This is a genomic window from Streptomyces sp. GMY02, from assembly GCF_019056675.1.
GTDB classification, from domain to species: domain Bacteria; phylum Actinomycetota; class Actinomycetes; order Streptomycetales; family Streptomycetaceae; genus Streptomyces; species Streptomyces odonnellii.
Genome location: NZ_CP077658.1, coordinates 8454503 through 8509083 on the forward strand (window position 1 = coordinate 8454503; position 54581 = coordinate 8509083).

At 67.6% G+C, this 54581-nt stretch carries 58 protein-coding genes, 7 pseudogenes and 1 riboswitch (1 of these 66 cut by a window edge); of the genes and pseudogenes, 36 read left to right on the forward strand and 29 right to left on the reverse strand.

Annotation, left to right across the window (positions count from 1 at the left end; all coding sequences use genetic code 11):
* Positions 1 to 14: 14 nt before the first annotated feature.
* Both KQY30_RS35655 and KQY30_RS37000 read right to left on the reverse strand, forming a co-directional pair.
* The gene (locus tag KQY30_RS35655) at positions 15 to 197 is read right to left on the reverse strand and encodes a hypothetical protein (RefSeq protein WP_217310596.1); all 183 of its coding nucleotides are present in this window, start codon (positions 195 to 197) and stop codon (positions 15 to 17) included.
* A 286-nt stretch (positions 198 to 483) separates the two neighbouring features.
* A pseudogene (locus KQY30_RS37000) lies at positions 484 to 636 on the reverse strand (phosphodiester glycosidase family protein); the annotation flags it as partial.
* Between the two features lie 163 nt (positions 637 to 799).
* Here KQY30_RS37000 and KQY30_RS35665 point away from each other — a divergent pair.
* From KQY30_RS35665 to KQY30_RS35675, 3 genes are all read left to right on the forward strand, one after another.
* Positions 800 to 949: a hypothetical protein gene (locus tag KQY30_RS35665; protein ID WP_217310597.1), complete on the forward strand. Its 150-nt coding sequence runs from the start codon at positions 800 to 802 to the stop codon at positions 947 to 949.
* 408 nt (positions 950 to 1357) lie between these two features.
* The gene (locus KQY30_RS35670; RefSeq protein ID WP_217310598.1) at positions 1358 to 1648 is read left to right on the forward strand and encodes a hypothetical protein; all 291 of its coding nucleotides are present in this window, start codon (positions 1358 to 1360) and stop codon (positions 1646 to 1648) included.
* 916 nt (positions 1649 to 2564) lie between these two features.
* Positions 2565 to 2786 (forward strand): hypothetical protein, encoded by a 222-nt coding sequence (locus KQY30_RS35675; protein WP_217310599.1) that lies wholly within the window; start codon positions 2565 to 2567, stop codon positions 2784 to 2786.
* A gap of 359 nt (positions 2787 to 3145) precedes the next feature.
* Here KQY30_RS35675 and KQY30_RS35680 read toward each other — a convergent pair.
* From KQY30_RS35680 to KQY30_RS35690, 3 genes and pseudogenes are all read right to left on the reverse strand, one after another.
* Positions 3146 to 3274: pseudogene (locus KQY30_RS35680) on the reverse strand (IS5/IS1182 family transposase); the annotation flags it as partial.
* A gap of 104 nt (positions 3275 to 3378) precedes the next feature.
* Positions 3379 to 4178: pseudogene (locus tag KQY30_RS35685) on the reverse strand (IS630 family transposase).
* Between the two features lie 45 nt (positions 4179 to 4223).
* Positions 4224 to 4730 (reverse strand): MarR family winged helix-turn-helix transcriptional regulator, encoded by a 507-nt coding sequence (locus tag KQY30_RS35690; RefSeq protein ID WP_217310600.1) that lies wholly within the window; start codon positions 4728 to 4730, stop codon positions 4224 to 4226.
* A 114-nt stretch (positions 4731 to 4844) separates the two neighbouring features.
* Between KQY30_RS35690 and KQY30_RS35695 the strand changes: the two genes are divergently transcribed.
* The 7 genes and pseudogenes from KQY30_RS35695 to KQY30_RS35720 all read left to right on the forward strand — a co-directional run bounded on the left by KQY30_RS35695 (position 4845) and on the right by KQY30_RS35720 (position 11187).
* Positions 4845 to 5270, forward strand: coding sequence for a Rid family hydrolase (locus KQY30_RS35695; protein ID WP_217310601.1), 426 nt, complete (start codon positions 4845 to 4847; stop codon positions 5268 to 5270).
* Between the two features lie 202 nt (positions 5271 to 5472).
* Positions 5473 to 5596, forward strand: a riboswitch (cobalamin riboswitch).
* Between the two features lie 318 nt (positions 5597 to 5914).
* Positions 5915 to 6352, forward strand: coding sequence for a peptidase inhibitor family I36 protein (locus KQY30_RS35700; protein ID WP_217310602.1), 438 nt, complete (start codon positions 5915 to 5917; stop codon positions 6350 to 6352).
* Between the two features lie 58 nt (positions 6353 to 6410).
* Complete coding sequence (locus KQY30_RS35705) at positions 6411 to 7349, forward strand: hypothetical protein (RefSeq protein ID WP_217310603.1); 939 nt, start codon at positions 6411 to 6413, stop codon at positions 7347 to 7349.
* A 1106-nt stretch (positions 7350 to 8455) separates the two neighbouring features.
* Positions 8456 to 9319, forward strand: a complete 864-nt coding sequence (locus KQY30_RS35710) for an SDR family oxidoreductase (RefSeq protein WP_217310604.1) — start codon at positions 8456 to 8458, stop codon at positions 9317 to 9319.
* A gap of 295 nt (positions 9320 to 9614) precedes the next feature.
* Positions 9615 to 9740: a hypothetical protein gene (locus KQY30_RS37265; protein ID WP_302185353.1), complete on the forward strand. Its 126-nt coding sequence runs from the start codon at positions 9615 to 9617 to the stop codon at positions 9738 to 9740.
* A pseudogene (locus tag KQY30_RS35715) lies at positions 9689 to 10656 on the forward strand (transcriptional regulator); the annotation flags it as partial. The gene KQY30_RS37265 and the pseudogene KQY30_RS35715, both read left to right, overlap by 52 nt.
* A gap of 12 nt (positions 10657 to 10668) precedes the next feature.
* The gene (locus KQY30_RS35720) at positions 10669 to 11187 is read left to right on the forward strand and encodes an XRE family transcriptional regulator (protein ID WP_217310605.1); all 519 of its coding nucleotides are present in this window, start codon (positions 10669 to 10671) and stop codon (positions 11185 to 11187) included.
* Positions 11188 to 11264: 77 nt separating this feature from the next.
* Here the strand turns inward: KQY30_RS35720 and KQY30_RS35725 are convergent, their stop codons facing one another.
* Entirely contained in the window at positions 11265 to 12008 is a 744-nt protein-coding gene (locus tag KQY30_RS35725; protein ID WP_217310606.1) for a hypothetical protein, read from the reverse strand.
* Here KQY30_RS35725 and KQY30_RS35730 point away from each other — a divergent pair.
* Positions 12007 to 12675, forward strand: a complete 669-nt coding sequence (locus KQY30_RS35730) for an SDR family oxidoreductase (RefSeq protein ID WP_217310607.1) — start codon at positions 12007 to 12009, stop codon at positions 12673 to 12675. The two genes, KQY30_RS35725 and KQY30_RS35730, sit on opposite strands and share 2 nt — an antisense overlap.
* 84 nt (positions 12676 to 12759) lie before the next feature.
* On the opposite strand, the gene KQY30_RS35735 is transcribed toward KQY30_RS35730, so the two are convergent.
* The 3 genes from KQY30_RS35735 to KQY30_RS35745 form a co-directional block, all read right to left on the reverse strand.
* Positions 12760 to 13134, reverse strand: coding sequence for a VOC family protein (locus KQY30_RS35735; RefSeq protein ID WP_217310608.1), 375 nt, complete (start codon positions 13132 to 13134; stop codon positions 12760 to 12762).
* Between the two features lie 382 nt (positions 13135 to 13516).
* Complete coding sequence (locus tag KQY30_RS35740) at positions 13517 to 13909, reverse strand: heme-binding protein (protein WP_254407487.1); 393 nt, start codon at positions 13907 to 13909, stop codon at positions 13517 to 13519.
* A 425-nt stretch (positions 13910 to 14334) separates the two neighbouring features.
* Positions 14335 to 14715 carry a helix-turn-helix domain-containing protein gene (locus tag KQY30_RS35745; RefSeq protein ID WP_254407488.1) on the reverse strand — a complete coding sequence of 127 codons (381 nt, stop codon included), beginning with the start codon at positions 14713 to 14715 and terminating at the stop codon, positions 14335 to 14337.
* Between the two features lie 76 nt (positions 14716 to 14791).
* On the opposite strand from KQY30_RS35745, the gene KQY30_RS35750 reads away from it, so the two are divergent.
* The 7 genes from KQY30_RS35750 to KQY30_RS37015 all read left to right on the forward strand — a co-directional run bounded on the left by KQY30_RS35750 (position 14792) and on the right by KQY30_RS37015 (position 17467).
* Entirely contained in the window at positions 14792 to 14935 is a 144-nt protein-coding gene (locus KQY30_RS35750) for a hypothetical protein (RefSeq protein ID WP_217310609.1), read from the forward strand.
* The gene (locus KQY30_RS37630) at positions 14932 to 15168 is read left to right on the forward strand and encodes a DsbA family protein (protein ID WP_367997494.1); all 237 of its coding nucleotides are present in this window, start codon (positions 14932 to 14934) and stop codon (positions 15166 to 15168) included. Before KQY30_RS35750 ends, KQY30_RS37630 begins: the two co-directional genes overlap by 4 nt.
* Positions 15063 to 15599 (forward strand): DsbA family oxidoreductase, encoded by a 537-nt coding sequence (locus tag KQY30_RS35755; protein WP_254407489.1) that lies wholly within the window; start codon positions 15063 to 15065, stop codon positions 15597 to 15599. The genes KQY30_RS37630 and KQY30_RS35755 overlap by 106 nt, the downstream gene beginning before the upstream one ends.
* Positions 15600 to 15949: 350 nt before the next feature.
* Positions 15950 to 16414 carry an FMN-dependent NADH-azoreductase gene (locus tag KQY30_RS35760; RefSeq protein WP_254407490.1) on the forward strand — a complete coding sequence of 155 codons (465 nt, stop codon included), beginning with the start codon at positions 15950 to 15952 and terminating at the stop codon, positions 16412 to 16414.
* Between the two features lie 21 nt (positions 16415 to 16435).
* On the forward strand, positions 16436 to 16597 hold the full coding sequence (locus KQY30_RS37010) for a hypothetical protein (protein WP_254407491.1): 162 nt from the start codon (positions 16436 to 16438) through the stop codon (positions 16595 to 16597).
* 138 nt (positions 16598 to 16735) lie between these two features.
* Entirely contained in the window at positions 16736 to 17086 is a 351-nt protein-coding gene (locus tag KQY30_RS35765) for a DUF1330 domain-containing protein (protein ID WP_254407492.1), read from the forward strand.
* Between the two features lie 171 nt (positions 17087 to 17257).
* On the forward strand, positions 17258 to 17467 hold the full coding sequence (locus KQY30_RS37015; RefSeq protein ID WP_302185377.1) for a DUF6207 family protein: 210 nt from the start codon (positions 17258 to 17260) through the stop codon (positions 17465 to 17467).
* Between the two features lie 493 nt (positions 17468 to 17960).
* Here the strand turns inward: KQY30_RS37015 and KQY30_RS35770 are convergent, their stop codons facing one another.
* Positions 17961 to 18353, reverse strand: a complete 393-nt coding sequence (locus tag KQY30_RS35770) for an ester cyclase (RefSeq protein ID WP_217310610.1) — start codon at positions 18351 to 18353, stop codon at positions 17961 to 17963.
* 59 nt (positions 18354 to 18412) lie between these two features.
* On the reverse strand, positions 18413 to 19159 hold the full coding sequence (locus KQY30_RS35775; protein WP_217310611.1) for an SDR family NAD(P)-dependent oxidoreductase: 747 nt from the start codon (positions 19157 to 19159) through the stop codon (positions 18413 to 18415).
* Between the two features lie 94 nt (positions 19160 to 19253).
* On the opposite strand from KQY30_RS35775, the gene KQY30_RS35780 reads away from it, so the two are divergent.
* Complete coding sequence (locus KQY30_RS35780) at positions 19254 to 19886, forward strand: TetR/AcrR family transcriptional regulator (RefSeq protein ID WP_217310612.1); 633 nt, start codon at positions 19254 to 19256, stop codon at positions 19884 to 19886.
* Between the two features lie 492 nt (positions 19887 to 20378).
* Here the strand turns inward: KQY30_RS35780 and KQY30_RS35785 are convergent, their stop codons facing one another.
* Entirely contained in the window at positions 20379 to 20810 is a 432-nt protein-coding gene (locus KQY30_RS35785) for a DUF4259 domain-containing protein (RefSeq protein WP_217310613.1), read from the reverse strand.
* Positions 20811 to 21602: 792 nt separating this feature from the next.
* Between KQY30_RS35785 and KQY30_RS35790 the strand changes: the two genes are divergently transcribed.
* On the forward strand, positions 21603 to 22229 hold the full coding sequence (locus KQY30_RS35790) for a DUF4232 domain-containing protein (RefSeq protein ID WP_302185354.1): 627 nt from the start codon (positions 21603 to 21605) through the stop codon (positions 22227 to 22229).
* Between the two features lie 140 nt (positions 22230 to 22369).
* On the opposite strand, the gene KQY30_RS35795 is transcribed toward KQY30_RS35790, so the two are convergent.
* Positions 22370 to 22525 (reverse strand): hypothetical protein, encoded by a 156-nt coding sequence (locus KQY30_RS35795; RefSeq protein WP_217310614.1) that lies wholly within the window; start codon positions 22523 to 22525, stop codon positions 22370 to 22372.
* On the opposite strand from KQY30_RS35795, the gene KQY30_RS35800 reads away from it, so the two are divergent.
* Positions 22515 to 22796 carry a DNA methyltransferase gene (locus tag KQY30_RS35800; protein ID WP_217310615.1) on the forward strand — a complete coding sequence of 94 codons (282 nt, stop codon included), beginning with the start codon at positions 22515 to 22517 and terminating at the stop codon, positions 22794 to 22796. The genes KQY30_RS35795 and KQY30_RS35800 overlap by 11 nt on opposite strands.
* 588 nt (positions 22797 to 23384) lie before the next feature.
* Here KQY30_RS35800 and KQY30_RS35805 read toward each other — a convergent pair.
* Positions 23385 to 24011 carry a TetR/AcrR family transcriptional regulator gene (locus KQY30_RS35805; RefSeq protein ID WP_217310616.1) on the reverse strand — a complete coding sequence of 209 codons (627 nt, stop codon included), beginning with the start codon at positions 24009 to 24011 and terminating at the stop codon, positions 23385 to 23387.
* Between the two features lie 131 nt (positions 24012 to 24142).
* On the opposite strand from KQY30_RS35805, the gene KQY30_RS35810 reads away from it, so the two are divergent.
* Positions 24143 to 25594, forward strand: a complete 1452-nt coding sequence (locus tag KQY30_RS35810; RefSeq protein WP_217310617.1) for an amidase — start codon at positions 24143 to 24145, stop codon at positions 25592 to 25594.
* A gap of 9 nt (positions 25595 to 25603) precedes the next feature.
* Here KQY30_RS35810 and KQY30_RS35815 read toward each other — a convergent pair whose 3' ends face one another.
* On the reverse strand, positions 25604 to 26713 hold the full coding sequence (locus tag KQY30_RS35815) for an IS630 family transposase (protein WP_217308917.1): 1110 nt from the start codon (positions 26711 to 26713) through the stop codon (positions 25604 to 25606).
* A 573-nt stretch (positions 26714 to 27286) separates the two neighbouring features.
* Between KQY30_RS35815 and KQY30_RS37020 the strand changes: the two genes are divergently transcribed.
* Both KQY30_RS37020 and KQY30_RS35825 read left to right on the forward strand, forming a co-directional pair.
* Positions 27287 to 27970 (forward strand): hypothetical protein, encoded by a 684-nt coding sequence (locus KQY30_RS37020; RefSeq protein WP_254407494.1) that lies wholly within the window; start codon positions 27287 to 27289, stop codon positions 27968 to 27970.
* 258 nt (positions 27971 to 28228) lie between these two features.
* Positions 28229 to 28351 carry a PmrA gene (locus KQY30_RS35825; protein WP_217310618.1) on the forward strand — a complete coding sequence of 41 codons (123 nt, stop codon included), beginning with the start codon at positions 28229 to 28231 and terminating at the stop codon, positions 28349 to 28351.
* A gap of 35 nt (positions 28352 to 28386) precedes the next feature.
* Here KQY30_RS35825 and KQY30_RS35830 read toward each other — a convergent pair whose 3' ends face one another.
* The gene (locus tag KQY30_RS35830) at positions 28387 to 28776 is read right to left on the reverse strand and encodes a class I SAM-dependent methyltransferase (RefSeq protein ID WP_254407495.1); all 390 of its coding nucleotides are present in this window, start codon (positions 28774 to 28776) and stop codon (positions 28387 to 28389) included.
* 341 nt (positions 28777 to 29117) lie between these two features.
* On the opposite strand from KQY30_RS35830, the gene KQY30_RS35835 reads away from it, so the two are divergent.
* Both KQY30_RS35835 and KQY30_RS35840 read left to right on the forward strand, forming a co-directional pair.
* On the forward strand, positions 29118 to 29498 hold the full coding sequence (locus tag KQY30_RS35835; protein ID WP_217310619.1) for a peptidase inhibitor family I36 protein: 381 nt from the start codon (positions 29118 to 29120) through the stop codon (positions 29496 to 29498).
* A gap of 195 nt (positions 29499 to 29693) precedes the next feature.
* Positions 29694 to 29882, forward strand: a complete 189-nt coding sequence (locus KQY30_RS35840) for a hypothetical protein (protein ID WP_217310620.1) — start codon at positions 29694 to 29696, stop codon at positions 29880 to 29882.
* 44 nt (positions 29883 to 29926) lie between these two features.
* On the opposite strand, the gene KQY30_RS35845 is transcribed toward KQY30_RS35840, so the two are convergent.
* On the reverse strand, positions 29927 to 30364 hold the full coding sequence (locus tag KQY30_RS35845) for a glutaredoxin (RefSeq protein ID WP_217310621.1): 438 nt from the start codon (positions 30362 to 30364) through the stop codon (positions 29927 to 29929).
* Positions 30365 to 30646: 282 nt separating this feature from the next.
* Between KQY30_RS35845 and KQY30_RS35850 the strand changes: the two genes are divergently transcribed.
* From KQY30_RS35850 to KQY30_RS37025, 4 genes and pseudogenes are all read left to right on the forward strand, one after another.
* The gene (locus KQY30_RS35850) at positions 30647 to 30874 is read left to right on the forward strand and encodes a hypothetical protein (protein ID WP_217310622.1); all 228 of its coding nucleotides are present in this window, start codon (positions 30647 to 30649) and stop codon (positions 30872 to 30874) included.
* 949 nt (positions 30875 to 31823) lie between these two features.
* Positions 31824 to 32667 (forward strand): annotated as a pseudogene (locus KQY30_RS35855) (IS5 family transposase).
* Positions 32664 to 33062, forward strand: coding sequence for a hypothetical protein (locus KQY30_RS35860; RefSeq protein WP_217310623.1), 399 nt, complete (start codon positions 32664 to 32666; stop codon positions 33060 to 33062). Before KQY30_RS35855 ends, KQY30_RS35860 begins: the two are co-directional and overlap by 4 nt.
* 169 nt (positions 33063 to 33231) lie before the next feature.
* Positions 33232 to 33342, forward strand: a pseudogene (locus KQY30_RS37025) (IS5/IS1182 family transposase); the annotation flags it as partial.
* Positions 33343 to 33479: 137 nt separating this feature from the next.
* On the opposite strand, the gene KQY30_RS35870 reads toward KQY30_RS37025, so the two are convergent.
* Positions 33480 to 33896 (reverse strand): hypothetical protein, encoded by a 417-nt coding sequence (locus tag KQY30_RS35870; protein ID WP_254407496.1) that lies wholly within the window; start codon positions 33894 to 33896, stop codon positions 33480 to 33482.
* Between the two features lie 812 nt (positions 33897 to 34708).
* On the opposite strand from KQY30_RS35870, the gene KQY30_RS35875 reads away from it, so the two are divergent.
* Positions 34709 to 35236, forward strand: a complete 528-nt coding sequence (locus KQY30_RS35875; RefSeq protein ID WP_217310624.1) for a hypothetical protein — start codon at positions 34709 to 34711, stop codon at positions 35234 to 35236.
* A gap of 292 nt (positions 35237 to 35528) precedes the next feature.
* On the opposite strand, the pseudogene KQY30_RS37030 reads toward KQY30_RS35875, so the two are convergent.
* Both KQY30_RS37030 and KQY30_RS35885 read right to left on the reverse strand, forming a co-directional pair.
* Positions 35529 to 35738: pseudogene (locus KQY30_RS37030) on the reverse strand (transposase); the annotation flags it as partial.
* Positions 35739 to 36123: 385 nt separating this feature from the next.
* Positions 36124 to 37035 (reverse strand): calcium-binding protein, encoded by a 912-nt coding sequence (locus tag KQY30_RS35885; RefSeq protein ID WP_254407497.1) that lies wholly within the window; start codon positions 37033 to 37035, stop codon positions 36124 to 36126.
* Between the two features lie 261 nt (positions 37036 to 37296).
* On the opposite strand from KQY30_RS35885, the gene KQY30_RS35890 reads away from it, so the two are divergent.
* Together KQY30_RS35890 and KQY30_RS35895 are read left to right on the forward strand one after the other, a co-directional pair.
* Positions 37297 to 37704 (forward strand): hypothetical protein, encoded by a 408-nt coding sequence (locus tag KQY30_RS35890; RefSeq protein WP_217310626.1) that lies wholly within the window; start codon positions 37297 to 37299, stop codon positions 37702 to 37704.
* A gap of 511 nt (positions 37705 to 38215) precedes the next feature.
* Positions 38216 to 39352 carry a hypothetical protein gene (locus KQY30_RS35895; protein ID WP_254407498.1) on the forward strand — a complete coding sequence of 379 codons (1137 nt, stop codon included), beginning with the start codon at positions 38216 to 38218 and terminating at the stop codon, positions 39350 to 39352.
* 58 nt (positions 39353 to 39410) lie between these two features.
* Here the strand turns inward: KQY30_RS35895 and KQY30_RS35900 are convergent, their stop codons facing one another.
* Positions 39411 to 40466 (reverse strand): hypothetical protein, encoded by a 1056-nt coding sequence (locus KQY30_RS35900; protein WP_217310627.1) that lies wholly within the window; start codon positions 40464 to 40466, stop codon positions 39411 to 39413.
* A gap of 125 nt (positions 40467 to 40591) precedes the next feature.
* On the opposite strand from KQY30_RS35900, the gene KQY30_RS35905 reads away from it, so the two are divergent.
* Positions 40592 to 40900: a hypothetical protein gene (locus KQY30_RS35905; RefSeq protein ID WP_217310628.1), complete on the forward strand. Its 309-nt coding sequence runs from the start codon at positions 40592 to 40594 to the stop codon at positions 40898 to 40900.
* 57 nt (positions 40901 to 40957) lie between these two features.
* Positions 40958 to 41455, forward strand: a complete 498-nt coding sequence (locus tag KQY30_RS35910; protein WP_217310629.1) for a YfbM family protein — start codon at positions 40958 to 40960, stop codon at positions 41453 to 41455.
* Positions 41456 to 42039: 584 nt separating this feature from the next.
* Here KQY30_RS35910 and KQY30_RS35915 read toward each other — a convergent pair.
* The 8 genes from KQY30_RS35915 to KQY30_RS35950 form a co-directional block, all read right to left on the reverse strand.
* On the reverse strand, positions 42040 to 42825 hold the full coding sequence (locus KQY30_RS35915) for a hypothetical protein (protein ID WP_217310630.1): 786 nt from the start codon (positions 42823 to 42825) through the stop codon (positions 42040 to 42042).
* A 320-nt stretch (positions 42826 to 43145) separates the two neighbouring features.
* Entirely contained in the window at positions 43146 to 44690 is a 1545-nt protein-coding gene (locus KQY30_RS35920) for a PIN domain-containing protein (RefSeq protein ID WP_217310631.1), read from the reverse strand.
* Positions 44691 to 44838: 148 nt separating this feature from the next.
* Positions 44839 to 46167, reverse strand: coding sequence for a pentapeptide repeat-containing protein (locus KQY30_RS35925; protein ID WP_254407747.1), 1329 nt, complete (start codon positions 46165 to 46167; stop codon positions 44839 to 44841).
* A gap of 565 nt (positions 46168 to 46732) precedes the next feature.
* The gene (locus KQY30_RS35930) at positions 46733 to 47128 is read right to left on the reverse strand and encodes a type II toxin-antitoxin system HicB family antitoxin (RefSeq protein WP_217310633.1); all 396 of its coding nucleotides are present in this window, start codon (positions 47126 to 47128) and stop codon (positions 46733 to 46735) included.
* A gap of 83 nt (positions 47129 to 47211) precedes the next feature.
* A complete protein-coding gene (locus tag KQY30_RS35935; RefSeq protein ID WP_217310634.1) occupies positions 47212 to 47403 on the reverse strand; it encodes a hypothetical protein in 192 nt (63 codons plus the stop codon).
* A gap of 32 nt (positions 47404 to 47435) precedes the next feature.
* Entirely contained in the window at positions 47436 to 48284 is an 849-nt protein-coding gene (locus KQY30_RS35940) for a TniQ family protein (protein WP_217310635.1), read from the reverse strand.
* 16 nt (positions 48285 to 48300) lie between these two features.
* Entirely contained in the window at positions 48301 to 48618 is a 318-nt protein-coding gene (locus KQY30_RS35945; protein ID WP_217310636.1) for a hypothetical protein, read from the reverse strand.
* A gap of 2570 nt (positions 48619 to 51188) precedes the next feature.
* Complete coding sequence (locus KQY30_RS35950; protein WP_217304956.1) at positions 51189 to 53336, reverse strand: P-loop NTPase fold protein; 2148 nt, start codon at positions 53334 to 53336, stop codon at positions 51189 to 51191.
* Positions 53337 to 53517: 181 nt separating this feature from the next.
* Here KQY30_RS35950 and KQY30_RS35955 point away from each other — a divergent pair, with 181 nt between their 5' ends.
* Positions 53518 to 54581: the 5' portion of an ATP-binding protein gene (locus KQY30_RS35955; RefSeq protein WP_217310637.1), read on the forward strand. The gene runs 292 nt beyond the window's last position; only the first 1064 of its 1356 coding nucleotides appear in the window; the start codon lies at positions 53518 to 53520; the stop codon falls past the right edge of the window.

Genomic DNA, 54581 nt, shown 5'->3' on the forward strand with positions numbered 1-54581 from the left:
GGCAGTGGTGTGGATCAGCACTGGACCTGCGTGCAGGCGGCCCCGTCGCAGCAGTACGCGTAGCAGGGCCGGTAGTCGCACTGCCAGCAGGTGGGGAAGTACTTCCAGCTACACGCCTGTGCCGCGGCCGCCGCGCTCACCTTCGGCACGAAGCGCTCGAGCAGGCTGCTCCCCAGCGCTTCCAGCTTCTGATACATCTTCTGACTCCTTTTCCTTGACCGTGATCGCACCAGGACGGTGTACGGAATCGGCGGTCACCGGTGTTCGTGCACGGCGGTTGCCGATCCGGCCGTGCCCCTTGAACCGGACCCCGTGACTGACCAGCGGTCCGGCACCGAAGGGCACCGCGATCACCACTGTGCGAGCCGGACCTTGCAGGAACCTTCGGGAAACCTTGAACCGGCTGGCCAGAGCCGCTACATGAGACCAGTGACCCACGAGGGCCGCGGCGTTGCCGTGACGCCCCTGGCGGGTGGGCCACCCGCGTGAGAAGAGCCCGATGCCTTCCGGAATCGGGCGCTCTGCCCCGCCGACAGGGTGGTTGCGCACCACAGGCGTACCGGATACCCGGTCACGGGTGACGAGAGCGGAGGAGCCGCCGCCGTCCAGGTCGACACCGTCGTCGGCACCCGCATCGTCGAACACACCGGCGCGTTCCCACGTCACGTCCGCCAGTAGGGGCACCGGCCCGCCGACCGATGAACACCGCCTGCCATCACCGGGGGCGCCGGAGGAGCCACTGACACGGGCGCGGTGGGCGAGCCCGTACGGACGACACCAGCCGCGAGACGTTACAGCCGTGCTGTCGAAGGACCCATCGCGGTGGCATGGAGCACCGCGGGCGCGGGGCTGGATCGACGAGCAGCGGAGGCTGCTCGGGCAGGTGCTGGAGGAATGGCCGAGCGAGGTGCTGAACTCCTCACCGGGTGTCTATGAGTGGCGTCGCTGAACTGCGGTCAGGCGGCGCCAGCAGCTGAGCACACATCCGAGGGTGAGGAAGGCTTGGTGGTTGTTGTCGTGGATCTCCCAGCGGGTGCGCAGGCGGCGCAACCGGTGTAGATGGGGTGAAGGCGCGCTCGACAACTCAGCGTTGGGCGTTGGGTCCGGAGCCGTGTTCGGCGTGAGTGTTGGTGAGAAGTAAGAGCACCCGAGTGGCGGGGAGCTCGATCGTGCGTGCGGAGCCAGCCTCATTCGTGGCAGGATGACGGCATGTTTATCAGAAAGGGCGATGCCGCGTAGGCGCCCGAAGGCCGTCCGTGCTGGGCGGTGGCGGCCTCGCAGACACGTTGCAGTTCGGCGGATCCGGGGCGTTTCCGCGAAGACTCGTGCAACTGTTCGCCGCGTCGAGGATGAGCGGATGTGGCCTGGTGCAGTTGCTGACGCGCTCGCCCGTTTCGAGTGGGCGTTCAGGCAACCCGGCCGTTACCTGAAGGCATCCCAGGTCTGGCAGCCCGGACTGGAGGTGGAGTATGCCCGCGATGATCTGGAAGAGGTCATGCTTCACCTCCCTCGCGGTGCCCGGCGCGATCTCGGCCGGCTGGTTGCTCGTTTCGACGATGAGTTCGAGCGTCGCACTCTGCCCAATCCTGGGCCGGTGAACGCCTTCACGGTGGGCGGCTGGTGGTGGTCAAGGCTTCGTGAGCACTGAGGATGCTCACGAAGCCTCGTGCGCCCCGGGTCGGGGTGCCGGTAAGAACGCTGTCACCAGCCGCAAACGGCAGTGATCTTGCGGGGTGCCACCCCGTGGGTGAGTCCGGGGCCGTACGGCTGCGGTGGGTGAAGCTCTGCGAGGACGATCGGCGATCGTGGCCCGTACTCCGTTGGACCTGAACGAACTCGTCGAGCTCTGGACGCTGTTGAAGGACGAGCAGGCGCTCGTGTCCGGCAGGCGCGGGGCGACGCGACTGGGCTCGGACCGGGCGATCCATTGTGAAGAACGCGTGAACCTGTGCCGGTACAGCACTGCGGGCGGACCGTGTCAGCGTCTCGCGCGGCGCGACACCGGCACATGGTGCTGCCGTCCGCAATCTGGCGCGGCAGGGCTCCACGCCGCCCTTGTGCGGTACGCCCGGGTTGTCGAGACTGTGGGGGAGAGGTGTTCGAGGAGGGGCGGTCGATACGCGGGCCTGTCGCACGGGAGAGCCACGACCGCGACGACGAGCACGCTGCCCACCCTCGGGCGCTCCCGCAGCCGGGGGCGGAGAACGCGCTGTCTGGCTCCAGCGGCTGGTGGGCAACACCGGCGTCGCGGCGATGGTCGGCGGATCGCACGGGCGGCCGGGCGAGCGCGGTGTGTTGCATCGTGGGGCGGACGAGGACGCGGCGGAGGCGGCGGGGCAGCCGACATCGCAGCGACCTGAGACACCACAGCTAGCGCCCATGAACTCCAGGGCCAGCCGGTCGTGCAGTGCGGCGGGAGTCGCCGCAGGGTTGGTGGCCTGTCGCTCGCGAGAACTTCACCCGGCGGACGCACTCGCTGAACGTGCCGAGGGAGCCTGGTAAGCGACCAGCCCCGCCACTGGGCCGTCTGAACCGAAGACATCCCCGCGGAGACCGTCCTCGACATGCCCCTGGATCTCAGGAAGGCGACGGTCAACTACCCGCGTGCGCTGGCGATCGAGGTAGGCGACGCCGTCGACCTCGGCCGTCAGCCGCCGGGCCGTCTTGTGGACGACCTGGGCATGCGTTACAGCCTCCAGATCGAGCGCGAGCCCGTCCAACTGGAATACCTCGTGCTGCCCGAGGCCCGCGAGATCAGGGTCGCGGTCATCATCTGGTACCCGTAACCCGGGGCGTCCACCGGGCGAAGACCTCGTTCTCCCCGGGGCGGCCCGCGGCGGTCCAGTGGGCGACCGTCGACCTAGAGCGTGGTGATCTCGTCGTCTGACGCGGCAGGGATCGAAGCCGTCGCGGGCTGCTGTGTAGACGCTGTAATGAGATAGTGAGATGAGGACATCCGTTGGAAGACACCGCCTTTCTGCTCGCGGAGCACATCAACCGCCTCACCGGCGACCCCGACTTCGCCACTCGCCTGATCACCGAAGCCTTGTCCAGGTCGGACGAAGACAGTCGAGTAGCGCGGGCAGGCCCTCCTGGTGCAGAGCCAAGAACGCATGCAAGGGATTCTTCAGGACGCATCCGGCATCGCGGCCAGCACTTCCCGGTCCCCGTGCCGGCGCCGACCGCCTCCCTGCGGACGCGTCGGCGCCTCCGGCGCCACCCGCTGGAACAAATCCCACAGCTCATCCGGCACCAGCCGCTCAACGATCCCCACACCTGAAGCTTACCGAACAGCCCAAATGAGATGGCTTCTTAAGCCTGTAATTTCCGGCGCATGACACTAGTGTGATGCGCCAGAAATGACGAGACTGAGTCTTTTCAGGTTTTGGTGGTCGGCGGGTTGATTTTGGTGAGGTAGTCGGCGAGGGAGTTGAGGATCTCGTCGGCGGTCTTGGTCCAGGTGAAAGGCCTGGGGTTCTTGTTCCATCCGTCGATCCAGGCCCTGATGTCTTGCTCCAGGGCCTTGACGGATGTGTGCATCCCGCGGCGGATGAGCTTGTCCGTCAGCAGGTCGAACCACCGCTCGACCTGGTTTATCCAGGAGGAGCCGGTGGGGTGAAGTGGACGTGGAAGCGTGGGTGTTTTCCGAGCCACGTCTTGATCTCGGCGGTGTTGTGGGTGGCGTAATTGTCACAGACCAGGTGGACGTCGAGGCTGGCGGGCACGGCCTTGTCGATCGTGACCAGGAACTTCTTGAACTCGATGGCCCGGTGACGGCGGTGTAGTTCCGATATGACGGTGCCGTCGGCGACGTTGAAGGCGGCGAACAGGCTGGTGATGCCGTGCCGGTAGTAGTCGTGGGTGCGCCGCTCGGGCATGCCCGGCATCATCGGCAGCACTGGCTGGGACCGGTCCAGCGCCTGGATCTGGCTCTTCTCGTCCACGCACAGCACCACTGCTTTCTCGGGCGGGTGATGGTGCCACTTGCGCACCGTTTCCGTAGACACCCCGAAGTCGGCCGCTACACCGGTATTTGACGTTCCCCTCGCACAGGCCAGAATGATCCGGGCCCTCTCCGCCACACGGGCCGACACTGCGCCACCCGCCCAACGCGTCAACTCCGACCGCTCCTCGGCAGACAGTACGACTTCGACAGCACGAGGACCCCGAGACACCACGAAAACAGCCTACAGACTTAGTCTCGTCATTTCTGGCGCATCACACTAGAGGAAGTCCACGGGACGGATCTGGAGTTTCTCCGCTATACGGGTCAGCGCCTTCTGGTCGGCCACGCTGAGCCGGTCGAGGAGCATGCCACGTACGGCACGGAGATGGGTGGGTGCCGCGCGACGCACGACGGAGAATCCTTCCTCGGTGAGCGTCGCGAGAATGTAACGGCCGTTGCCGGGGTCGGGGAAACGCTCCACCCAGGCCCGCCGCTCGAAGCGTTTCATCACGTTGGACAGCCGGGACGGAGAGCCGCCGGCGAGATATGCGAGGTCACCCATCCGCAGCCGCCGCTGCGGGGCCTCGGACATGTGGCTGAGCACGAGGTACTCGAACAGCGTGATGCCATGCTCCCGGCGCAGTGGTGACTCCAGCCTGCCCGGCAGCAGCATGGCCAGCGAGAGCACGCCGGTCCACGCCTCCTTCTCAGCTTGGTCGAGCCACCGGAGACCGTCGCCCTCGACGTGAGCGTCCTCGCTGTCCGCTCCTTTGTCGGCTGCCATCCCCACCTCACGTTCACGTAGCGCTCCCCATGGTACTTCAACGTTGAACCCATGTAGCCTTACTACAAGGTTGAACTCAATCATGAAATTACTGTGCGAGAGGAATCCGTCACCATGAGCAATGCAACCTTCCATGTCACTCCGGGATACGGCGAGATCCTGCTCAAGGCGCTCGGCTACAGCCAGGCCGTCCGTGTCGACCAGCGCGTCGAAACGTCCGGGCAGGGCGGCTGGGACGACGACCTCAACATCCCCGACAGCATTGAGGAGGAGATCGTCCGTGCCTTCGAAAACGTCGAGCGGACGCTCGCGACCTGCGGAGCCACCTGGAAGGACGTCATCCACGTCAACTCGTACCACAAGGTGCCCCAGGGCCAGGACGTCATCGGGCAGGACCACAACGACGTGATGGCCGAACAGTTCCGCGCGTGCCTGGGCGGTCGAGCCCCCGTCTGGACCCAGACGGGCGTGACCGTCCTCGGGCTGCCCGCCATGCGGATTGAGATCCGCGTCACCGCAGTCATCAATGACGAGCACTGATTCACCGGGTGCCGGATCCTGTCCGGCGTGAATTCGGGCCACCGCCGGCCGGAACCCGCGTACTTTGGCCGCTCCTCCAGCTACTCCCCCGGCGGCGCGGAACAGGATCCGCCGAAGCCTCTCGTGTCGCCGCCGAAACGCTTTTCGTGACGGCGGCCTGGCGGCGACGGAACGATGATCGGTGAAAAGGCGACGGCAGTTCGAGGAAGTCGGTGCGAATCCGGCGCGGTCCCGCCACTGTGATCGGCGAGCGAGTTCCGGCAGGTCGCCGTCCGAGAGAGGCAGGAAGGCCAGGACGAGCAATGCCCCCGAGAGCCAGGAGACTCACGCGGTCGCCTCCTCATGGGACACCGGGGCGGATTTCCCCCGGAGAGGGGTGGTTGAGCGTGCCCGAGAAGTCTGCGGAAGAGGCGTCCGGCGACGAGGCGGTCGGACTGCGGGCCGGTCTGGTGCCATTGGGCCTTCCAGATTATCGAGGCCTACAACCACACCTACTACCGGCCCTTACTGGCGGCGTGATGGGCGGTGTGAGTGGACGCATCGTCAAGTATGTGTGCGCTGTGGGTCAACGACAGGGCGGCGAGGTCCGATCACCCTGGAGGGGCAAGCGACCGCACAGTCAAGTACGGGGAGAGAGGAACGTTATGCGACGCATCATGGGGGTGGCTCTCGGCGCTGTCGCGCTGGGAGTGATGAGTGTGATGGGGACGGCGCCGTCGGCCTTGGCGGCTGGGCCGAGCACCGGGTCCGCTGCTGTCGGGACGGCTGCGGTGGAGGGGCGGTTCTGGATCTACGAATGGCCCAACTACACGGGCAACGAGAAGTCCTACAACGGCAATGACCGGTACTTCGCGAACGACGAGTGGGACGGAACCAGCGTCTCGGTCGACAACTTGAGCTCGTCGGCGAAGAACCTCACCAACCGGTGGGCCTACCTCTATCAGTTCGGCAACAGCAGCGGCGGGAGTTGCAGCGGCGACTACGTCAAGTTCCCGCCGGGGAGCCAGGCGCCCGACCTGGGGCAGCTCAACGGCGGCACCTTCGACTTCAACAACAAGGCCAGCTGCATCATATTCATCTGACGGCCGATGGGGCGGTGCCAACGCGCATACAAGGCACCGCCCCACCTGCTGCGCCCCGATGAAGGACAAGGACACCGTGCCGATGCCGCGCCGCCTCATCACCCTTGTCGTCGTGACCGTCGCCCTCGGACTGTCGCTCGTCACCGCGATCACTGTCCCCCGGGCCACATCCGAAACACCGCGGGCCGAGCCCGCCGCGCCTGCTACCACAGGGCGGGCGAGTGCCATTCTCCTGCCCTTCGACGCCTATCAGTTCTCGCCGTCCGATACCGACACCATCGAGGCCGCTGAGGACGTGCTGATCCGTGCCTGCATGCGCGAGCAGCGCCTGGACTGGCACATGCTGCCGCCCCCGCGGTCCGCCGGAGAAACGGAATCGTTGAACATACGCCGGTACGGACTGACCGGACCCGAAACTGCGGCCCGCTACGGCTATCACCTGCCGCCGCCCACCAGGGCTGAAGCCGACCGCGAGGCGGTGTGGGATGCCCGTGACAGGCTGCCGTCCCGGGAGAAGCTGGTGGCCTTCGGGGAGAACGGCGTTACCGGCGGCTGCTGGGGACAAGCACACGCCCGCCTTCTCCGCGACGTTCCGCGTGACAGGACCTCCCTGCTCGGCCGGTACACAGTGGAAGCCTTCGACGCCGCCCGCCGTACACCGGAGGTGAAGGCGGAGACCCGCGAGTGGAGTCGCTGCATGAAACGGGCGGGCTTCAACTACGCGGATCCGTTTGAGGCCTTCGGCGACCCCGCGTGGGGGAAGACCGCGCGCCCTTCGGCCCGGGAACTGACTGCAGCGAGGACCGACGTGCGCTGCAAGGAAGAGACGAACCTCCTGCGGATCTGGGTCCGTACCGACGAGCGTGTCCAGCGCGACGCCATCAGAGAACATCACGACGACTTTCAGGAATTCGCGGCCACCAAAGAAAGCTGGCTGAACGCCGCGCACCGAACTCTGCGGGAAGGATACCGGGCTTACCGGACCTTGGCTCGGTAAGCCCCAGCACAATTGACTCCTACTGACCTGCGAATGGGGAGACAGTCCTGACCGCCAGTCGAACTCAACGAGCAGAGTCGACGTTGATGATGCCCGACCGGTGCTTCTGAGAAGCGGTGGAGACTGCCGTCATGGCCAAAGACGAGACTCCCCGAACCAATACCCGTCCTCCTGGTGACTTCGTTGATCACTAACAACAGCGTTTCTCAACGGGTTCCGGATTCAGTTGGTGAACCCGGTCCACGAGTGTCGACCAGAAACGACGGCATTGCCGACATTGGCACACCGCGGCGACCGAGCTGGCTGGACCGGAAGTACCTGACGGAAGCACCGTGAATGCGATGATGGTGCCGTTGAAGGTAAGGCGGTCGGCGATAGCTGGCCGACGTCAGCCCGACGACAGTGACCCTTTCCTGCGACGGCGTATCGAAGATGTCAGTCAGCCGGTCACCGTTTTTCGGTTCTGCGCAGACAAGGACGTTGAGCTTATCTTCGGCTAATCTTGGAGGCCTGAAGTGACCCATCGTTGAGGGGCGGCCCGTGGTTACGGAACAGCCTGCGATGATTCACTGAAGGCGAGCCGATGCGTCCTTAATATTCAATTCACGCAGGGCAGCACTGAAGCTATTTCTCCATTTTATAATGCCCATATGTGGGCGCGCCGGCCGGTCCCGAGTTGCCGGTTCCAGGACGCCCGCTCACACTTACAGTACATGTTTACTTGGATAACACCAGGCCGTTTCCTGGGTTGCGGTTTCCGGAGTAGCGCGCAAGACGGTGGAGATCGATTCCTCGTACGTGTCACTGATCTCCCACCCTCATCGGCCGTCACGGATCTCATCGTGACTGCCGGCCAACGGCTCCACCGTTCATCAGTAGGCGAGCAGGCGGGGGAGTGCGTCGTCCGCGACATCTCTGAGGTCTGGGACGACAAGCGGCGGCTGGCTGCGGGGCGGGTTCACCAAATGCTGAGATCGCGAAGCTGTCGGCGTACGCCATCGAGGCCGGCCCGACCAGTCTGCTGACCATTGGACGGCCGCCAAAATAAAAGCGTGAGGCCGAGGCGGAACAAATCGACACCAGCAACCCGAAGGGAAGCGGACAATATGGCGAATGCGGCGCTCAAAAAGGTTCTCATCACAGGAGCGGGTACCGGCTTCGGATATGAAGCCGCGATGCGTTTGGCGGAAAAGGGATTCGACGTAATCGCCACGGTGGAGATCTACGGCCAGGTCCAGACCCTGAAGCGCCAGGCCGCCGAGCGAGGGGTGAGCCTGGAGGTCGAAAAGCTCGATGTGACCAACGACGGTGATCGTCGCAAAGCCCTCAACTGGGGTGTGGAGATCCTCGTGAACAACGCGGGGGTCGGCGAAGGCGGCTCAACAGTAGACATTCCCGTACCGAACATCCGGCACCAGTTCGAGGTCAACGTCACCGGACCGCTGCTCCTCACCCAGGGGATCGCCAAGCAGATGGTCGAGCGTGGCGCAGGAAGAATCGTCTGGGTCTCATCCCGAGAAGGCCTGAACGTCAACCCCTTCACCGGCATCTACTCCGCTTCCAAGCACGCAGTCGAGGCGATCGCCGAAACCATGGCCTACGAACTGCAGGAGCACAACATCGAAGTCGCCACGGTCAACCCCGGACCATTTCTGACCGGCTTCAACGACCGGATGTTCCAGACCTGGGAGAGCTGGGAGGACGACCCGTCTCAACGGCTTTTTGACTACTCCAAGCTCGCCTTCCCACGAGCGCAGTTCGATCCTGAAGCGGTCTATGCGACGTTGACGTCCGTCGCCGCCGGCGAGGTCAACAGTTTCCGAAATCTGGAGCCCAAGTCGATGATCGAAGAAACCAAGCAGCTTCAGCAGGTTCCCTGGGAGCGCAAGGTCACGGACGGTCTCGGCACCCGGCAGCAGGCCATCCAGCACTCCTACGAGATGCGGCCCGAGACTCCCGTCGCCGGCTGACGGGCTTCCCAGCCCAAAGCGCGTTGCCCCGCTTCGGCCGGCTCAAGCCGCCGACCCCGGTGAACAGGCGGCTCCTGTCGGGATGGGTCAGCAGAAGACGGGCTCCGTCCAGACGGGCCTGCTCCCCGCGTACGCGGGGATGGGTCCTGGTTTTCCAAACCGGCGAAGCGCCGAACAGATGGGACAGCCCGCGGCCACCAGCACCCGGCACGCAATCGTGTCATGTCGTCAACCCGGGCCGGGGGCAAGTTGCTCCCCTCGTCAGGAACAGCGTGCCGTGCAGGCGGTGGACCGCATGAGCCTGACCTCCGGACTCCACTGCCCCCGCACCCCGCTGCGCCGCTTCCTGGACCGTGAACTGTCCGCCGGGCCCGGCCGCTGCGCGAGAACACCCTGCGCCACCTGGTCGGCATCGACGTGAACATGGCCTTCGCGGCCGGCGCCAACGGCCTGAACGTCGGCCTGGGCGTGCCCACCCACGACACGAACCCGGTCGTCGACCCCAAGCTACCCGGCTCCTGGCTGGTCGACCTCAGCCACGTCGACCTGTCGAAGGTGAAGATCGGCAAGGACAAGTGGGTGGAGCTGGACAGCCGCCTGTTGCCCTCCCCGTTCACGCCGAAGGGCGAGCGGCCCGAGGGCCCGGCCTGGTACGCGACGCCGACCGCGGCGTACGCGGTGGAGCTGGGCTACGAGGAGCGACCGAGGCATGGGTGTGCCGCGAAAACGGCCGCTACCTGGACGGCTGGTACAACCTGCTGCGCGACGCCTACCTCGCCACGATGGCCGACCTCGGCGTCGACGCCGACCTGTCGCCGGAGGACTTCCTGGCCGCGATGGACGGCTGCAAGGGCCGCGACCCGGAGCTGGCGCTCGTCGTCTCGGCGGTCAAGGCGACGGTGAAGGGCGGCCTGGGCAAGCTCCGCGAGCGCCCGCGCGGGGAGGGCTGGCGGCCGGGCGAGCCGTGGCGCGCGCTGTCCCGCCCGACGTGGCGGCCGGACATCCGGGCGACGGTCATCTCCCGCACCCGGATCAACCTGCACCGCTAGATCGTCAAGCATGCGGCGTTCACCGGGCAGTACCCGGTCGCGATCCTGTCCGACTGTGTCGTCTACGCCGCGAACGGACCGAGCCCGCCGGACTTCCTCCCGTACCGGGAGGGAAAGCCGCTGCCCGGCGGCTTCAAGCTCGGGGTTAACCCGGGCCTGGTGAAGCACGAGGGCACCCAGTCCGTGCTGTGGGGCGAGGAGGTCCGGGAGCGGTTCAACGCCCCTGAGCTCAACCTCGCCCGGTACATCAAGGACGGCACCGTCGCCGACGTCGACAACGGAGAGTAGGAGAGGGCCACGATGAGCCTGTTCGGGGACGGCCTGGACGCCGCCGTGCAGAAGGCGTTCATGCGCCCGGCGCCCAAGAACGCGGGCCCGCAGATGCGGTACCTGGTCAAGCAGATGGGCGGCACCAAGCCGGTTGCCCAGATGCTACGAGTCTCCCAGCGCACCGTGGAGCGGTACGTGAAAGACCAGATCAAGAAACCCCGCCCGGACCTCGCCGCGCGCCTGGAGCGCGAGGTGAAGAAGCGCTGGCAGCCCCAGATCAGGGCCAAGGCCAGGGCGAAGGCGGCAAGCACGCACGGCATCGTCATCGACGCTCGCGCCCGCATGGGTTACACCACGCCAATCGGGTCGACCGACCAGGACCGCATCCGGCACCTGACCGTCGCCCTGCCGCCCCATTTCACCGCCCGCCTCCAGGAGATCGCCGCCGAAGCCCTCAAGGAGGTGTGCTTCCAGGACGGCGGCCGCCGCGCCGGCTCCCTGGAAGAGGTCCGGTTCACGGACATCGAGCACCTCGAGTACGAGCTGTAGCAGCCGCGCTCTGAACAGCCAGCGGACCACTGGTCCGGGGCTCGCTCGCGTATCCATACGGTGCAATCTCGCCAGCTCTACATGCCGGAAGTTGGAACGGCGCGAAGAAGGCTGGCAGCGATACCGATCAAGGCTTCTGCCTCCCCGGGGGTGTATGAGAAGTCTTTCGTCACCTCGTCGGCGTGCTCGGCACCAGATGCCTGGTCGAACGCTGCCTTGTAGATCGCCCGCCATCGCTGCGCCTGGCTGCGTTGGTGGAGGTCGTCGTTCTTGCTGATCTGAGGCCAGTCGGCTACGGCAAGGATGCGCTCCATTGCCTGGCGGGCGCTGCCGATCGCTTTGTCGGGCTCGCCGTCGTGCAGTAGTCGCCGGGCGTTGCGCAGGTACGCCGCCGCGTCGCGGCGTGCCCCGTTGGGGGCGGAGAGAGGGATGGAGAGCGCGAAGCCGAAGGAAGTGCCGAGCCGCTCCAGTTCGTCTTGCCACACGCTGGCTGGCACCTGGATCTGCTCGCGGCTCTCAGCGGAGAGGAGGTTGAACTGGAAGAATCCGCTGATGTGCAGTTCTAGGAGGAGATCCTGCCCGGCCCGGTGTTCCTCAAGGCCCAGCAGTTGCTGATTGGTGAGCGGGAAAGCGAGACGGAGGCTGGTGTGGTTGTGATTGGTCAGCCTGACTCGCGTGAGCTTGGCTGTGGTGATCCACCGCCAGTTCGGAGGAGCGATGTAGACCTCGGCCTCTACCTCGCACAGCAAGTTGTGTTCCAAACCAGAGGGCAGCAATTCGGCCGCGAAGACCATCGCGGTTTTCGGCGCGGGTAGCGGCATGGGGAAGGCGGTGGCCCGCCGCTTCGGACAGGAGGGTTACCGGATCGCGCCGGTCGCCCGCCGTCGCGAGCCCCTGAACGAACTTGTCAATGCACTCGCAGCCGAAGGAATCGAGGCTGCCGGGTTCACTGCGGACTTGTCCCACACTGACGGAATCCCTGGGCTCGTCACGGAGATCCGGAAGCGGTTCGGACGCGTCGACGTGGTCAACTACGCCCCGTTCAGCCCGGCATCTCTTACCACTGCGGCCGATCTCGACGCTGCCGAGCTCCAGAAGTGGGTGAATCTGTACCTGCTGACCCCCGTCGAATTGGTGCACCACGTGCTGCCGGAGATGCTGGAGCGCGGAGACGGCGGAATCCTGTTCGTCTACGGTTCTTCGGTCATGTTCCCCGCAGGGGGTGTTTCCGGGCCTGTTCCGCTGATGGCGGCCGCGCGCAACTACATCCTCACCCTTCACGAGGAGCTGGCAGTGCGAGGTGTCTACGCGGGAGGTCTGGCGGTGCGAGCCTTGATCGATCAAAGCCAGGCTTCCCAGGCGGTGAAGGCCGGAGAAATGAAACTGAACATGGAACTCCCTGTGGTGGAGCCCCATGAGCTCGCCGATCTGGAATGGGAACTGATGCGAGCCCGGAACCAGGCCGACGTCCTTTACCCCGCCAGTTGAACCGTGTCCTGCACGGCGAGGGGGCGGAACCTGGCCCGGCCGCGCCCGGCCGATCTGCCCGTGCTCGCCGCTCCTCCTGACCGCTTACCGCGGCTGCGCTGCGGTCTGGATCAGGTTGCCGCAGGTGTCGTTGAAGACGGCGGTGGTGACAGCGTCCATCGCCAGCAGCTCCTGGGTGAAGCGGACGCCGAGGGCCCGCAGGCGCTCGTACTCCGCCTCCATGTCGGGGACGGCGAACTGGGCGAGTGGGATGCCGTCCTTGACCAGCGCGTCGCGGCAGGGCTTGACGGCCGGGTGGCCGGCGGGCTCCAGGAGGAGTCCGGCGCCGTCGGGGTGGTCGGGCGCGACGACGACGGTCAGCCGCCGGGCCTCCTCGCCCAAGGGGACGTCGTGCTCTTCACGAAGCCGATGAATATCGGTGTAAGGTGCTGCGCTGCAAACCGTGCCGCGCGAGTGCAAGAAGCCCGTCCGGGAGGGATTCACCCGCGACCGCGACAAGGGATGGGTAAGCCTCCGATAGCGCGTCCAATAGTGCGCTACGTTGCCCCAGCAAGTCATCACCGTTCTTGAAATCAGCTACCTCGGCTGAACATCTGGGTAGGCGGGGTCACTCGGAAGGATGCTCCGCAACGGCTAGTGCCCTCGATACGGTCACTGTGTGGCAGAAGTCCCTGTGGACGAACACGGAAATCGTTTGTGCCTGTGGTGCGGTGAGTCGATCGGAAGACGCTGCGACGCGTCGGGGATGCTCTTGGCCTCCGGCTGCCTGGTACGCCCCGAGAGAGGGCACGTGTCGGCAGCTCGGCGTCCACTCAGCAGCAGAGCAGTTTCGCCGGTCGTGTCAGGCGAGGCACGCCTCGGCCACCGCGGTGTCCTCGGCGACCTGACCGCCGGAGGCGCCGACTGCGCCGATGACGCGGTCGCCGCTGACGATGGGCAGGCCGCCGCCGAAGGTCACCAGGCCGCCGTTGGTGACCTCGATGTTGTACAGATCACCGCCGGGCTGTGACAGCTCGCCGATCGCCGCTGTCGGCGTCCTGAAGAAGGCAGCCGTCCTCGCCTTGCGGATGGTGATGTCGATGGAGCCCAGCCAGGCGTCCTCCATCCGGGAGAAGTGCAGCAGATGACCGCCGGCATCCACCACGGCGATGTTCATGGGCACGCCCATCTCGGTGGCCTTGGCGATGCCCGCCGCCGTGCGGTCCATCGCTTCCTGCAGCGTCAGAGCAGTCACTGTCCCTGGTCCCTTCCGGTGTTCGCGGTGTCGCGCCGGTCCGCTCGGGGGCCGCGGCGGGCGAGTTGATTGGCTGCGGGTGCTCAGCGCAGGCTGTACGCGGCCGGCCTCATCCACGGGCCTGTGAGGTGCTCGAACCCCTCTGTACAGCCCTCGGTACCCGGTACCACCTGCACAAGCAGCTCAAGCACGGGGCGGCGCTGGAGGCGGCGCTGCAGGAGGCGGGATTGCCAGCTGGCGGGACAGAACGTCACAAGCCCGATCATCACCGTACCGGGCCCCGACTCCGCCGCCGATCCCATCGCCTTCTTCGGCCCCGTCGTGTCTCCCTATCGCGTTCCGAGTGATCGTGGGTTGTCTCAGGGATGCCCGTGCGCTTTGCCTGTAAGGATCCAAGGCGCCGCCGGTTCCCGACGATCCACGGGTCAGAGGGTTTGGTCATGCTGTCGGCGGGCGGCCCGGATCTCCTCGCGGTGGGTGTTGGCCCATGCGTCCAGCGCGGTGAGAGGCACGAGCAGAGTCCGGCCGAGTTCGGTCAGCTCGTAGTCGACCCGGGGCGGCACGGTCGCGTGCGGGGTACGGGTCACCAGCCCGTCGCGGACCAGTGCGCGCAGGGTCAGGGTGAGCATGCGCTGGCTGATTCCCTCGATGGCGCGATGCAGCTCGGTGAAGCGGTGCAGGCGCCGGCCGAGAAGGACGACGATCAGCACGCTCCATTTGTCGCCGACCAGGTCGAGCACGTCACGTACAGCGCAGTCGTCGGTCGTCTTGATGGTCTCGGGCACATCCATGTGCGTGGCTGACATCAAAGTGCCTCCTTCCGTTCCCCGCCATGCTGCCGCAGGATGGGGCTACGCACAAGAAGTAACCATTGGAGTTCACATGCGCACTTCACTTCTGGACGAAGCCGCTGAGCCCGGACCGCGGCCGGATTCCGCGCCGTCCCGCGAGAGGCCGGCCCCCGCCCTGGTCGTCCTGGGCACCGAGAACGCTCCCGTCTGCGCGGACGGGGCGTGCCCGCTGTGAGCCGTCGGCGGCGGCTGCGCATCGAGGTCTGGTCCGACATCGTGTGCCCGTGGTGCTACCTCGGGAAGCGGCGGCTGGACAAGGCACTCGACCGGTTCGCCCACGCCGAGGACGTCGAGGTGGTGTGGTGCAGCTTCCAGCTCGACCCCACCCCCGCGACGGCCTGCGGGAGCCTGTGTACGAGACCCTGGCCAGGAAGACGGGAGGCTCGCCGGCGGAGCTGCACGCCATGACCGGGCAGCTCGTGGCGCTGGGGGCGGAGGAAGGGCTGGCCTACGATTTCGACCGGGCCGTGTCCGTCAACACCTTCGACGCCCACCGCCTGAGTCACCTCGCCCGTCTCCACGGCCTCGGCGCGCAGATGCACGAGCGGCTGATGCGCGCTCACCTCGTGGAGGGCGAGCTGGTCGACGACGTGGAGACACTCGTGCGGCTGGGGACCGACGTAGGCGTTCCGGCCGACAAAGTGCGCCAGGTCCTCACCGGGGACGCGTTCGCGGCCGATGTCCGTGAGGACATCCGCGAGGCCCAGGCGCTCGGCGTGACAGGCGTGCCGTTCTTCGTCCTGAACCGCGCGTACGGCGTCTCCGGCGCGCAGCCGGTCGACAATCTCCTGTCCGCACTCCGCACCGCCGACGCCGCATCGAGTCCCGCGGCCCGCTGACCGTACACCGCGCGCAGCACCGGCCTGGACGGCCACCGGGGCGCCCGCGGGATGCCGTTCATCACCGTCGGCCACCCGGAACCATCACCGTCGGCGACCCGGAACACGGCCGCCGGGGCCCGGGAAGCCGACGCCACTGCTGCTGCCGGCTCTCCTGCCACACACGCCGGACGCGATCCGCGCCGTCCCCGTCCCGGCCACGCCGGACAAGGGCGGTCCCTGCGGTCCGCAAGACCGCGCAGTCCCCCTCCACAGTCCCCCCTTCCCTATGACCACCGCCCCCGCGCCTTCGGCGGCGGCCGGCTCCCGCCGCGCCGTCAAGGGTGCCCAAAAAAGGACACCGCACCGACATGCCGTATCTGCTCGACATCGACTCCTCGGCCACCCCCGGCAACGGATCGGTCTCCCGCCGGATCGCCCGTTCCTTTCGCGACGCCTTCACCGGCCCCGTCGTCCACCGCGACCTTGGCCTGGCACCGGTCCCGCACTTGACCGTGGAGGGGATAACCGCGCGCAGTACGGAGCGCGCCGGGCACACTCCCAGCCAGGCCATGGCACAGGCAGTCCAGGACGAACTCATCGAGGAGTTCCTCGGTGCGAGCGCCTACCTGTTCACGGTCCCGCTCTACAACCTGACGATGCTCTCTGTGTTCAAGGCATGGCTGGACCAGGTCATGGTGTTCGGACGGACCCTGGACGCCGGCGCCAATCCACCCTCCGCCGGCCGCCCCGCCACCGTCATCACCGCCCGGGGCGGCGGCTACGGCCCGGGCAGCCCCAACCACGGCCTGGACCACCTCGTACCGTCCCTTTAGGACATCCTCGCCAACCCCCGCATGCTCGGCCTGGACCTGCGCGTGATCGTGCCCGAGCTCACCCTCGCGCCCGTCGTCCCCGCGATGGCCGAGCTCGTCCCGCTGCACGAGGCGGCCATGGCCGACGCGCACCAACAGGCCGTCCAGCAAGGCGAACTCCTTGCAAAGCGCCTCGCCGCCTGAACCGCCTGAAGCGACCGACCCCCTATCCCCCCGCGCACCGCACCGGCGCCGAACGCAGAAGCCCGGCTTGGAGCCCACCGGGACCGCATTGAGGCGCACATGCCCTCATCAGCACCGGCCCTGACCGTCAATCCCCTTATGGCAGAAATCCATTCACTCATCGAAGGCGCCTCAGCAGAGATGAACGCCTATGTGATCGCCGAATCCAGGATCTTGGACTCCGAGAGTGGCGCGTTGGCGCGATACGTCGAGATCGCGCTGCCCTCGATCAGCCGGTACGACGGACGCGTGATCGCCTCCGGCGGGTCACCCGAAGTTGCGGAGGGGCACTGGGAGCCCGACGTGACGTTCGCCGTCGTCGAGTTCCCGGCAATGGACCGCGCGCGGGAGTGGTACCACTCCGGCGAGTACGCCGGCGCGCTTGAGATCGCACGGACAGAGATGAACCGGTGCCTTGTCTTCTCGGAGGGCTACCCCGCGAACATTTGAGAGGTGCCGGGCGGCCGCCCGAGGCGGAGTGGGATTCTGTTCCCTGCCCCCAACGCCGCAAGGACGTCCGAGCCTGTCGGGAGACAATCATCTGACCGCTCACGGGCGTGCGCAGGTGCTCCGGCCGCGCACGGTTGGCGGCCGGAGCCTGGCTGATGATCTAAGGAAGCCATCGCTGCCTGCTGGGAGAGCGCTACCGCCGACCTCGTGGCGAGGGAGATGGACCAGCCCGGCGTACGACTGCGCTACTACCTGAACCGGCGCCCGCTCATCACCCTCCACGTCTCCCACACCGGAGCAACCCAGCGGTCCTTGACCCGACTGGCCCTCAAATGCCGAAGTCAAAGCGCGGCTTGTAGTCCCGCAGGATCCATCCGGTGAGGAGTTACGTGACGGGCCCGGCGCCCGCGGCCACGTCTGGCTTCGTGCATCTCCAGGAGTAGCAGTTGTGGACGGGTTCGGGAGACGGTTGGGGATGGCTCGGTGTGCGGATATCGATGAATAATGACGGCACTGCCGGCTGGCGGAAGCCCGCCGCCGGTGAGGGCGGCGGGCCGGTGCCAGGGCTGTGTGATTGTTTGTGAGCCCCTGCCGCGGCAGGAAGCCCGCGCTGAGCAGTTGCACGAGCGGGCACGCAGCGCACTGACCGCGCTGGCCGACGCGACGGAGACCCTGGCTGGCGGGCACCCTTGAGTTCGACCATTACCGGCTCGGGAAGTCGAATGCGGTTATGGCCGTGGCCCGGGCCACGGCCATAACCGCGTGCAGGTGCATCTCGCGCGGTGGCCGGCGCCCCCGGGAACCTGGAGGCCCGCCCGACTGTGCGCGGCGCGCGAACGGTTCTCAGAGATGCTGACGAAGGCCGACCTGGACGTCAGCCGACCAGCTGTCGCTGAACTGCCTGAGCGTCGATCAGATAGTTCATCTCGTAGAAGCGCCCGTCACGGACCTTGTGGAAGGCGTATTCGCCGTACTCGACGGTGGCGCCGGTGGGGGGCAGACCGAACCACTCCTTCGCGGGCGTCCCCTTGTTGAACAGACGGGCCGCCACGCGATCACCCTCAATGGCGAGGTCCTGGACCCGCCAGGTGAAGTCCGGCACCGCGTCGCCGTGCCCCTCCAACTCGGCGATGACGTCGTCCCGCGTGACCGGCCGGCCGTTCATGACGAGCTCGTCGTGAATGAATTCGGTCATGCGCCGAAACTCGTGAGTGTTGAGTGCGTCGATGTAGCGCTGGAAAAACTCGCGCAGGTCGGTGTCGGACATGATGGCCTTTCTGCCGCTCTGGATTTCGGGTTGTGTCATTCGGGTCGCGTACGCCGATGTCAGATCTGGTTCTCGCCGCCGTCGACGTACAGGTTGGTGCCGAGGATGAAGCTGCTCCGCCCGGAGGCGAGGAAGGCCACCGCGTCGGCGACCTCGTCGGGGCGCCCGATCCGGCCCAGCGGGACACCCGCGACGAACTGGGCCTTGGTGACGGGCGCGTCTCCCTCGGCCACGGCGTCGACCGCGGGAGTGTCGATGGTGCCCGGGGAGATCGCGTTGACCCGGATACCGCGCCCCTTGAGCTCGTTGGCCCAGGTGCGGGCGAAGGACCGGATCGCCGCCTTGGAGGCCGCGTACGTGCCGAACGCCGTGACACCGTCGTCGGCGCGCACCGAGGAGTTGAGGATCACCGACGCGCCGTCGTTGAGCAGCGGCAGCGCCTTCTGCACCGTGAACAGCGTGCCCCGTACGTTGACGCCGAAGGTCTCGTCGAAGTGGTCCTCGGTGACTTGCTCGAGTGTCGCGAACGACGCGGTTCCGGCGTTGGCGAACACGATGTCCAGGCCGCAGCCCCGGGCGCGGACCGTGTCGTAGAGCCGGTCCAGGTCGGCCAGGCTGGAGATGTCGCCTACCACAGCGGTGGCCGCCGCCGGGCCGATGGTCTCGACGGCCGCATCCAGCAAAGTCTTGCGCCGGCCGGTGATGAACACGTGCGCGCCCTCGGCCGCCAGCCGAACGGCGGCGGCCAGACCGATCCCGCTGCTGCCGCCGGTGACGACGGCGGTCTTGCCTTCGAGCTGCCCCATGGTCAAGACCTCCATAGATTCGGTACCGATCGGTACTGAATGAGACCATAGCATCTTTCGCACCGACCGGTACAGAAGGAGTACGATCGACGGCATGAAGACGGGACAGAAGGCGCCGATCGGCCGGCCGAGGGGATTCGACACCGAGGAAGTCCTCGAACGCGCTATGCGGGTCTTCTGGGAACAGGGCTACGAAGGCGCCAGCCTCACCGACCTGACCGGCGCCATGGGTATCAACCGCACCAGCATGTACGCGGCTTTCGGCAACAAGGAGGACCTGTTCCGGAAGTGCCTGGAGCGCTACACGGAGGGTCCCGCCTCATACGGGGCCCGTGCCATGAGGGAACCGACCGCCCGTCAGGTGGCCACCGCGCTGCTCAACGGCGCAGTCCGGGCCACCACCGGCATCGGCAGCCCCGCCGGGTGTCTCGGTATCCAGGGATCCCTTGCCGCCGGTGAGCCGGGAAGCAACGCCCGCGACGCACTCGTCGCCTGGCGCGAGGAGCACGTCTCACTTCTCCGCGACCGCTTCCAGCAGGCCGTTGACGAAGGTGACCTGCCTCCCGACGCCGATCCCGGCCTGCTCGCCCGTCACCTCATGACCGTGGCGAACGGCATCGCCGTCCAGGCCGTCGGCGGCATCACTCGTGACGTCCTCCAGCAGGTGGCCGACATGACCTTGCGAAGTTGGCCGCCCGCCACGGGCCTGGCTCAGCCGGACGGCTGAGCTGACACTGTCCGCTTTGTTCGGAAGGGCAGACGGTCTTCGCCGGGTCCTCGGCCCGTGCTCGAATGTCGGCGAGACGGCAGGAGTCGGTGCGTTGTACATCCAGATCCGCCCGCGGAATCTCGTCATCACCCGCTTGTACGGATCCAGCATGGTCGCCTGGGGGGACAGCTTCTTGCGAGGCTCCGGCCAGGACGAGTCCAACGCCTTCCGTACCGTCCGCCAGGTCACGCCGTGCTTGCGCTCAGGCTCCCGCATCGACATGCCATCGTGAGGTCACGCCGGATCGCCGCGTACAGCTCGACCTTCGACATCTGCAGCATGACCAGGACCTTTCACCAGGAGCATCCCGATGCTGCCCTGGCGAGAACCCCGGCGCCTCCCGAGCTCATCAGCATCACCCGACCGCGGTTCGGAGCGTCTCCCAAACTCATCGACAAGTGACGTCACTACTGTGGTTCTGGCTCAGGTTTTGTGGCGGGTGACGCTCTGTCATTGCTCGATATCGAACAGCGGGATGGACGGTGATGGCGGAGCAAGGACTGCGCGAAGGCGGTTGAGGTTGGCTCGCCACTGCTTCCAGTCTTCCGGGTCGACCCAGTTCGAGGCCGGCCCGGCCTCCTCGCTGATGACGCGAGCGAGGGCTTCGTCCGCGAGCGTCCGGAGATCGTCAGGGAAGGCGGGCATGGGTTCTTCAGGGCCGTAAGGTGTGTCGATTGGGTCGCCGCCAGGGCATTGCACCGCAATCAGCGCCGCGGCGGCCACCGCCTCTTCTCCTTCGGCGAGCCAGCCGGTGGCGTCGACGGTGCGCGTGAGAATGCCTCGGACCAGTGCCTCACGCTCCTCGGGTTTGGCGTCGTCGAGAGCATTGGCGAAGTCCGCGGCCGTGTCGTTGTCGAAGGGGCCAGTGTCCCAGGTGCCCATTTTGATCTCCTCGTGTAGCTGCGCCAGGATCCTCGCATCAGCCGCCGACATTGCGAGCACTGTGCGAGCAGTACGCGCTTGCGAAGAAGGGCGAAGCCGGCGCGCCCGAACATCTGACGCTTGAGCATCTTGATCCGGTTGACATACGCGAGTGGCTCCGCGAGCGGGCGGCCACCGAGGCGCAGGACTTCGTGTGGCCGCGTGAGCGGGCCCCGGGCGGAGCGGGCCCGCCTGGATGCGGCCAGTGCCGCCGCGCAGCACCGGGCCGAGCGCGAGACCGCAGCCGCCGCCGACGCGGTGCGGCAGGCGCTGCCGTGCGAGGACTGCGGGCAGGACCGGTCGGGCGGGCTGTGCGAGGCATGCGACATCAGCCGGCGGACCGAGGACCTGACGGTGGAGGCCGGCCTGACTGCGGCCACCTGGTGCGCCGACCTGAACGATCCGGACGACATTGCCGCGCCTTCTACCGCGACGCCCCCGTCCTCATCTGCGACGAACCCACCTCAGCCCTCGACCCCCTCACCGAGGAAGCCGTCTGCGAACGCATCCGCACCCTCAGCGGCGGCCGCACAGTCATCCTGATCACCCACCGACTCGGCTCCACCCGCACCGCTGACCGCGTCATCGTCCTCGACGGCGGACGCATCGTCGAAGCCGAGCCCGGGTCAGTTCGCCGTCAGCTCCCCCGTCCCAGGAGGCCGTCCCAGGGCGTCATCGTTTGGGCTGGTCAGTGCCCATTCCGGCGTTCCAGCGTCCCGGAATGACTGTTTTCCATGGCGGGTGGAACAGCTCGTGGAACAGGCTGAGGCCGTCCAAGCGAACCGCTGGACGACCTACTTCCACACCCTGGAGAAGCTGATGCGTTCGCACCTCGCCACCCGCCCCGCCCGCCTCGCCCTGGCCGCAGTCGCGGCCGTGGCGCTCACCGCCACCGCCACCGGCGCCGCCACCGCCGCTGCCACCGCGGGCAGCGACAGGGACAGGGACAGGGACAGGGACAGGGACAGCAGTAACGTGCGGGACTGCGGCACCAACGACCTCTCCTTCAAGATCAGCTCGAAGACGCAGGCGGGCGGTTACCTCCTCGTCACCGCCAAGGCCAAGTCCGGCGTCACCTGCCACCTTGAGGGCATCCTGCCCACCGCTTTCTTCGGCTCCAGCCGCAACAGCCATGTGTCGCCCGCCCAGCACGCCGTCAGCGAGGGCGTCACCCTCTCCGGCTCCACCGCCGCCTACGCCGGTATCAACCCCAAGACCACCAACGACGAGAACGGCATCCAGTTCGGCCAGCTGTTTCTCTCCGTCGCGGGCGACGAGGACAACACCGTCACTCTCAAGCTCCCCCACACCGTCACGGTCGACCGGCCCATCGCCACCAACTGGCAGGCCGACCCCGCCGACGCCGTCCCGTTCGGCTGATCCCCACGCCAGGGCCGCCGCCGTGGTGCGGCGGCCCTGCCGGTGGACGCCGACGGCGAACCGCGCCGGAACGCCATCCGCCCCGCTCGGGCGGTCGTCCCGCAGACGACCCCACCGCATCTCGCCGATACGGGCGCTGCTCACCACAACTCGGCCGCCGTTTCAGGCAGCTTCTCCGCGAAGGCAGCGGCTACTCGCTGCTGGAACGTCACGGAGGCCGTGGCGGGCGGCGTGTTCCAGGAGGGCGAGGCGGCGGCCCCGTAGTGCCTGCCCAGCGTCTGGACCGTGCCCACCACCCCGCTGAAGGTGCTGGCCGAACTGGGCGACGCCCGGTACTTCGCCGCCATGCCCGAGGCCCTGCCGCGCCGCCCGATCCTCGGCTACGCCCCGCCGCTCGGGATCGTCCTGGATCCCTTCGGCGGCACCGGCACCACCGCGGCGGCGGCCAAGGCGCTCGGGCGCGTCGGCATCAGCGCCGACATCTCACCCGCCCACATCCGACTCGCCGCCTGGCGCAGCACGGCCCTCCCGGACACCGTCCGCCGCCGTACCGCCTCCCGCCGCTGAGGCGACACCAACCTCAGGCGACAACACACCTAAGCGAGCAGGGGCGTTGCTGCTGATGCTGATGGCGAAGTCCCGGCACAAGAAGCCGGAGAACGTCCGCCGCTACTTCAAGCTGTCTCCCGAGGCGCTCGCCGCGCACCAGACCAGCAAGCAGGCACGGTGCCGGAAGCGGGCCCGCGAACCGGAAGACGAGTTCGGCGACGGACAGGCAGCGACCGAGGGACTGCGGGCCAAGGCGGCGAATGCGCCGCCGCTTCCGTCCGGCGGCGGTACGGTCATGAAGCGGACGTGCTGCCGGAGCCGCCTCCGCTGCCGCAGCCAACGCCCCGTGCTCTGCGGGCTGTTCCAACCGGGGAAGCCGCCCGGTGTAGGACACCGTCCCAGTCGGACGAGGAATACGAAGGGCCGCGGCTGTCTCAGCAGCCGCTGTTCATCGGGGAGTGGCCGCCGCCGTCGCCGTACTGGTGATCGGCGTCTCGGAGCCCCTGACCGAGTACACAGGCATCCGACACTCGGAGACAAGCGTTCCCGTGAACTTGGGCGAACGCGCACCTGGTTCTCGGTATTGGGGACGCGGATTCGCGACTGTCAGTCGCCGGTCGCCTTGGATGCGCCGAGGGGGGAACGGTGCCGATCCACGATCCCCTCGACGATTCTCATCAGGCGGTCCCCCGCCCGATCGATGCTTCCGTTCTGCGTGCTGACCTGCGCGCCTTCGAGTACGAAGGTGATCTCGGCTGCGGCCTGCTCGGGGTCGGGCAGCCCCGCCTCGGCGCACATGCCGACCAGTCTGTGGGTCTGGTGGGCCTTGTGCTTCTCGATCACTTGCCGTGCGGGATGGGAGCGGTCGGACAGTTCGGCGAGGGAGTTGATGAACGGGCAGCCCCGGTGCGAGATGGCCGGCAATCCGTCGGCAATGAAGCGGGCCAAGCCCAGGATCTGCTCCCTGGGCTGGCCAGGATGTTCCATCTGGACCCGGTCGAAAGCCGCCTGGTAGTCGGCGGCGACGATCCGCATCCACTCCGCGACCAGCGCGTCCTTGGTTTCGAAGTGCCGGTAGATCGCCATTTTGGTGGTCTCGGCCCTCTTGGCGATTGCCTGGACGCCCACCCGCCGGATTCCCTCGCTTTGGAAGAGCTCTTCCGCCGCGTCGAGGATGCGCTCACGAGGCGGCAGTTTCGCCACCCTGCTCGGCCTTCTGATGGTCGATGCCATGACTACTCCGTGATGTCCGGTCGGGTGCGGACCCCTTGCCTCATTGCTCTTACGGTACCAGTCCGCCCCATGCGATACCGTTCGGTATCGTCGGGGACTCGGAAGTATCGTTCTTTCCGCTAGGAGTGAGAGTGAGAGTTACCGAGTACGTGAACTTCGACGCGATCGGGCTCGCGGAGCTGGTGGCCAAAGGGGAGGTGACCCCCACCGAACTGGAAGCAGCCGCACACGAGGCCGCGCAGGCAGTCAATCCGCAGGTCAACGCCATCGTGGAGACGTGGTCGACCGACGACGAGCCCACCCCCGGCAGCACACGGCTGGCCGGGGTCCCTTTCCTGATCAAGGACATCGGAGTCTCCATGGCCGGGCGGCACATGGAGCTGGGCAGCCGCCTTGTGGCCGGCAACGTCGCGCGCGCCGACTCCTCCCTGATGCTGCGCTTCCGTCGCGCTGGCCTCGTGACGTTCGGGCGTACCGCGACACCGGAGATGGCTTACAGCATCACGACGGAACCAGTGCTGTACGGCGCGACCCGCAACCCGTGGAACCTCGAACGAAGCGCGGGCGGATCCAGCGGGGGCGCGGCGGCGGCAGTCGCTGCCGGGGTGGTCCCGATCGCACACGGCACCGATGCCGCCGGCTCGCTCCGTATCCCCGCCGCCTATAACGGCCTATTCGGGTTGAAGCCCACCCGTGGCCGGGTCTCCCTGGGCCCCGACTTCGACGAGCTCTTCAGCGGCCTGGCCGTGCAGGGCAGCGTCAGCCGCACGGTACGCGACAGTGCGGCACTGCTCGACCAGATCCGCGGTCCGGAACCCGGTGACCCCTACTTCGCCCAGCAGCCGTCCCGGCCTTACGTGGAGGAAGTCGCCCGCCAACCGGGCTCGCTGCGGATCGGTGTCCTCACCCAGGCATGGGGCGGACGCCGCACCACCACACCGGTGGCCGACGCCCTCTCTCGCACCGTGCGTCTGCTCGACTCGCTCGGCCACCAGGTGGAGGAGGTCGAGGTCGACCTCGGGACCCGCTGGGAGGAGTTCGTGCTGGCCAGCGCCCGTCTGTTCACGGCGAACCTCGCGGCCTCGGTCGACGAGCTGGCTACCGCCTTCGACCGGCCCATCGACTCCTCCACCCTCGAACCGGTGACCCTTGCCGGGTACCACTACGGGCAGCGAGTCAGCGGCGCCCAGTTCGTCACCGCTCTCACGATCCGCAACCGGGTCGCCCGCAGCCTGGCACAGTACTTCGACGCCCACGACATACTGCTCACCCCGACCTTGCCGGAGCTTCCCATGCCCCTGGGCACCCTTGCCGAGAGCGCACAGACGCTGGACGGCCTCGGCTGGATCAGCCGCGTCTTCGACAGCTCGCCGTTCACCATGCCGTTCAACATGGCGGGCACGCCCGCCATGTCCGTGCCGGTGACGGCCGATGCCGAGACGGGGCTCCCGATCGGTATGCAGTTCGCCGCCGGATACGGCCTCGAAAGCCGCCTCTTCCGCCTCGCCGGCCAACTCGAACAGGCAAGCCCGTGGGCGGGCCGAATTCCCCCAGTGTGGGCAGGCAATCGCACGGGCCACTGAGAAGCGCTCCTAGTGTCCTGAGTCGCTAATTCGTCGGCAGTATGAGGCGAGGGATTCGAGGATCTGGTCGGCGGTCCTGGTCCAGATGAACGGCTTGGGGTCCTCGTTCCATGAGTCGATCCAGGTGCGGATGTCCTTCTCCAGTGCCTGGACCGACTTGTGGACGCCTCGCCGTATCCGCTTGTTCGTCAGCTCGGCGAACCATCGCTCGACGAGGTTCAGCCAGGACGAGCTGGTGGGCGTGAAGTGCATGTGGAACCGGGGATGGGCCAGCAGCCACTTCTTGACTGCCGCGGTCTTGTGGGTCGCGTAGTTGTCGCAGATCAGGTGGACCTGGAGCCCGGCAGGGACCTCTCTGTCGAGTTTGCCCAGGAACTTCTTGAACTCCTCGGCCCGGTGCCTGCGGTGGAGCGAACCGATCACCTTGCCGGTGGCCGCGTCGAACGCGGCGAACAGGGTGGTGGTGCCGGCGCGGACATAGTCGTGGGTCGCCCGCTCCGGCACCCCGGGCATCATCGGCAGCACCGGCTGAGACCGGTCCAGTGCCTGGATCTGCGACTTCTCGTCCACACACAGCACCAGCGCCCGCTCCGGCGGGTCGAGATACAGTCCCACCACGTCGTGGACCTTGTCGACGAAGAACGGGTCCGCGGACAGCTTGAACGTCTCGGAGCGGTGCGGCTGCAGCCCGAACGCCCGCCAGACCCGCGAAACGGTCGACTGGGAGAGTCCCGTCCTCTTCGCCATCGACCGCGTCGACCAGTGCGTGGCATCCTCCGGCCCCGACTCCAGAGTCCGCGCGATCAGATCGGCGACCTGCTCATCCCCCACCGTGCGGGGCCGGCCCGGACGGGGCTCGTCCGACAGCCCGTCCAGACGGTCCGCGAGGAACCGCCGACGCCACTTCGACACGGTGTCACGCGACACCCCGACCCGCTCCATCACCACACGCGTCGACACAGGGAAACCGTCCTCCCCGACCTCGTCACAGGCCAGGACCACACGAGCCCGCATCGCCATGTCCTGCGCGGACTTACGCCGCCGAACCCAACCCTCCAACACCGACCGCTCAGCATCAGTCAGATCCAACGGCACAAGCTTCGGTCCCGGACGCACCATGACCCAACCCTACGGAAATTTAAGACTCAGAACACTAGGCCCTGTCCGGCGGATCTTCGTGGATCAGCCCGGGGCGGCTGGTGGAGGGGGTCCCTCCCGTGCCTTTCGGGCTACGGGGGAGGATCGCAAGGCGGAGGACCGTCCTCGTACTGGATGTACTTGGACGGTCCGACAACGCAGCGAGGTGCCGTGCCAGGCGTTCCGGGCCCGCGAAGATCCGCCGGACAGGGCCTAGAGCCGGGAGCCCACGGGCCATGCACAGAGGGAGTGGGAGAAGCACCTCGCGCATGTCGTCCGGTACTCCCGGCATCCCCGGATCCGGACTCGCACAGCCTCTTCGTGGCGCTTCCACCTGCCCGATGGCCGCAGCGCCGAACATGTCCGCGACGCCCTCGTGGCAACAGCCCAGTTTTCGTACAGCTACGGCCAAGTGGCGTCTGTGCCCACCTGTCCTGCTCAGCGGCCTGCTCCGCTGCCGCGGTAAAGGCCGGATTTACCGCGGCAGAGCCCCTACGGTGATCACCGCGCCCTGCGGCGGACTCTTCGGCCGCAGAGTCGGAAGGGCGGGGCGGCGTGACGACCGAACCGGTGACCGAACTCGGGAGTGGGAGCGCGCTCCGGCTGGCGCACGCCCGGGTCGTGCCCCTGTCCGCCTCGCCGTCGTCATACACCGCGGCGGTCGAGCGGTACCTCACCGGCACGGGCATCGCGAAGTCCTCCGCCCGGATCTGCCGGATCTCGCTGACGACATGGGGGTGGATGCTCGCCGGTGAACCCGCGCTGGCCGGACCCGCCCGCCGGGGCGCGAAGCCACCCGCCGTCCCCGTCACCGCGATCGACGACCCGGCACTGCCGGAGGTACTCGCCGAGCTGGCGGCGGCGCGGGTGGACGAGATGGACGCCGACACCGTCAACCGGGAACTGTCCATCACGCGCAAGGCGATCGGCTGGTGGCAGCGCCAAGGCTGGATCGTCGGCGACCCGATGATCGGCATCGAGCGGCGGCCGACGCCGCCGGACTGCACCAAGGCCCTGGCGGAGAACCAGATCGCCGCCCGGTGGCGCCTCGACGTTGGCCTCCGGGAGAAGACGCATTGGAAGATGCTCTACGAGTCCGCCGCACGGGCCGATGAGGTGCTGTGCCTGAACGTGGAGGACCTGCATCCGGGCGACAAGCGCGGCCGGACCTTGGCAAGGGCGGCGCCACTGAGCGGATTCACTGGCATTCCGGGACCGCCCAGTTGCTGCCCCGACTGATCACGGGCCGCGCGTGTGGTCAGTTGTTCCTCACCGGCCGCAAGGCCCCGGCCGGGACGCCGACGCTGGACATGTGCCCGGAGACCAGGCGGGCGAGGCTGTCGTATCGACGGGCTGCGGAGATCTTCAAGGAGAACACCCAGCTGCTGGCCAACCCCCTCGCCTCGCCCGAGGACATCGAGGGCCTGGACGGCTGGACTCCACCGGCTACGCCACAGTGCCCTGACACACGACGCCGAGGACGCCACCTCCACCCCGATGCTGCTGGCCCGCTCCCGGCACGCCTCCGTCCGCTCCCTGGAGCGGTACGCCCGCCCCGGCGTCAACGCGGTCGCCTGGTACGTTGCCGAGCGCGGCCCCGCCGCCCGCCGCCGTCTATGAACCTCCAGAGCACACCTGCGGACTACTGGGTCGCGCTACGCGATGGTGTCGGCAACCCTTGTTCCAGGCTTCACCGGCATTCGGGCCAGGAGGTACGCCTGCTGACCTTGCCGGGGCTTCTCCTGCTCATTCGGCCCGCGGATCAGCCGGGCATCCACCATCAGCCCGGTCCGGCTCAGCAACTCGGCGATGCGGTCAGGAGAGACCCAGTAGACGTCGAGGGACAGCTCATGCCCGTATGCGTTCTCCAGGTGCCGGAGCCCGTCACCGGCCTTGAAGGCGATCAGCGGATGGCCGCCTGGAGCCGGCACGCGGTGAAACTCCGCGAACACAACCGGCAGCAGCTCCGGAGGGGTGTGCACGATCGAGTACCAGGCGATGACGCCGTCAAGACTGCCGTCAGCCGGCTTCGCCTTCGCCCACATGCTCGCCTTCAAGCTGATGCCGAGGCTGAAACATCGGCTCCGCGCGGCTGTACCGGTCGGCTGCCGGGGAGGACGAGGTCCCAGTCGATCGCCTTGGTGGACAGCACCGGCGCGAGGTTCGGCCAGTTGTCGTTCCCCTTCAACCATGACGTCCACTACGTCGTCCGGACCGCCGCCACGCGGCGAAGCCGGGAATGCCGCACAGATGGTTCGCCCACGCGGGTGACATCTGTCATGAACGTCGGAGTGTCGGGAGAAGTACCTGGTGCCGGGCCCGAGTCCGGGCCTGGATTATCCGGGCACCCCGGCGAGGGTGTCCGGACCGAAAAACGGAGGAGAGCATGTCCCGACTCGGAAACATCGCCTCGCGCCTGTGGACCGCCGCGGCCGTCCTGACGGTCGCCGCAGGAACCGTCTCGCTGACCGCACCCCCGGCGGCAGCCGACCCCAACCAGTGTCCGTCCGGATCGTTCTGCGTCTGGGAGCAGTCCAGCTATCGGGGCGACTTCAGGCACTACACCACGTCGAACCCCAACGTCGGCAACTACATGAACGATCGCATGACCTCGTACTGGAATCGCACCGGCAAGACGGTCAGCGTCTACGAGCACGGCAACTACGTCGGGTGCATGATCTCGATCCCGCAGGGCAGGTCCGAAGCGGCGGTGGCCTCACACTTCAACGACAAGATGACCTCCCTTCGCGTCGGCCGCGGCTGCTGATACCCCCTTGAAGGCCGCAGCAGCGCTCTTGGCGTTCAGCGGGATCCGGGCCGTGGGCACGGACGCCGGCCAGGTGGCGCCCCTGTCCGGCAGGCCGAAGTAGCGCGGTCTGCTACCGGAGTACAGGCAGTCAGTACCTGCGGCCACGCCTCGCTCCACCGCCCAACAGCGCCAGGCGGCACTGGACCGCCCCAGGTGCTCGCGGCGGGGCGTCGTTCGGCGGTCCTATCGGAAGCACCAGCCCATGAAGACCCGTTCGACGTCGGCTTCGAGGACATCACGCAGATCCTCGTCGTCGTCCGGGGCTTTATGACCGAGCGTGTGGACAACCCGGCGGTAATACTGGTGGGCGAAGTGCGGATCACCCGCCGGCAGCAGGGATGACAGAAGCGGCTCGTCACCGGGCCGCCGCACCTCGCGGTTTCTGATCACACAGAAGGGAAGAGCTGTTCGCGCACCCATTCGGGATCGGGGTTGGTGTGTGGCTGGCCCGCCACGAAAACTGTCGGCACGGTCTCGTTGCCGTCGTTGGCTGCCCTCACCGCCGCAGCTCCTGCCGGGTCGCGCCAGACGTTGACCCAGTGCAACTCGCGGGTGCTGCGGCCCAGCCGGATGCGCAGTCGTATGCAGTACTTGCAGCCCGGCCGCCAGAAGACGACCGGCCGGCCGTCGACCGCGCTGCGGCGTTGTGCCTCCCGCGCACCGATCGACCTCGGAAAGATCAAAGGCGAATTTACGCCGGCGAGCGCCAGGAACGCCAGCAGGAGTGCTGCGGCTGTGACGGGGCTCCCCTTGAAGATCAGCCCAGCCGCGACGGCAGAGCCGCAGAACACAAGCAGCATCGGCAGGATCCAAGCACGCATCATGGTGACGCAGGCTATCTACGCCTGGCTCATGCGGCGCACGCCCACCCCGTCGGTAGACCGCGCGCTTACGCTATGAGTGCGGGACCGGTACCGACTGCACCAGCGTGTCCGTGATCGCCTCCGGCGATGTCACCGGCGACGGCCTCGGGGAGATCATGGCGCGGAGCACCAACCCCGATGCCCTCACTACCGCCCACGTCTCCTCACCGCCCGCCCCGGCAACAGCGTCATCCTCGCCGCACAGTGGCTCTGTCCGCGAGAACGGGCTCTGGCACAACTTCTGTGACTGGGCACTCTGACGCGAAGTTCGTCACGACCCCGGCCTACGCGCCACGGCTAGGGGCGCGACGCAAGGTTGAGAACGCTTTCGCCACCGACGCCGCCAACCACGGCTGGACCCACGAAGCCGAACGCCACTACTGCACCGCCGACCGCATCGAGAAACTCCTGAACGAGCTCGGCCAGCCCCTCGAAGACCCCACCGACACCCTGGAGAAGGGTCACCGCTGATCAGCGAGTCGGGAAGGAAGCCAGAGCAAGGTCCCATGAAGCAGTGCATCCGTATCCACCCGCACCTCCACGACGTGCTGGTCGATGTCCGCCCCGTTATTGCCCTGCTGCCATGGCGGGGCCTCCTCCAAGGACAGGTGAACGCGAATCACCGCCCCACTGTCGCTCCGAGCGGCGAGGCTAACAGCCAGGACTGGCTCGACGAACCACGTGTCCGGGGACAACCAGCCTTCGGCATCAGATCCGGTCACAGCCACCGTCCCGGCGGCCACCGCGCGCAACCAAGCGGACACCTCACGGGCTTCACCGGTCAGCAGACACGGATCGGCAAAGGCCCAACTGCCCGCGGGAGTCGTCACCGTCCCCCCGACGACCAGCCAGTTGTCGCCGTATGAGTCACCGCAGAGGGGATGGGGGCTTCCTCGGCTGCGGGTCGCTGGTGGTCCATTGCCATCCTTCGCTCCGCGGAGCGGCGGCCGGACATCGCTGCGCCGCGTGCGGTGACGTGCCGGTCGGCCGCGCTACGCGTACAACGGTGGGCGTCCCGGCCGGGACACGGGCGGATCGAGGATCGTCGGCCACGGCGCCGAGGGAAATGTTGCTGAGCGGGACCGACTCACTGTTCCACATCGGGATACGGAACGGGTGCACAAGCCAGTATTCGAGGGTTACGCCCATGCGGTCGGCGTCGATTCCCCGTCTACTCAAATCAGATGCGAGCTACGGAGAGTGCAGAACGCTGATACCCAACGGGGCGGTCCCGGAGGCAGCGAACCTACCGATACCGACCCCTGTACCCAGCCGACGGACGTGGCGTCCCTGCCGCACCTCAAACGCACGCTCTTAGTGGGCGGTTCGTGAGTCTTTGAGTCGTTCTGTGGTCGCCTGATGGTGTGGGGTGGGGGCGAACCCGCGGGTCCGTGGTGCGGGGCCTGCTGGGGTTGGCGGGATGAGTGAACGCAAGCCATACCCCAGCGACTTATCGGACGAGCAGTGGTCGTTGATCGAGCCGGTGATCACCGCGTGGAAGGACCGGCACCGCTCGGTCAGCGGTCATCAGGGCACGTACGACATGCGGGAGATCGTGAACGCGATCCTCTACCAAGTGCGGACCGGCTGCCAGTGGGTCTACCTCCCGCACGACCTGCCGTAGAAGAGTGCGACGTACTACTACTTCGCCGCCTGGCGGGACGACGGAACCGACCAGGTCATCCATGAACTCCTGCGCTGTCAGGTCCGTGAACGCGCCCGTCGATTAGAGGACCCGACCCTGGTGGTACTGGACACCCAGAGTGTCTACGCGGCCGTCGGGGTCCCCGCCGCCACCACCGGCTACGATCCGGCTAAGCGGGTGCCGGGCCGCAAGCGCGGCCTGGCCGTGGACGTCCGCGGCCTGGTCATCGCGGTCGTCATCCTCGCCGCGAACACCCACGACAACACCGCGGGCATCGTCCTGCTGGACCAGGTCGCCGAGCACACCGGCGACACCGTCCGCAAAGCCCTGGTCGAGCAGCGCTTCAAGAACCAGCGTCGAACACGGCGCCGCCCTGGGCATCGACGTCGAGATCGTGGGACGCGAACCCGGGTACCGGGGTTTCCTGCCGCAGCCGAAGCGGTGGAGGGTCGAGCAGACCTACGGAATCCTGATGCTTCACCGGCGTCTGGTCCGTGACTACGAGCACCCCACCGCCTCGTCCGCCTCGCGCGTCTACTGGGCGATGTCCCATGTCATGATCCGCCGTCTCACCGGCACGAACACCTCCACCTGGCGCGAAGAGGCCGTGAGCACGTGAACATTCGCCCCCTCCTTGAGGCACTGGACCTGCAGGAAGACGCCGCCCGGGCGCTGGCTGACGATCTTCGCGCGCAGATCGACGACCTGCAGACCCGGCTGCGGGAGGCCGAGACACACCTCGAGCACCTCACGATCACCCGCAAGACTGTCACCGGCCTTGCCGACAGGCTCCCCGCATCCCCGCCCGAGTTGCCCGAGCACCCGGACTACCCGCGCATCCTCGCCGCATTCAACGCGGCGACCGACCCCCTGCGGGCCAAGGAAGTTTGCCAGGCCCTTCGCCATGAACTGCTGCCGAAGAACATCGAAGGCACCCGGGCCAAGCTGAAGCGCCTGGTCAAACTCGGTATCCTCACCGAAGCTGACACCGGCTGGTTCGCCCGGCGGCAGTAGCCGACACCGCGGCCAGCACCCCTGCCTCAAGCCTCACTTTGAAACCGACATCACCTTACGAACCGCCCACACAGAGATCTCCAAGGCCCACCCTCGCGTCACCAAGGCCTGGGTGGGCAGCGGTTATCGGACCAAGGCCATCGAGTACGGCGCCCGTCTCGGCGTCGACGTCGAGATCACCCGACGCGACCCCGGCCAGAAGGGCTTCAAGGTCATCCCGCGTCGCTGGGTCGTGGAGCGCACCTTCGGCTGGCTCATGCATCACCGGCGTCTGGCCCGGGACGACGAAACCACCCGCACCGCTCCGAAGCCATGATCAAGCTGGCAATGGTCGACCTCATGAGCCGCAGACCCACCTCGGAATCAACCCTGAACTGGCGGTACGGCTGAACGCTGGCGCTGTGGGACTCGCAGCAGTCAGAGCAGGTAGGGGTACAGGCTCACGCTGCTTTGCGGCACCTGGACCTCGGCCCCTGTGCCGCTGACCACCTCTGGCGGGCCTGGTGTGGCGAGGTCCAGCAAAATCAGCGCGCTGGCGAACTCCAACGTAGCTCCGCCGTCGGCAGTGAAGCTCAGACGGCCCCGAAACACCAGCTGGCCGCCGTTCTCCCAGAGGCCGAAAGCGGGCACCGCGGCTGGCCACGTGTTGCTTCCCCAGGACACGTCCTCGTCAATGCTCCACTCGACGTGATGCTCGCCGCCCACTTCCTCTGAAGCACCGGCCCAGAACACCACCGCGGTGCCTACGTCGGAACGAACACGCACTCTCGCCGAACCTGTCGACGTCCGGGGCACTGCTTCTACCTGGACCAACACCACGTCATCGTCCACCACGTTGCTGCGTTATCAAATACCTCTGCCAGGACGAAACGCTCTTTGAGTGCCGTGGTGGCGTCGGCCGCCGTGATGGTGCCCGCTCCGCGTCCGTCGGTCGACGACGGTGACGCGGTTGCCGTGCTGCCTGGCCTGTTCGTGCCGGACGCGTCTACGGCGTCGAGCTGGTGCGGCGCGCCCGGCAGATCGCGAGAGGCTCCCGCAGCTCGTGGATGACCTACGGACGCCAGTAGGAGACCGACGTGACCGAGCAGATCCCCCCATCGAGCGGATCAGGGGGTTGAGACTGGTAGGCCCGCGTGTTGAGGTGTCGCGTATTCCAGCTTGGTCGGCCCTCGTTGGTCACTCTGGGTGGCGAGGCCCGTGTTCGTGGTCTGTCCTTGGGCGGATAGGGCCCTTGGGGAGGATCGGACCGACCAGTAGCGGCTCGGCTATCACGACGCGATGGGGGGTGGAGTCCACCGCGGCGGCTTCTCCGGAGGCGGATCGGCTGGAAGGCAGGCCCCGTACGAGGATGTACCCGTCGTACAGCCCGACTCGTCACCGCTCCCGCCGCTCCGGCCCTGGTCGCAGCGAGGTCCGCTCTGACTCGGACCGGCCGGGGTCCGGCCGCCGTACGCCGATCGGCCCCCGTAGGCCGAGCGTCTGCGCGGGACCCCGTCGTGGATGTCCCTCCTGCAGGTTTGCCCGATTCTGCCTAGGCGGTGAGCGGTCGTGCGCGCGGTGTTGACGGTGTGGAGGGCGGTTGCACATCCTTGGCACGCACTGCCGCTGGTTGTCGAAGTCGTGCCGACCCCCGGAGGGGATGACCCATGCGCAAGTCACCGACGATGGCTCTTGCAGGCGCCCTGCTCGCTCTCGGCAGTTCGCTCGTCGGGGTCGGCACCGCCCGGGCCGCCGGGAGCGGGCAGTCGGGCGCGGGCACGGCGCAGGCCGCGGCCAACCGCGTGGTCTGCTACGAGGCGCACGTCGCGGGCATCGGCTGGGAGAGTGCGTACTCCTGCAACGGAGCGATGGCGGGAACCACGGGGGAGGGCAGGGCCGTCGAAGCGCTGCGATTCGTCACGGTCGGCATGTCCGGTCTGTGTGCGCGTGCGCACGTCTCCACGATCGGCTGGCAGCCCTGGATCTGCGTCGGGGACAACGCGACCCTGGAGATCGGCACCACCGGCCAGTCCCTGCCGATCGAGGCCGTCGAGTTCCAGACCCAGGGCGGAAGCGTGGCGGCCAACGCGCACCTGAGCGGCTACGGCTGGCAGGGCTGGGTGGCGGGCGGCCGCATCACGGTCGGCACGACGGGGCAGAACCGGTCGATCGAGGCAATCATGGTCACCCCCTGACCGGGGGCGGCCCCAGTCCCACCTCTTCGGTCGTCGGAGCGGCAGCGAACCCGCCGTAGCGGGAAACCTCTGACCGCGAGGTCGAACGCAGGGCCGGGTGTCGGGTCCGGGCGCTGTCCAAGCTGTTCTGGACGCACGTGAACCCATATCTGGACACTTCAGGGGGTGCTGATCCGTGTAGCACGGCGTTGGCCCTGGCGACGAATGTGTCGCAGGCTGCTTGAGCTGCGCTGCCACGCTGGAGCATTTCTGCTTTGTCGTCGGTCCGGATGATCGTGCTGGTGAGCCTCGTCCCGGACGGCCCGAACGACGCGGTGGGCAACTGCTGCCACGTGCAGCCTGAGCTCGCCACGAAGACGATTGCGGCCAGCGCTTCGCGGTCGCCGTGCCGACGCCGCCCACCGCCCTGAGGCCGCGATGGTGCCTTCGGCACCACCCGCTGGAACAGCTCCCACAACTCGTCCGGCACCAGCCGCTCAACGATCCCCGCCACGACCGGCAGGCTACCCAACCAAATGGAGAGGACGTCTAAGCCGTCCCGGGACGGCTTAGGGCGGCGTTCTGCCCTGTCCGCCGGCACAACGCCCTCGGATCGGCCGGTACGGATGGACCGTTGCCGGCGTCGGGCCCCGGACGGCAGACACGCGCCACTCCCGTAACACAGCCCCGGCCCCGGAGGGGCCCGGTGGATCACCGCCAGACAGACAGACAGACCGCCGGCCGCGTCCGCATGGCGGGCGCCTCGGTGACCCTGTGCCGTCTGGACGAGGAGATCCACGAGCTGCTCATGGACCCGGCGCAGATCCCGATTCGGGTGTTCTGCCCGGTCAGCAGGTGCCCCGCCGCCCCGCTGCGTATACGGGGCGGCGGGGTGTCCGGTTTTCCGGTCAGTCCTGCTGGACGACGTTGGTACCGGCACCGCCGGAGAGGGTGTCGGTCCCGGCGCCCCCGTACAGCTTGTCGTCGCCGGTGTTGCCGTAGATCGTGTCGTCGCCGCCGTCGCCGTACAGCACGTCGTTGCCCCGCCCGCCGTAGAGGAAGTCCGCGCCTCCGGCGCCGTGGATGACGTCGTTGTCGTCACCGCCCCACAGGTGCTGCTGGTCGTACGAGCCCCAGATCTCGTCGTCGCCCGCGCCGCCGTCGGCCTGGGCCGCGTCGCCGATGGAGTAGATGACGTCGGCACCGGCGTCACCGAAGACCAGGGTCCCGGCCTGGGCGCGGATCTCGTCGTCGCCGTCGTCACCCCTGACGACGCTCGCCTCGCCCACGGAGATGAGGTCGTCGCCCGGTCCGCCCCCGACCCGGCTGGCAGGCGGGTACCCGGACTCGGTCAGTGTGTCGTCGCCCTCGCCGAGTTCGAAGGCGACCATGTAGTACGCCTGTCCGGTGCCGTTCGTGTAGCTGACCGCGTCGTCGCCGTCACCGAGGACCATCCGCAGGGTGTCGTACGGGTCCTGTGTCTCCAGCATCGCCACGGTGCACGAGACCGTGGTCAGGTCGGCGGGGTCCGGGTGCCGGCAGTCGGTGCCCGCCGTGATCGGCACGGTGTCGTCGATGACGTACGTGATCTCGTCCACGCCCCGGGCCTTGGCCGAGGTGACGACGAGATCGTTGGTCTGTCCCGCGGCCGCCGTGTAGACGATCGCGTGATCGGTGGAGCTGAACGCGGCGGTGGCCGCCGGCGCCGCCGCGCTCGCCGTCCCGCCGAGGACGAAGGGCAGGGCGAGCCCGGTTCCGAGAGCGACAGTCAGCGCCGCCGCGGCACGCGGGGCGCGGGGACCGGCGAAGGGAGAGAACACGAAAAGCCTCCATGGGGTGTACACCGCTGTATCAATTACGTTCGACCTCCGGGAATTGCGGATGGTTGTGTTCCGTATGTCGAATTCCCGTAAGTGAAGGTGCGGAATTGTTTTCGGCCGCTCTATATGGCTGATAAGCAGCCGTGTGGAATGGGGCGGCTACCGTGGATCATGGTGAATTCACGGCCTCGTGCGATTCGAGCGAGAATTCCGGGCGAGGACGCTGTACGGTGTCGCCGCTCGGCGCGACGGGGAGACGAGGTGACGGTCACGAGAGAAGCGCGCACGGCAGCGGCGCCGAGCCTCGTGGTCCTCAGCGAGGAACTGCGCGGCGAAGTCGATGACCGCGCGGGCGATGCCCTCCGCCGCGTCCGGCCCGGCCTGCGTCCAGATCCGCAGGGAGGTCACGAAGACGCGCCCCAGGGCCTCCAGGGCGAAGGTGTCCTCGCACGGCTCACCCGCGTCCGGGCCGGGCGGCGCGGTGACCGGGACGACGATCCGGGTGGCGACGTCGACGAGCAGCTCGGGAATCCGCGGCTCCGCGCCGGCGAACTCGCGAGCGGCGCCGCTGTCGTCGGCCTGGACGGCCCGGAGGTAGTTGAAGGCGCTGATGGCCCCTGTGGACAGAGTCCGGCCGTGGCGGGGGAGAACTCTCCCCCTTCCGGTTGATCACGATGCGGTCACGACGGAGGGGTTTTCCAGGGTCGGCGTCACACGAGAGCCGAAAACCGCACCTGTAGAAGGTGAATGGCGGGACAGGCCCGCCCCGCCTTCAGGAGCACCCTGTGGCGAGCACCGCCGACGAGCCCGAGCAGCCCCTTGACCGCACCGGAGAGGCCCCCTCCGTGGACCCCTCCATCACCCCCTCCGCGCCCCGTCGCCCAGAATCCGGGCGTTTCCGCAGGTCAGACCCGGCGGACAGGGGGCCGCCGCAGGTCCGACAACCCTCATGCAGATGTAGCAAGGCGTCCCCAGCACCGGAGGACTTCGCCCCAGCACCGGAGGACTTCGCCCCAGCACCGGAGGACTTCGACCGGGCCCCGACGCCGGGAGCTGCTGCAAGCACTGGGGATCTTCCAGAGGGCTACGCCCCGACCAGCTCTGGAAGCTGACCCGCCCCGGCAACCAGCACGACAAGCTCACGCGGGACGACCTCCTGGATCTGGAGGACTACCACCTGGTGCGGATCGAGTCGGTGCAGGAGGACCAGCGGCAGGTGTGGGCGCTCACCAGGCGAGGACACGGCGAGGCGAAGCAGCTGCTGGAGCCGGAGGGCATACGGGTCTCGGTGCTGCGCGAAGAGAAGTTCGACCCGGTCACGGGGCAGCCGCTCGGCACCGGCTACGACGACCACGCCGCGGCGGTCACCTCGACGGCCGCCGAACTCCACCGCGCCGGGACCGGCCACCGGCTCGGCTTCCAGACGGAGATCGGACACCGGCTCGGCAGCGGTTTCGTGCAGCGGGCGGACGTGGTGGTGCGGGCGCAGGAGGCCGGGGTGCCGGTGCTGCTGCTGGAGATCGACCGCCGTACCGAGGACGCGCACGACCTGGTCGCCAAGCTGTACCGGTACTGGGAGTGGGGCCGGCTGCTGCCACGGGACGCGGACAGGCACACCGTGGACCTGGTCCCCTCGCGGCCGGACGCGATCGAGCGCGTCGACCAAGAGAAGCGGCTGTGGCGAAGGGTCTACCCGCCGACCGGCCGCGAGGGCCTGGTCCCGGTGGCGTTTGTGTTCGCGGACACCACCGAGGCGGAGGTCGCCAACACGGTCGCCGTACTGGAGGAGGCCGGCCACCGTTACTGGGCGCCGCGCCGGTACGACACCCTCTGCCCGAAGGCGGTCACCGCCCGGGACTACCGCCAGGCGGTGCCCGTCGTCGTCACCACCCTGGAGCAGCTGACGGAGCACGGCGCGGATGCGGCGGTGCGGCGGCGGCTGGGACGGGACGGCGAGCAGACGCTGACCGACGCGCTCGACAACCCCGACGGCCACGCCCTCTACCGCGACCAGGAGGCCCGCGCCGATACGGAGGACAAGAGGCGTCGCGTCGCGCAGCGGGAGGCGGAGCGCCCGGTGTGCAGGCGGTGCGGGCGGAAGTTCACCGGCGAACGCTGGGAGGAGACCACCGCGCGCGGTGGCGCCTGGACGGCCGGGGGCCGGTCCGTGTGCGGCCTGTGCCACGCCGACGACGTTGCCCGCAAGGAGGCCGCTGCCGAAGCCGCCCGCCTCCAGGCCGCCGCGCCGCCGGAGCCGGAGCGGGAGGAGAACCACGAGTCGGGCCGGGGCCGCGGCTGGTTCCGCCGGCGACCCTGACTCGGTACACCACGGGCTCGGGAGATCAGCGTTCTCCGGGCCCGTGGCGACCCCGGTGTCACATGCCACCGACGCCTCGGATCGGAGCGAGGGGAACGATGCTGCGAATCTGATGTACACCAGAACCATGAAGACCCAGGAAGCGTTCTGTGTGCGATGTGGCAGCGCAGACACCCGAGTTGCCCGCCTCGACCAGACCAGCGCGGAAGGCACCTGCCTCCGCTGTGACAAGCCCTTCCACGTCCGGGTCGGGCTCTTCTTCGTCATTGAGTATCTCGCCCTTGATTTCCGCGAGGTCGAGTTCCCACATCGAGAGTGTGAGACCGTACAGGCGGCACCCGAAGTGCCGGGGGAGGAACCAGATCGCACCGTATTCCCCCGTCTTGTCCCGGCCGCTTGCGAAGCCGGTGTGTCCGCACGCGGGGCATTCTGCGGGTACGGCGATCGGCCACGGGGCGGCCGTTGGCAACCCGGAGAGATTGCTGACGAGTTCGGCGATCTCGGCTTCGGACAGGCGCCGGGTGGTCTCGGCGAAGCGCTCGCGGGCCTGCCGGAGTTTCGCGTGGTACCGGATCTCCATCTCGGTCATAGCCTGGGCCACCAGCGCGGTGCAGGCTTCGACGTGTGTGCCCCAGAAGCCATCGGGCTCTGCCGACAGGGCCTTCAGGAGCGCATTGATGTGCTCGATGCCCGCGGCCAGGAGTGCGCGGCACTCGGTGACGGGCTGGCCCCACCTCATGTGGGTGATGCCGTTGCGGGACTCCCGCAGTTCCTTGAGCTTGGCAGGCGCCTTGTGCCCGGGGCCAAGGAGCTGGGCTGCCCTGAGAATGGCCCCCTCGCCGCCGATGGTCTTGAGCCCGGCGCGGCCCTTCTTCGTCTTGTCTTCGTTCCCGCTCAGGACCAGGAGGTCGTCCACGCTCGGCTGCTTCTCTGACGCAAGGGGCACAGGAGCGATGGACGCCAGGTACGCCTTGGACGCGTGTTCCACCGCGACCGCCATGTGGTGCACGGCGAAGTCCTGGTCGATGGGCTTCTCCAGGTACGCGTCGACAGCCGTACGCGCCCACTTCCGGGCCGATATCAGCAGGTGCTCGTGGATCGATTCGTGCGACATGCGCATCACGGTAGAGGCGCGCTGTGCGAGTGCACTGCGAATTTGGCTGCCGGGGAAAGGCGAACGGGCAGGGTGGAGTCGTGTCCGGGCATCGCTCATCTCCGGGCGTCGCTCATCATCAGGGGATGGGGGAACAGATGGACATGGCGCTGCTGCGGAGGCTGATCGACGGCGTGCTCCTCACGCTGTACACGCGCTACACCGCGAAGGAACTGCCAGCGCTGTGCGAGCGCCCGGGCCTTCCCGTGCTCAACGAGGGCAACACCAAGCACGAGCGCCTGGTGGCCAGCCTGAACGCCTGCCCCGACGACCACCTCGCCTACCCGGGCCGTTTCATGGCTCTGCTGAGCCGACTATGGCACCTGGACAACGATCCACTCGGCGGACGGCCAGCACACCACAAGAAGGGCACCAAGCCCCGACGCACAGAGTGACCTGCGGCCCGGGGCCCAGCCCCGCTGCTGTCAGACCTGCTCCGTATGCTGCGGCCCATGAGCATGAACGGGGAGTACCTGCGCGTCACACCTGCGGAACTGGACCGGGCCCTCAAGGATCCCGCATGGGCCCTGGACCTCGCCGAGGAGATTCAGGACGCGGAGGAGGAGCACGAGCCAGCACCCAACGGGGCGCGGCACTTCACCACGCACCAGACATGGGATCTACTCGGCTTCCTCCTGCGACGCTCGGCCTTCCCGGTCGACATCGTCCACGGCGAGGAGCCCCTCGCTGCCGACGACTGGGGCTACGGACCGCCGCAATACCTAACTCCAGATCGGGTCCGGCTGGCCGCTGACACCCTGCACCAGACGACGTATGACCAGCTCATCCAGGGTGTCGATCCCTCCGAACTCACCGAGGCCGAGATCTACCCCCGAATCTGGGACTCGTCCACCTCACTGGAGTGGGCCCGCGACCTGTTTACTCCCCTGACAGAGTTCTTCCAAGGTGCCGCATCCACCGGTCACGCGATGCTGATCTGGCTCGACTGAGCCACCTCCGGCGGCCGGACGTTAAACGACAAGCTTAGGGCACCGCCCACCAGACGCAGGTGCTGAACCTGACCGACGCCGAAGGCACCCCGTGGGGCACCTCCACCCGTAGGCTCGACTACACCGTTGAGACCGGGGAGTTCACGTGCCCGGAACTGCCCGCTGGGCCCCTGACACTACGGCGGCCCGCGAGGCGCTGCACCGCGCGCTGCGGCTCCTGGACGACCAGGACAACCCGTACCGCGCTCGCCGAGGCCCGAGCGGCGGCCCAAGCGGCTGCAGACGCAGTGCCGTACCTATGGCAGGCGCGGCACTGCGCCGAGTGCCGGCGCAACGCGAAGGAAGAAACCTGCCGCAGTCGCACCTGCACCCGCTGCGTTCAGGGTCGTTGACCCCATGCCGCCCAACAATTACTGACCTCGCGTTTCCTCGTCGCCCAGGCCCCGGACGCTGGCACCGGCGACCATGACCAGGACGATGCGGCGGGCCCCTGGACCGCGTCCCTCATGAGGCACCCTGCCGTTCTCGCCTGGAAGGACCCGGACCTCGAATTGCTGTCCGTTGTTCTCCGGTCCGGACGTCTCTCAGGTACTGACGAGTCCGGTCCGGTCCTTGTTCGGAACCCAGCGACGGTCGCGGGGGCCGTTGAACACGTCCCGGGGCAGGGGCACCGCAGAGTCGCTGAGGGTCTCGAAGATGTCCAGGAAGAGGTCGTCTCCTTCGGGGGCGTTCTTACTCGCCTCGACAAACGCGGCCCCCATCGCCTTCATGCCCTGGTTACCGTCATAGGCGTCACCGGGGCCGAAGTCTTTGCGGTGTTCATCGAACCACTGACTGGCCCAGGGCGTCGCATGAGCCTCACGGCGTACGACCGCGACAGCGCTGACATACGCATGCGTGTTCCGCAGTCTTCCGTTGCGCCCGGCGACCGCACGGAACTCACCGAGTGTGCCTCCAGGCTCCAAGGGAGCTTCGAGGGCGAGATCGCCGTACATGGCAGAGATGATCAGGTGTGGCGAGTCGAAGGGGATCGGCCGCCCGCCCGGGTTGTCCAGTACGACGACCAGTGGCCGGCCGCGGTCCTGCAAGTCCCTGAGCTGACCAGCTGCTTCCTTGATCTTCTTTCGGATCGGGGCCAGCGCGTCCTCCTGCGACCGCGCCATCGGCTGCCTCAGCGCGGCGTTCTCGAAGATCCCGTACGTCTCGAACGCCTTCACCTCTGCCACAATGGTGTGCTCGCCAGCGGTAATCAGGTAGTCGGGATACCGTCCCGTGCCGAGCTCCGGCTCGACCTCGAAGGCGTAGCCCGTCTCACGGAGGTAGCGGGCGACACGTGCTTCGGCGCGTTCACCGATCGTGGGCTCGTTCATTCCGGCAGTATGCCGCCGAAGTACCGATCAGGCGCCCCGGTTCCGGCTGCCGACCCCGACGGCTCCCCAGCCGACACCGCGGCGACGTTGCCGGCGAGCCTTGCTCCGGCCGGAGACCCGGATGACCGACAAGCATGGCGCCGAATTCCTCTACCGGGTCGGCGATCTCAAGAACGGCCCGCAACCGGCTCCGCCGCGCGGTTGGTGCCACCGATACCGACTGACCGACAGAAGTGAACACACCACAGGCACCGGGGGATCAGCCATGACGTCCCCGGGGCCCGGTGTAGGTTCGCGCTTTCCACCTACAGCGCGGAGGGTCACTCTCGGTCGGGCTCGCTTTCCGGAGTATCGGGGCCGGATGGTTTCTGCCGTTCAGTCTGTTCGAAGTCGTCCTGGTGCGCTTCGCCACCGCCGCTTCGCGGCTGATGTGTGTAGCCGGGGATGTCGAGTCGAGGCAGCACAGTGTCGACGCGGGGCAGCTTGAGATCGAGCTGCGGCATCGACGCGGCCATCTGCGCAGCGACCTGCTGAGCGAAACGGACCCCTGGAGCGTTGACCGCTTTGTACATCGCGGCCTGGTCGGCTGCCATACGCCGTGCGAGCTGCTGCATAGGGCCGTTCACGAGCCTTTGTTGTTCGGCGACTTGGCGGGCGAACTGCTGCAGCGGGCCGTTGACAAGTCCCGCCTGCTCGATGACGTGCCGGGCGAACTGGGCGCTGGACAGGTCAAGCCCTGCGAGTGTGGGGGCGAGCCGGTTGGATACAAACCGTTCCGCAGGTGTCCGGGCCGCGAGAGCAACGCGCTTGGCGGTTGCTGCGAAGTCGGTGACTCGTTTCTTGAGTTCGTGCAGGAGCTTCATGCAGGGCTCGTCGTCGGTATCCGGAGGGATCGGCTCGCCCGAGGTGAGCAGAGTCGGGCCCCTGCCGTCTCCGGCGGAGAAGAGGATCTTCGTCTCCCAGACACAGGCGACGTATCCGGCAAGGGACTCCGCCTCGTCGACCGTGAGACCGTACAGCAGCCACTTCGCCTTGGCCGTGTACCAGACGTCGCCCTCGATCGCGTGCCCTGTCACGCCCGTGACGGCGAGCAGTTCAACCTCGGGTGTCCCGGACCAGGCGAACCACCGTTCCCTAGCGCCGCCTTCGCCGAGACCGTCGTAGCCGGTGAGCGTGGTCAGCCCCAGGGCCGCTTCCGCCACGCTGTCGCGGACAGCCGACGATGCCAACAGCTGCGCGGCAGCTTCCTCTGCTTCCGTCCCGGACACCTCCGTGGTGAACTCGGAGACGACCTGGTCGAAGTCCTTGAGCATGGTCAGCCGGTTTTCGAGCCCGCGGACGTCCTCGTTCATCGGATACCGGTAGGAGCTCCCGTCACCAAAGTCCTTGGTGTTGTTGGTGACGAAGTAGACGTGCTGGTCAGGGTTCTTCTTGAGGAACTCCAGGATGGAGAACCAGATCGCCGCATCACGGCCGCCTTCGGCGTGATCCTTGACCTCCTTGGCTGGCGGAAGAGCCATCGCTTCCCGCTGATACGCCCTGCGCAGCGCCGCGTTGCTGGTCTCGATGACCTCGAAAATCTCCCCGTAAGCGTCTCGCCAGTGGCTCAGGAGGCGCTCCAGGTCCAAGGGTTCCAGGGAGCTCTTCAGCTCCCAGGGCAGGTCCTCCTGTAGCCTCGCCAGGGTGTTCAGGACGCTCTGATACTTGGCGGGGTAGTACCGCGCCCTGTGGGCGGCCATCTCCTCCAGGACCATCCACGGCACGGCAGCCTGATGGTGTCCCGACTGCCGCAACTTCCTGATGATGTCCGCCGTGGGACCTTCGGGCTGCAGAAGATTCACCGCGTTCGTATCAAAAATGATCAACAGAGCCTCCCCGTCTCCCTCGGGAGGAAGTATCTCAACCACCACCGACAAACGACGGCCCGGCAGTCGATGGGCCCCTTGACGACGGTCCCGGCCTGCGGGACGGTCTGCGCAACTACGCGCAACCGATGCCCTGCTTGTCCGGGCATCAGAAGTCGCCCCGACGTTTGGTTTCGGCGAGACGCGCGGCCGCTACAGCCTCGGTTGTGGTGATCTGTGCGACCACATCTGAGTTGGCCGTGATGTCAGGCGGCAGCATGGTGCTGGACCGTGGGTGAGCCGAGAGGACTTGCTTCGAGGTCAGACCCCAACTCCTTCGCAGGTCTGCTTTCCAAAGACTGGCGCCGGTGAGGTCGGCTCCGTCCAGCCAGGCGCCGCTGAGGTTGGCGTTGTCCAGGCGAGCGTTGCGAAGTCGAGCACGGTTGAGGTGGGCGCGTTCGAGTGTGGCGTTCAAAAGGTCAGCGCCACTGAGGTTGGCACGAGTGAGCCAGGCTTTGGTGAGGTTAGATTTCCAGAGTCGGGCGTTTCCGAGGTCGGCGTTTCCGAGGTGGGCGTTGCTGAGGTCGGCCCCCTTGAGGTGGGCATGGGCAAGGTTCACGCGGTTGAGCCATGCGCCAGCGAGGGTGGCGCCTTCGAGCTGAGCGTGGGTGAGGTCGGCCTCCCTGAGGTTGCTGCGGCTGAGGTCGGCCTTCTTCAGGTGGGCATGGGCAAGGTTCACGCCGAAGCCTTCGGCGCTGACAAGGCTGGCGCCTTCGAGGCGGGCGTTCGTGAGGTTGGCCTTCTTGAGCCGGGCATGGGCGAGGTTCGCGTCGCTGAGCCAGGCCTCGGCAAGGGTGGCGCCCTCAAGTTGGGCGTGGGCGAGGTTCGCGCCGTCGAGCCGCGCGCCGACGAGGTGGAGTCCGGTGAGGTCAATCGTCTGGGTGGGGTCGACGTGACGTCGTGATGCGGGTCGTGTGAGAGCGGACAGGGCTGACTGGAGATCAGCCTCGGGACGCTCCGAAGGCCGCGAGACCCGTGCCGGGTGGTTGAGGGCTGTGCGCAGTGCGGCAGCCCCCAACATGCCTGTCTTCCCTTTCGGGTCCGGCACGGCTGGAACGAGGGGCGCACGCTGGCGGATGAACGCGTTCAGGACCTGGGCGGCGTGAGTGGCCTGATCGGGGGAGTCCTGCACGATCTGCTCCAAAGCCAGCACACCCCCAATACGAACCTCCATCTCCTCCGAGCCCAGCCGCTCCAGGGCCTTGGTGAAACGCTCCGTCACCTGTCCTCGGCGGCTGAGACGGTAGTTCCGCGCCGTGTACGCGAGCGCCACCCCGGCACCGAGCGCGGCCACGGCCTGGACCACGGCGAGCCGGTATTGTCCCTCCGCCGTCGTCTGGGCTTCGGGAGTCAGGCGGTCCCACTCTGGCCGGGCCATCGGAACCAATGCCCGGAGTACCGGCCCGCCCCACCACCACAACACACAACACATCACCATAACGGTCACGATGACGATAGTGTGGAAGCCACGACGCGGCTTCCACACCCTTTTGAACCCTTGTAACCACTTCATGGCACATAACTTCAACCCACAACCCCGCCCTTGAGTAGAGCATTTGAGCTGATTCAGAGACAGAAGCCTGCCTCATGTGCCCACGACCGCGCGAGACCTGTCATCCCGCTCCTTCCGTGGTCGCCCATTCCAGCCCGAGGCCGGCGAGCGCGGCTGTCGCCGTCCGTTCTTTCTGATCGGTTCATGAGCTGTGGAGCTGGGCTGATCAGTTGGCCGGTTGGTGCCTCATTTGCTGTGACTGTCGAGTATTTGGAGTGCCGTTCTCGGGGGGTGATGCCTGAGGTGGGCTCTGAGCTGGGGCTCTTTGCGGGGGAGCAGCTGATGGTGTGCTTGATCAGGTATTTGGGTGAGTGCTCATGATCGCTCGGTGACTGTTGTAGTGGTCCGAGTGGCGGCGGTTGTTGGACGTTTTGCTCACTAGTGGTGTGACTGCGGCGCCCCCGCAGGTTTGTGAACCTGCGGGGGCGCCGTGACCTTGAGTGGAGAAGCGTCAGCCCTTCTTGGGTGCGAGTTTGGCGATGTATTGGTGTGAGACGCCAAGCATGGCTCCTGCGTCTCTGACCGTGGCCTTCGCGGTCAGAGTTCGTGCGGCGGCCATGAGAGCCTCAGTGGCCGCTTTGGCGGCTTCTTCGGCTTTTTCCCTAGCCTCCTCGGCCGTGATGATTGCTTCGGCCATTTCGGGATCGGCCGGTCGCATCACGACTTTGAATGACTCTTCGGGAATCTCTAGCAGCATCGCCACCACGTCGGCGGCCATCCTGCTCGCCTCGCTCCAAGTGCGCCCCTGTGTGACCCCGACGAAGCCTTGCGGTAGGTCGGCAATCGTCACAGCCCAGTGGGAGCCATCGTGCTTCGCAATCGCGTTGTATGTCGTTGTGTCGGCCATTTCTCCTTCCCTTCCTGTATGCCTCGCCGAAGTGGTGGGATCCTGATCGGTGGGGGGCCGACTTCGACTCGGCCCCCCGTCGATCACGCTCCCTCCGCCGCCTTGATCAGAGTCTCGGCGGTCCCTTCGGCGATCTCTCGGTGTCGCGGGACGGGAAGAGACACACCCTGCAGGGTGTAGATCTCATGACGTGCTCCCTGTCTCGCGAGTACGAGATCCGCCCCCTTGTCGGCGGCGATTCGCCGCAGTTCCCGGAGCAGTACTCGTTTCTGCACCCGGCTAGGCTACTCGACGCGACAGGATCTGTCTACTTCATGCGGCAGGACGTGATCTTGCAGGTGCCGACTTTCCTAGGCATCACGAGCGGCTGGCTGTTCGCTGGGACGAGCTTGTGCCGGCACGAGTTGTGTAGCGGCATAGGGGTGTGGGGCCGTGGATGCCGATGGTGTTCAGGAGGTGTTGTTGGTGGGGGTGGAGCTGGTTCCAGGCGCGTTGTTGGGTGCGGATCCATTTGATGTTCGCCGGCGTGCGGGCTGCGCCGCAGCAGCCGTACATGACGGCGCTGGGCCGTTGTGACCTGCTGCACATGCCGCACGTCCAGCTGCCCGGTGCCTGCCGTCGCTCCGTCGACGACGGGGGCTTCGAGCATCCAGCACTGGTGCTTGACGCAAACCCATGCGTGCGGCAGGGGGTAGCGGCGTGCTTCTTCCCGGCCCTGTGTGGCCCTCGCGGTGCAGGCCCGGCATCCGGGGTCCGTCGGCGGGATCGTGGCAGCCGTGCGGACCCAGGCGGCCGGCCCGCTCCCCAGCCTGCTCGAGGGAACCTCCCGGCCCCAGGCCGGTAGGGCACGGCGCAGGTGTTCTTCGGGCATGCGGCAGAAGGTGGCGACCACCGCCCGGGCCTCGGCGTTGAAGACGACTTCGCCGTCGGGCCGCACGGTGAAGAGGTTGGGACGCCGTCCCACGTCCACGAGTGCGCCGATGAGTTCTTTGGCCGTGAGCCGGTAGCGGGAGGCGACTCGGCCCAGGTAGGACAGCGTCGTCTCACCGTGCAGCGGCGCTACCCGCACCGCTCCCAAGGCGCCTGCGTGCGCGTGGAGGTCGGGCTGCTCGCGCTGTGGTGGCTGCGCCTGCCGCCCGCTGGTGGCCTTCGTCACCGCCGCTCCAACCGGGTCAGGATCCCGCGTTGTGGCTGCGCGGACGCGGGAGGCGTTTTCGGGGCGGGTGGGCTTGCTGTTCGGCGCGGATGTCGAGCTGGATGCCGGCCAGGAGCTTCTTGGTGATCTTCTCGCTGCCGTCGAGCAGAGAGGTCAGGGCGGCTTCCCGGATGAGATGGGAGAGGCTGCCCACGACGCCGCCGGTGCGCTGGTGGAGGTAGTCGGCGTGCCGCGCCAGGGTGTGCGGGGTGTGGTGACGAAGGCGCAGGGCTTGTTCCATGTCGGTGACCAGAGAACGCCAGATCTTGCGCTGCTCTTCGGTGGCGCAGGGCAACTGTCCAGGATCGGTTTTTGTGATCGGTTCATGGGTGGCTGAGCTGGGCTGATCAGTTCGTGCGTCTGGCTGTGTTCGGGGGCGGGCGGCGGGAAGTGATCGCTGGGCGGCTGAGGTGTTGGTTGCGGTGGCAGTCTGAGCTGTGGGTTTGTCAGGTATCAGGGTCGTTGATCAGTTGTAGCCATCTTCTTCTGAGCGTTGGTCATTTTCTCTGATCACGGGTATGCGCCGGGCCGCGTAGTCGGGTGTCGTCGAGGTGCCTGGCAGGACGGAGCGAGGGTCCCGCAGTCGGCGGCCGGTAGGCGTTGTTACGAAATGCTCTCTTGCCCTGCTGGAGATCCTTCCTGGTTATCTCACCTCTGAGCTGCGGAAACGCGGTTTCGATACCGGGAAACGGTCTTGCTCGGGCTGTACGTGGCTATGCTCGCCTTGGTGGTGGCACACATGTGCCTGCACCAGACGGCCCCGCCTTCTCCGGCGGGGTTTTTTTCATGCCTCACGCCGATGGCCCCGACGCGAAGACGCGTCGGGGCCATCGGCGTTTTCAGTCTCGAAGGAGCGAAGCTGATGTCTGACGTCCCGTGGGCAGTTGTGGCGGTGGTGGGGTTGCTCGCCCTGGTCTGTCTGGCCGCGCTTGTCGCCCACGCCGTTCTGGCTGCGTTGGCTATCCGCCGTGCGCGGCTCGAAGATCTGCCGGTCATGCTGGACAGCAGCGGGCGGACGCTTCTGGTCTCTTCAAGTCGCTGCGGGTGGGAGTCGGGCAGGCTGGCCTCAGCGCGGGACCGGGGGCAGGCCCGCAGGGGCCGGTGGCCGATCCCGCGCTCTCCGACGGTGCGACGTCGCCGGACAGTACGCCAGTTGCGGAGCTGGGCGGGGGAGGAGCGCAGTGAGGCGAGAACAGTACTGGCCGGACAAGGACCCCGTCAGCCGCCGGATCGGCGATGACGTCCTCGGGCGTGCCCTGCGCAAGGTGTTGCGGGACTCCGAACGGCGGCTCCTGCTCGACTATCTGCACGGGGCGCCACTCGTTCAGATGGCCCGGCAGTTCGGTTGGACGGTACAAGGCTTGCAGGAGCTCATCAGGAGCCTGCTGATCAGACTGCGGGACTCGGAGTTCGGGCCCCAACTGCGTGAGGAGCTGTTGAGCCGGACGGGACCGCAGCACTCGGCCCTGGTCTGGGAGGGTGTCAAAGAGGTACCTGTCCATCGGTGCCAGCGTGTCGGCTGTACCGCGCCGCCCTTCGTGCAGAAGGCCCGCGGGCGTACGCGCAAGTACTGCAGCGACGCGTGCAAGCAGGCTGCCTACCGCAGTGCGCGGGCTGAGCAGCCCGCCAAGCGCGCAGCGGCTCCCACCGCGCTGTCCAACCCATGGTTCAGGGTGGTGCGCCCACGGAAAGGGCGGCGGATGCCCTACCGCTTCCTCGACTACACAGAGACTGACGCGGCGTTCCCTGACATCCAGGACGTCAAGCGAGCCGTGCCGGAAAGCAGCGAGTACAGCGAGTACTTCCGATGGAAGCTGTCCGAGTGGATGCCTTCGCAGGGCCGGCCGGAGGCCCTGGGGACGCAGGGGGTCGGTGCCAGGGCTGCTGAGGGCATGGGGAGGATCGGCTTTTGGGTGATGGACGGCAACAGCCGGATGCGAGCGTTGCGGGATTTGCTCACTGTCATTCCAGCACGGGATCTGCGACGGACTGCGCGGCCCGACGGTTCAGCGTGGCCGGACCTTGCTGCGCTCGATTCACTGCTCAGCAAGAGGGGCAGCCGGCGCGTGCGTGGCTCCGCTCGTGGAGCCGCCCCCTCGGAACCGCGGCGTGCGCCGACTGTGCCAAGCGGTCACAGGCGCTCTCGCCGGAGGCGGGTACCAAGCCCGTCTTACCCCTTGCCAGCCGTCTCGTCAGTGCCGAACAACCCTGGTTACTGCCCGTGCTGGAACCGGTCCCGAGAGCGCCGGCAGCAGGCCGCGGGCCGATAGCACGGATGGCCAACATGCCTACACCTACTCGTCGTACGGGCTGACGGTGTCGGTCTAAGGTCTGGCGGGCGGAGGCGAGAACGTGCGCTCGGCAATCGGGGCGCCTGGCGAGCGGGCGTCCCCGTGGCGCTGGCATTGCTCGGGTGCGAGGGCGAACGGACTGTCTGTCACGGCTTGCTAATCCCTCTTGTCGGGAGGCGTGGGGCGGGTGATCGTCAGCCGCTGCTCGGGGCGTTACCGCGGTGTTCGCGGAGAGCTTGGAGGATGCGCGCCTGGTGTTCGTCCTGGGAGCTGTCGGGGTCTGCTGCGGGGGCGTCGAGGAGTGGGCCGAGGCGGCTGTACAGCCCTTCGAGGCCGATGAGGGCATCGAGGCTTTGCAGGGTGTCATTGTCGATGAGGGGGGAAGGGCGCCCGGTCGGGCGGGAGGATGTGAGTGGGCGTGTTGGTGGCATTGGGTGGGTGTCAGCGGGGTGGGGGTGCTGAGTGCCTGGTCCGGGGGTTTGTGTGGGGGTGGGTTCGCTGTCATGGGGTGACCAAGCGGCTGCTGTTTTCTTACTTGTGTGGGGTGGCTCGGCTGTTGTGGGGGTGGCTGTTCCTATGGGGTGTCGGGGGTGGCTTGGTGTGGGTCGGGTCGGCGGTCCCGGAGTGCTTGGAGGATGTTGGTCTGGTGCGGGTCGGTGGGTGGTGGGGTGTCGGGGGAGTTGTTGAGGTGGGGTGTGAGGCGGGTGTAGAGGTCGTCGTGGGTGAACATGGCGTCGAGGCTGGCCCAGGTGTCGTTGTCGATGAGGGGGAACGGGAACTGCTGGGGCGTGATGAGTGCGGCCAGGAGCGGGAGGAGTTCCCATCCGTGGTCGAGGCGGTCGCGTAGCCAGGTGCGGATGCCGGCGGGGTCGGTGTGGCGCCACATCCAGATCAGGGTGTCGTCCTGGTCGGTGAGGTCTGGGGTGGGCCGTGCGGCGGCTGGTGTGAGGTGTTCGGCCAGGCGGCCGGTGAGGGCGTCGCGGGCCTGGGCGGCCCATGGTTCGGTGGTCGTCACGTGGTCGGAGGCGGTGTCGTCGGGGTTGGTGGCGCTGTGGAGGGTTCGGGTGGCGAGGACTGCTCCATCGGGTGTGGCTGCCATGGCCGCCACGATGGCGGGGCGCTGGTCGGGAGGCAGGTCGAGCAGGAGGCTCGGGGTCATTGAGCGCACTCTTCGGTCGGCGCCGAGCAGGCCCATGGCTTCCGGGTCGGCGGTCAGCTGGCCGTAGTTGTCGGCCATGGCCTGGAGCAGTGCGGCTGCGGGTACGGGGACGCCGTCGGCGCGTAGTTGGTCGATGCGCCGGATGATGCGGTGGGTGTCGTCTCTGAGCCGGAGCAGCAGTTGTGCGGCCTCATCGCCTTCAGTCCCTGATGCCATTTGGGCGAGGGCCTGCTGGAAGACGGCTTCTGGGAGGTCGTCGGCGGGAACGGTGAAGACGACGTACCGGTCGAAGTAGTCCTGGCTGCCGATCCCGCGTCGGCGGGCGGCGGCGCGGGGGTCGCTGCCGTTGCCGATGGCCTGCTGGACTGCGGGGAACAGCAGGGCCAGCAGCTCGAGCATTCCGTCGAGGTTGTCCTGGGCGACGCCGGCCTGGCGCAGGCGGTCCTTCCATCGCTCGGCGTGCTCACCGGGTCGGGAGTTGCGGTGGAGCGCCGGGTCGGTGCTGGTGCCGGTCAGTTCGGCGCGGTGGCGTCCCAGCATCCGGTAGACGCCTGGCTCGCTGGTCCGCAGGAAGGTGACGACCAGGAAGTCGACGATGTCGACCTCCCCGGCCAGCGAGCTGAGCGTCGCGCCGGCCTGTCCGAAGTAGCGTTTGATGGCTCGCGGGGTCCGCAGCCGGTCCTGGAGGTGCCGGAAATACGCCTCGGAGAAGCGCCGTTCCTGGTCCGCAGTCATGGACACCTGGTGGGAGTCCAGCAGTGCGTTGAGGAGACGCGTGGTCATGGCGGCGATGTCGCGGTCACGGAAGGCCGGTAGGTCGAGCCGGACCTGGATGAGCTTCTCCAGGAATTCCTGGGCTCGCTGGTCGTTCGAGCCGACGAGGTCGGTCCGTTGCAGGACGTCCAGCAGGGTCTGCTCGTCGAAGCTGATCAGGTAGTACACGTTCGGCAGGTGGCCGACCAGTCGGATGAGTTTGAAGACGACCAGTAGTTCCTCGGGAGCGAGCCGGTCCAGGTCGTCCATAACGACCAGAACCGGCAGGCCCGCCTGCCGCAGGGCCGTCTCGGCGGTGCGTTTGGCGGCCGAGGCGCTGGTGTCTCCGGCCACGCGTTCGGCGACGAGCTTGATCAGCTCCGAGGAGTCCAGGCCGAGCAGTCCCGTGAGCTTTCCCAGCGGACTGACCGCCTGGCCGAACGCTCCGACCTTCCTGCGCAGTTCGGACCACTGGCCATCGTCGGGGAGGGCCATGCGGATCTCGCTGAACAGGGCCAGCGTCAGTGATTCGAGGTCCGAGTACATCCACGGGTTCAGCTCGGCGACCGACCACATACTGGTGTCGGCGCTGGCGACCGCGTTTTTGAGGTGCTGGATCGCCATCTGCAGGACGGATGACTTGCCGGAACCCCAGGGGCCGATGAGCGCGAGGACTCCGGACTCGCTCTGCTCGCGCACCTGGTGGAGAAGTCCGACGGCATGCCGGGCGTACTGCCGACGCCCCAGCAGGTCAGGAGCGTCGGCGCTCCCGTCGACGGGGTCATCGTTGAAGAAGCGCTCACCGGGCATCGGCCCATCCTGCCCGACAACGCAGCGTCTCCGGTCTGGGATCGGCAACAACGTGCAGACCGGCTGCTGTCATGGGGTGACCAGGTGGCTGTCACGGTGCGGCTAGCAGATCGCGGTCCGGCTGTGTTGGGTTTGCCGGTCTTCGTGTGAAGGGGGTGGCCGGGGCGGTGGGGTTGGCCTTGTGACAGGTTCGGGAACCCCGGTGGGGGAGACGGTGCCGGGTCCGGCTGTTCTGGCGGTGGCCGGGCGGGTGGAGCGGGCTGTGGTGGTGCGGCGGCTGCTGGCGGTGGACCGGGGTGAGGGCGGTCTGTCGTCGTTGCACGTGCGGATCGCGGCCGGTTTGGCGGGGGTGACGGAGCGGACGGTGTGGCGGTGGCTGGCCGAGGGGCGCGAGGGGCGGGTGGAGGGGCGGCCGCGGCAGGGCGGGTTCGTGGTGGGCGACGCTTTGTGGGAGGTGCTCACGCAGGTGGGCGGGAACGTCGCCGAGCTGCGCCGCAGGATGCTCCGGGCGCAGGACGAGGGCGGGCTTCAGCGGTGGGGTGTCGAGGTGGTGCCGTCGTTGGCGACGCTGCACCGTGCGATCAAGGACGAGCTGAGGGCGGGCCGGGTGCTTCAGGCCGCCCGCGCGGCGTCGGGCCGGGTGGAGCCGAGCCGGTACGACCGGGCGCTGGCCGAACTCGGCTTCGCAGAGGGTGCGAACGGTCCGCCGGTTGTGGACGGCCCGGATGCCGAGCCGTCCGGCACGGGCGGTGAACAGCGGCCCGGCGCGGTGAAGACCGCTTCGAGTACCCGGGTGTCGGGTGGGGTGCGCCTGTACGCGCCGGGGGCGCGGCTGGTGTCGACGCGGCAGGTGGCCGGGGTGGTGGAGGCGGTGGGGCACACGGTCGCCGCGCGGGGGATCGGCTGTGTGTACGGGGACACGGGGCTGGGGAAGACGGTCGCGGTCGAGCAGGCTCTGCATCTGCTGCCCGGCCGGGTGCCGGTGTGGCGGGCGGTGGTGGGGGTCGGTCCCGGGCTGCCGCAGGTGCGGGCTGCGTTGTGCGAGGCGCTGGGGCTGCCGTCGGGGTCGCTGACGCACCGTGCCGGACCGGCCGACCAGGCGCTGGTGGAGGCGCTGGCCGAGCCGGGTGTGCTGTTCCTCGACGACGCGCAGCGTCTGTCGCCGCCGGTGCTGGACTACCTGCGGCAGCTGTGGGACTCGCCGGGCTGTGCGGCTGCCCTGGTCTTGTGCGGGGCGGGCAGTGA

Coding starts and splice junctions, on each gene's coding strand:
- KQY30_RS35655 (WP_217310596.1), bottom strand. CDS start 197: ATGTATCAGAAGCTGGAAGCGCTGGGGAGCAGCCTGCTCGAGCGCTTC.
- KQY30_RS35670 (WP_217310598.1), top strand. CDS start 1,358: ATGTGGCCTGGTGCAGTTGCTGACGCGCTCGCCCGTTTCGAGTGGGCG.
- KQY30_RS35675 (WP_217310599.1), top strand. CDS start 2,565: ATGCCCCTGGATCTCAGGAAGGCGACGGTCAACTACCCGCGTGCGCTG.
- KQY30_RS35690 (WP_217310600.1), bottom strand. CDS start 4,730: ATGGCAGCCGACAAAGGAGCGGACAGCGAGGACGCTCACGTCGAGGGC.
- KQY30_RS35695 (WP_217310601.1), top strand. CDS start 4,845: ATGAGCAATGCAACCTTCCATGTCACTCCGGGATACGGCGAGATCCTG.
- KQY30_RS35700 (WP_217310602.1), top strand. CDS start 5,915: ATGCGACGCATCATGGGGGTGGCTCTCGGCGCTGTCGCGCTGGGAGTG.
- KQY30_RS35705 (WP_217310603.1), top strand. CDS start 6,411: ATGAAGGACAAGGACACCGTGCCGATGCCGCGCCGCCTCATCACCCTT.
- KQY30_RS35710 (WP_217310604.1), top strand. CDS start 8,456: ATGGCGAATGCGGCGCTCAAAAAGGTTCTCATCACAGGAGCGGGTACC.
- KQY30_RS37265 (WP_302185353.1), top strand. CDS start 9,615: ATGAGCCTGACCTCCGGACTCCACTGCCCCCGCACCCCGCTGCGCCGC.
- KQY30_RS35720 (WP_217310605.1), top strand. CDS start 10,669: ATGAGCCTGTTCGGGGACGGCCTGGACGCCGCCGTGCAGAAGGCGTTC.
- KQY30_RS35730 (WP_217310607.1), top strand. CDS start 12,007: ATGGGGAAGGCGGTGGCCCGCCGCTTCGGACAGGAGGGTTACCGGATC.
- KQY30_RS35725 (WP_217310606.1), bottom strand. CDS start 12,008: ATGCCGCTACCCGCGCCGAAAACCGCGATGGTCTTCGCGGCCGAATTG.
- KQY30_RS35745 (WP_254407488.1), bottom strand. CDS start 14,715: ATGTCAGCCACGCACATGGATGTGCCCGAGACCATCAAGACGACCGAC.
- KQY30_RS35750 (WP_217310609.1), top strand. CDS start 14,792: ATGCGCACTTCACTTCTGGACGAAGCCGCTGAGCCCGGACCGCGGCCG.
- KQY30_RS35760 (WP_254407490.1), top strand. CDS start 15,950: ATGCCGTATCTGCTCGACATCGACTCCTCGGCCACCCCCGGCAACGGA.
- KQY30_RS37010 (WP_254407491.1), top strand. CDS start 16,436: ATGCTCGGCCTGGACCTGCGCGTGATCGTGCCCGAGCTCACCCTCGCG.
- KQY30_RS35765 (WP_254407492.1), top strand. CDS start 16,736: ATGGCAGAAATCCATTCACTCATCGAAGGCGCCTCAGCAGAGATGAAC.
- KQY30_RS35770 (WP_217310610.1), bottom strand. CDS start 18,353: ATGTCCGACACCGACCTGCGCGAGTTTTTCCAGCGCTACATCGACGCA.
- KQY30_RS35775 (WP_217310611.1), bottom strand. CDS start 19,159: ATGGGGCAGCTCGAAGGCAAGACCGCCGTCGTCACCGGCGGCAGCAGC.
- KQY30_RS35780 (WP_217310612.1), top strand. CDS start 19,254: ATGAAGACGGGACAGAAGGCGCCGATCGGCCGGCCGAGGGGATTCGAC.
- KQY30_RS35785 (WP_217310613.1), bottom strand. CDS start 20,810: ATGGGCACCTGGGACACTGGCCCCTTCGACAACGACACGGCCGCGGAC.
- KQY30_RS35805 (WP_217310616.1), bottom strand. CDS start 24,011: ATGGCATCGACCATCAGAAGGCCGAGCAGGGTGGCGAAACTGCCGCCT.
- KQY30_RS35815 (WP_217308917.1), bottom strand. CDS start 26,713: ATGGTGCGTCCGGGACCGAAGCTTGTGCCGTTGGATCTGACTGATGCT.
- KQY30_RS35825 (WP_217310618.1), top strand. CDS start 28,229: ATGCTGCTGGCCCGCTCCCGGCACGCCTCCGTCCGCTCCCTGGAGCGG.
- KQY30_RS35830 (WP_254407495.1), bottom strand. CDS start 28,776: ATGTGGGCGAAGGCGAAGCCGGCTGACGGCAGTCTTGACGGCGTCATC.
- KQY30_RS35835 (WP_217310619.1), top strand. CDS start 29,118: ATGTCCCGACTCGGAAACATCGCCTCGCGCCTGTGGACCGCCGCGGCC.
- KQY30_RS35845 (WP_217310621.1), bottom strand. CDS start 30,364: ATGATGCGTGCTTGGATCCTGCCGATGCTGCTTGTGTTCTGCGGCTCT.
- KQY30_RS35875 (WP_217310624.1), top strand. CDS start 34,709: ATGCGCAAGTCACCGACGATGGCTCTTGCAGGCGCCCTGCTCGCTCTC.
- KQY30_RS35900 (WP_217310627.1), bottom strand. CDS start 40,466: ATGTCGCACGAATCGATCCACGAGCACCTGCTGATATCGGCCCGGAAG.
- KQY30_RS35905 (WP_217310628.1), top strand. CDS start 40,592: ATGGGGGAACAGATGGACATGGCGCTGCTGCGGAGGCTGATCGACGGC.
- KQY30_RS35910 (WP_217310629.1), top strand. CDS start 40,958: ATGAGCATGAACGGGGAGTACCTGCGCGTCACACCTGCGGAACTGGAC.
- KQY30_RS35915 (WP_217310630.1), bottom strand. CDS start 42,825: ATGAACGAGCCCACGATCGGTGAACGCGCCGAAGCACGTGTCGCCCGC.
- KQY30_RS35925 (WP_254407747.1), bottom strand. CDS start 46,167: ATGGTGATGTGTTGTGTGTTGTGGTGGTGGGGCGGGCCGGTACTCCGG.
- KQY30_RS35930 (WP_217310633.1), bottom strand. CDS start 47,128: ATGGCCGACACAACGACATACAACGCGATTGCGAAGCACGATGGCTCC.
- KQY30_RS35950 (WP_217304956.1), bottom strand. CDS start 53,336: ATGCCCGGTGAGCGCTTCTTCAACGATGACCCCGTCGACGGGAGCGCC.